This window comes from Clostridioides sp. ZZV15-6598 (assembly GCF_020657705.1).
GTDB classification, from domain to species: domain Bacteria; phylum Bacillota; class Clostridia; order Peptostreptococcales; family Peptostreptococcaceae; genus Clostridioides; species Clostridioides difficile_F.
On record NZ_JAGWCS010000025.1, the window covers coordinates 1 to 42,967 of the forward strand.

40 protein-coding genes are annotated in these 42,967 nt (G+C 28.4%); 36 read left to right on the forward strand and 4 right to left on the reverse strand.

Annotated elements, in window-relative coordinates; genetic code table 11:
• From priA to KGF50_RS07170, 17 genes are all read left to right on the forward strand, one after another.
• Window positions 1–1,763, forward strand: a 1,763-nt coding sequence (gene priA / locus KGF50_RS07090; protein WP_227847415.1) for a primosomal protein N', incomplete at its 5' end; no start/stop codon positions are given.
• Between the two features lie 17 nt (window positions 1,764–1,780).
• On the forward strand, window positions 1,781–2,221 hold the full coding sequence (gene def / locus KGF50_RS07095; RefSeq protein ID WP_227840365.1) for a peptide deformylase: 441 nt from the start codon (window positions 1,781–1,783) through the stop codon (window positions 2,219–2,221).
• 14 nt (window positions 2,222–2,235) lie between these two features.
• Complete coding sequence (gene fmt / locus KGF50_RS07100) at window positions 2,236–3,165, forward strand: methionyl-tRNA formyltransferase (protein WP_227847416.1); 930 nt, start codon at window positions 2,236–2,238, stop codon at window positions 3,163–3,165.
• A gap of 9 nt (window positions 3,166–3,174) precedes the next feature.
• Window positions 3,175–3,915 (forward strand): DUF116 domain-containing protein, encoded by a 741-nt coding sequence (locus KGF50_RS07105; RefSeq protein WP_227847417.1) that lies wholly within the window; start codon window positions 3,175–3,177, stop codon window positions 3,913–3,915.
• A gap of 79 nt (window positions 3,916–3,994) precedes the next feature.
• Window positions 3,995–4,696: a zinc metallopeptidase gene (locus tag KGF50_RS07110; protein WP_227847418.1), complete on the forward strand. Its 702-nt coding sequence runs from the start codon at window positions 3,995–3,997 to the stop codon at window positions 4,694–4,696.
• 61 nt (window positions 4,697–4,757) lie between these two features.
• Entirely contained in the window at window positions 4,758–6,083 is a 1,326-nt protein-coding gene (gene rsmB / locus KGF50_RS07115) for a 16S rRNA (cytosine(967)-C(5))-methyltransferase RsmB (protein ID WP_227847419.1), read from the forward strand.
• An 8-nt stretch (window positions 6,084–6,091) separates the two neighbouring features.
• Window positions 6,092–7,123 carry a 23S rRNA (adenine(2503)-C(2))-methyltransferase RlmN gene (gene rlmN / locus KGF50_RS07120; protein WP_227847420.1) on the forward strand — a complete coding sequence of 344 codons (1,032 nt, stop codon included), beginning with the start codon at window positions 6,092–6,094 and terminating at the stop codon, window positions 7,121–7,123.
• Window positions 7,124–7,142: 19 nt separating this feature from the next.
• Window positions 7,143–7,895 carry a Stp1/IreP family PP2C-type Ser/Thr phosphatase gene (locus tag KGF50_RS07125; protein ID WP_227847421.1) on the forward strand — a complete coding sequence of 251 codons (753 nt, stop codon included), beginning with the start codon at window positions 7,143–7,145 and terminating at the stop codon, window positions 7,893–7,895.
• Window positions 7,896–7,911: 16 nt separating this feature from the next.
• A complete protein-coding gene (gene pknB, locus KGF50_RS07130; RefSeq protein WP_227847422.1) occupies window positions 7,912–9,921 on the forward strand; it encodes a Stk1 family PASTA domain-containing Ser/Thr kinase in 2,010 nt (669 codons plus the stop codon).
• A 107-nt stretch (window positions 9,922–10,028) separates the two neighbouring features.
• Complete coding sequence (gene ymfI / locus KGF50_RS07135) at window positions 10,029–10,772, forward strand: elongation factor P 5-aminopentanone reductase (protein ID WP_227847423.1); 744 nt, start codon at window positions 10,029–10,031, stop codon at window positions 10,770–10,772.
• A gap of 96 nt (window positions 10,773–10,868) precedes the next feature.
• Complete coding sequence (gene rsgA, locus KGF50_RS07140; RefSeq protein ID WP_227847424.1) at window positions 10,869–11,753, forward strand: ribosome small subunit-dependent GTPase A; 885 nt, start codon at window positions 10,869–10,871, stop codon at window positions 11,751–11,753.
• Between the two features lie 4 nt (window positions 11,754–11,757).
• Window positions 11,758–12,429: a ribulose-phosphate 3-epimerase gene (gene rpe / locus KGF50_RS07145; RefSeq protein ID WP_227432484.1), complete on the forward strand. Its 672-nt coding sequence runs from the start codon at window positions 11,758–11,760 to the stop codon at window positions 12,427–12,429.
• An 8-nt stretch (window positions 12,430–12,437) separates the two neighbouring features.
• Complete coding sequence (locus KGF50_RS07150) at window positions 12,438–13,079, forward strand: thiamine diphosphokinase (RefSeq protein ID WP_227847425.1); 642 nt, start codon at window positions 12,438–12,440, stop codon at window positions 13,077–13,079.
• A 130-nt stretch (window positions 13,080–13,209) separates the two neighbouring features.
• Window positions 13,210–13,839, forward strand: a complete 630-nt coding sequence (locus KGF50_RS07155) for an HAD family hydrolase (RefSeq protein ID WP_227847426.1) — start codon at window positions 13,210–13,212, stop codon at window positions 13,837–13,839.
• A 49-nt stretch (window positions 13,840–13,888) separates the two neighbouring features.
• Window positions 13,889–14,545, forward strand: a complete 657-nt coding sequence (locus KGF50_RS07160; RefSeq protein WP_227847427.1) for a nitroreductase family protein — start codon at window positions 13,889–13,891, stop codon at window positions 14,543–14,545.
• Window positions 14,546–14,946: 401 nt separating this feature from the next.
• On the forward strand, window positions 14,947–15,663 hold the full coding sequence (locus KGF50_RS07165; RefSeq protein ID WP_227828127.1) for a response regulator transcription factor: 717 nt from the start codon (window positions 14,947–14,949) through the stop codon (window positions 15,661–15,663).
• Window positions 15,635–17,977, forward strand: coding sequence for a sensor histidine kinase (locus KGF50_RS07170; protein WP_227847428.1), 2,343 nt, complete (start codon window positions 15,635–15,637; stop codon window positions 17,975–17,977). The genes KGF50_RS07165 and KGF50_RS07170 overlap by 29 nt, the downstream gene beginning before the upstream one ends.
• Window positions 17,978–18,080: 103 nt before the next feature.
• Here KGF50_RS07170 and KGF50_RS07175 read toward each other — a convergent pair whose 3' ends face one another.
• Window positions 18,081–18,836 carry a MerR family transcriptional regulator gene (locus KGF50_RS07175; RefSeq protein ID WP_227847429.1) on the reverse strand — a complete coding sequence of 252 codons (756 nt, stop codon included), beginning with the start codon at window positions 18,834–18,836 and terminating at the stop codon, window positions 18,081–18,083.
• Between the two features lie 218 nt (window positions 18,837–19,054).
• On the opposite strand from KGF50_RS07175, the gene KGF50_RS07180 reads away from it, so the two are divergent.
• Together KGF50_RS07180 and KGF50_RS07185 are read left to right on the forward strand one after the other, a co-directional pair.
• Window positions 19,055–19,531 (forward strand): Rpn family recombination-promoting nuclease/putative transposase, encoded by a 477-nt coding sequence (locus KGF50_RS07180; protein WP_227847430.1) that lies wholly within the window; start codon window positions 19,055–19,057, stop codon window positions 19,529–19,531.
• 97 nt (window positions 19,532–19,628) lie between these two features.
• The gene (locus tag KGF50_RS07185; protein WP_009893656.1) at window positions 19,629–19,781 is read left to right on the forward strand and encodes a hypothetical protein; all 153 of its coding nucleotides are present in this window, start codon (window positions 19,629–19,631) and stop codon (window positions 19,779–19,781) included.
• A gap of 160 nt (window positions 19,782–19,941) precedes the next feature.
• Here the strand turns inward: KGF50_RS07185 and rpmB are convergent, their stop codons facing one another.
• Window positions 19,942–20,130 carry a 50S ribosomal protein L28 gene (gene rpmB / locus KGF50_RS07190; RefSeq protein WP_003416297.1) on the reverse strand — a complete coding sequence of 63 codons (189 nt, stop codon included), beginning with the start codon at window positions 20,128–20,130 and terminating at the stop codon, window positions 19,942–19,944.
• Between the two features lie 360 nt (window positions 20,131–20,490).
• Between rpmB and KGF50_RS07195 the strand changes: the two genes are divergently transcribed.
• From KGF50_RS07195 to KGF50_RS07240, 10 genes are all read left to right on the forward strand, one after another.
• Window positions 20,491–20,841 carry an Asp23/Gls24 family envelope stress response protein gene (locus tag KGF50_RS07195; RefSeq protein WP_227432491.1) on the forward strand — a complete coding sequence of 117 codons (351 nt, stop codon included), beginning with the start codon at window positions 20,491–20,493 and terminating at the stop codon, window positions 20,839–20,841.
• Window positions 20,842–20,859: 18 nt separating this feature from the next.
• Window positions 20,860–22,503: a DAK2 domain-containing protein gene (locus tag KGF50_RS07200; protein ID WP_227847431.1), complete on the forward strand. Its 1,644-nt coding sequence runs from the start codon at window positions 20,860–20,862 to the stop codon at window positions 22,501–22,503.
• An 80-nt stretch (window positions 22,504–22,583) separates the two neighbouring features.
• Window positions 22,584–24,641, forward strand: a complete 2,058-nt coding sequence (gene recG, locus KGF50_RS07205; protein WP_227847432.1) for an ATP-dependent DNA helicase RecG — start codon at window positions 22,584–22,586, stop codon at window positions 24,639–24,641.
• A 58-nt stretch (window positions 24,642–24,699) separates the two neighbouring features.
• Window positions 24,700–25,254, forward strand: coding sequence for a 16S rRNA (guanine(966)-N(2))-methyltransferase RsmD (gene rsmD / locus KGF50_RS07210; protein ID WP_227847433.1), 555 nt, complete (start codon window positions 24,700–24,702; stop codon window positions 25,252–25,254).
• 1 nt (window position 25,255) lies between these two features.
• Window positions 25,256–25,753 carry a pantetheine-phosphate adenylyltransferase gene (coaD, locus tag KGF50_RS07215; RefSeq protein WP_227847434.1) on the forward strand — a complete coding sequence of 166 codons (498 nt, stop codon included), beginning with the start codon at window positions 25,256–25,258 and terminating at the stop codon, window positions 25,751–25,753.
• A 3-nt stretch (window positions 25,754–25,756) separates the two neighbouring features.
• Window positions 25,757–26,281 (forward strand): hypothetical protein, encoded by a 525-nt coding sequence (locus tag KGF50_RS07220; RefSeq protein ID WP_227432496.1) that lies wholly within the window; start codon window positions 25,757–25,759, stop codon window positions 26,279–26,281.
• A 264-nt stretch (window positions 26,282–26,545) separates the two neighbouring features.
• Entirely contained in the window at window positions 26,546–27,862 is a 1,317-nt protein-coding gene (locus KGF50_RS07225; RefSeq protein WP_227847435.1) for an ABC transporter substrate-binding protein, read from the forward strand.
• A 98-nt stretch (window positions 27,863–27,960) separates the two neighbouring features.
• On the forward strand, window positions 27,961–28,878 hold the full coding sequence (locus KGF50_RS07230) for a carbohydrate ABC transporter permease (RefSeq protein WP_227847436.1): 918 nt from the start codon (window positions 27,961–27,963) through the stop codon (window positions 28,876–28,878).
• 15 nt (window positions 28,879–28,893) lie between these two features.
• Entirely contained in the window at window positions 28,894–29,703 is an 810-nt protein-coding gene (locus KGF50_RS07235) for a carbohydrate ABC transporter permease (protein ID WP_227432498.1), read from the forward strand.
• Between the two features lie 55 nt (window positions 29,704–29,758).
• The gene (locus KGF50_RS07240) at window positions 29,759–31,504 is read left to right on the forward strand and encodes a DUF4091 domain-containing protein (protein WP_227847437.1); all 1,746 of its coding nucleotides are present in this window, start codon (window positions 29,759–29,761) and stop codon (window positions 31,502–31,504) included.
• Between the two features lie 181 nt (window positions 31,505–31,685).
• Here KGF50_RS07240 and KGF50_RS07245 read toward each other — a convergent pair whose 3' ends face one another.
• Window positions 31,686–33,074, reverse strand: coding sequence for a cation:dicarboxylate symporter family transporter (locus tag KGF50_RS07245; RefSeq protein WP_227847438.1), 1,389 nt, complete (start codon window positions 33,072–33,074; stop codon window positions 31,686–31,688).
• A gap of 339 nt (window positions 33,075–33,413) precedes the next feature.
• On the opposite strand from KGF50_RS07245, the gene KGF50_RS07250 reads away from it, so the two are divergent.
• Window positions 33,414–34,748: a CoA-disulfide reductase gene (locus KGF50_RS07250; RefSeq protein WP_227847439.1), complete on the forward strand. Its 1,335-nt coding sequence runs from the start codon at window positions 33,414–33,416 to the stop codon at window positions 34,746–34,748.
• A 162-nt stretch (window positions 34,749–34,910) separates the two neighbouring features.
• Here the strand turns inward: KGF50_RS07250 and KGF50_RS07255 are convergent, their stop codons facing one another.
• Window positions 34,911–35,825: a ribonuclease Z gene (locus KGF50_RS07255; protein ID WP_227847440.1), complete on the reverse strand. Its 915-nt coding sequence runs from the start codon at window positions 35,823–35,825 to the stop codon at window positions 34,911–34,913.
• 206 nt (window positions 35,826–36,031) lie between these two features.
• On the opposite strand from KGF50_RS07255, the gene KGF50_RS07260 reads away from it, so the two are divergent.
• The 6 genes from KGF50_RS07260 to KGF50_RS07285 all read left to right on the forward strand — a co-directional run.
• Entirely contained in the window at window positions 36,032–36,916 is an 885-nt protein-coding gene (locus tag KGF50_RS07260) for a DUF4846 domain-containing protein (RefSeq protein ID WP_227847441.1), read from the forward strand.
• A gap of 210 nt (window positions 36,917–37,126) precedes the next feature.
• Window positions 37,127–39,034 carry a bifunctional metallophosphatase/5'-nucleotidase gene (locus KGF50_RS07265; RefSeq protein ID WP_227847442.1) on the forward strand — a complete coding sequence of 636 codons (1,908 nt, stop codon included), beginning with the start codon at window positions 37,127–37,129 and terminating at the stop codon, window positions 39,032–39,034.
• Between the two features lie 328 nt (window positions 39,035–39,362).
• On the forward strand, window positions 39,363–40,070 hold the full coding sequence (locus KGF50_RS07270) for a response regulator transcription factor (protein ID WP_227847443.1): 708 nt from the start codon (window positions 39,363–39,365) through the stop codon (window positions 40,068–40,070).
• Window positions 40,064–41,374, forward strand: coding sequence for a sensor histidine kinase (locus KGF50_RS07275; protein WP_227847444.1), 1,311 nt, complete (start codon window positions 40,064–40,066; stop codon window positions 41,372–41,374). Before KGF50_RS07270 ends, KGF50_RS07275 begins: the two co-directional genes overlap by 7 nt.
• Before the next feature lie 115 nt (window positions 41,375–41,489).
• Window positions 41,490–42,173, forward strand: coding sequence for an ABC transporter ATP-binding protein (locus KGF50_RS07280; RefSeq protein ID WP_227847445.1), 684 nt, complete (start codon window positions 41,490–41,492; stop codon window positions 42,171–42,173).
• Window positions 42,166–42,967, forward strand: an 802-nt coding sequence (locus KGF50_RS07285; RefSeq protein ID WP_227847446.1) for an ABC transporter permease, incomplete at its 3' end; no start/stop codon positions are given. The genes KGF50_RS07280 and KGF50_RS07285, both read left to right, overlap by 8 nt.

The following is a 42,967-nucleotide window of genomic DNA, read 5'->3' on the forward strand; positions in this document are numbered from 1 at the left end:
ATTTATTAAATGCTTCAAAGCAGAGTATAAATTCTTTAAGTAAGAAAGAGTTAATAACTTTAGAATTTAAAGATTATTATAGAGAGCCAAAAAGTATTTACAAATCTATATCAAAAAGTATAAAATTAAACAATGAGCAACAAGAAGCAGTTGATGAGATAAATTCGAATATGTTTATAGATGATAAAAAGCCGTATTTAGTTCATGGTATAACTGGAAGTGGAAAGACTGAAGTTTATATGGAAATAATAGAATTTGCATTAAGCCAAGGTTTAGATAGCATATTTTTGGTTCCTGAGATAGCACTAACTCCCCAAACGATAGATAGATTGAAAAGTAGATTTGGTGATTTAGTTGGAGTGTTTCACAGTAAACTATCTGAAGGAGAAAAACATGATGTTTATAAAGCTGTTAAAGCTGGCAAGATAAGAATTTTAATTGGAGCTAGGTCAGCGCTATTTGCTCCTTTTAATTCTTTAGGATTGATAATAATTGATGAATTTCATGAGTCATCATATAAGTCTGAAAAAAATCCTAAGTTTAACGCCATAGAAGTAGCTAGATTTATGGCATTAAAAAATGATATAACTCTTATTTTAGGTTCAGCAACACCTTCAATTGAAGAGTATTATAGAGCAAAAACTGGTGAATATAAACTTATAAATATAAAAAATAGAGCAAATAACAAGCCACTTCCAAATATTGAAGTTGTAGATATGAAAGATGAATTAGATGGAGGTAATAGAAGTATATTTAGTTTAAAACTTCAAAGAGAAATAAGTTGTGCAATTGAAGAAAATAGTCAGGTAATACTATTTTTAAATAGGAGAGGTTATGCAAATTTTGTATCATGTAGAAAGTGTGGTTATGTGTTTCAATGTGAAAATTGTGATATATCTTTGACATATCATAAAAAAAGTAATATTGGAAGATGCCACTATTGTGGATATGAGAGAGAAATTCCAAAAGAATGTCCAGAGTGTGGAAGTAATTATGTTAAGCCATTTGGAGTAGGAACTCAAAAGATTGAGGAAGAGTTAAAATGTATTTTTCCAAATATAAAAACTTTGAGAATGGATAAAGATACAACCTCAAAAAAAGGTTCATTAGAAGAAATGCTAAATAAGTTCAAAGATAAAGAAGCAGATGTATTGATAGGAACGCAGATGCTAAGCAAAGGATTGGATTTTGATAATGTAACTTTAGTAGGTATTTTATCAGCAGACATGATACTAAATTTTCCTGATTTTAAAAGTTTTGAAACAACCTTTCAGTTGATAACTCAAGTTTCTGGAAGGGCAGGAAGAGCAGATAAAGAAGGTAAAGTAGTACTTCAAACATATGATACTGAACATTATGCTATTAAACATGCCATAGAGTACAATTATGAAGGTTTTTATGAAGATGAGATAAAGATAAGAAAGGCATTTGGATATTCTCCCTTTAATAACATGTTAAGTGTAGTTGTTAGTGGCGAAGATGAAAAATTAGTTATAAAAAATATAAAAAATATGCATGCATCTTTGATTTATTTATTAGAAAAGAGGGGTATAAACGACTTAGGGTTTATATTAGGACCCAATCCATGCTCAATATCAAAAATAAATCAAAATTATAGATGGCAAATACTCTTTAAAGATGAAAATATTGAAATTAATCTCTTAAAGGGTATAATAAAATATATATGTATAACAAAACGAGATTTGATATTTGATAAGAATATTAATGTATCTATAGATATTAATCCAAATAGTGTATTATAAATTTAGGAGGACGTGTAATGGCTTTAAGACAAATAGTTCAAATAGGAGAACCAGTACTAAGAAAGAAATCAAAAAAAGTTGAAAAAATTGATGCAAAAATAATACAATTATTAGACGATATGGCAGAAACTATGTATGATGCAGATGGTGTTGGACTAGCTGCACCTCAAGTTGGAATTTTAAAAAGAGTGGTAGTAATCGATATTGGAGAAGAACTTATAGAACTTATAAATCCAGAAATAATAGAAACATCTGGAGAACAAATAGATGATGAAGGTTGTTTAAGTGTTGTTGGAGAATCAGGAGAGGTTAAAAGACCAAACTATGTAAAAGTTAGAGCTTTAAATAGAAATGGAGAAACAATAGAGTTAGAAGGAGAAGAACTTTTAGCTAGAGCATTTTGTCATGAAATAGACCATCTAGATGGAATACTATTTGTTGATAAAATAGAAAAATAGTAGGGGTTGATTTAATGAAGATAGTATTTATGGGAACTCCTGATATAGCAGTTCCTTGTTTACAAAAAATAATAGATGAAAATTACGAAATACTAGGAGTTGTAACTCAGCCAGATAAACCAAAAGGAAGAGGTAAAAAACTTGGCATGAGTCCAGTAAAAGAGCTTGCAATTGAAAATAATATACCTGTATATCAACCAATCAAAGCTAGAGATAAGGATTTTATAGAGACAATGAAATCTTTAAATCCAGATGTAATGGTAGTTGTGGCTTTTGGGCAGATACTTCCAAAAGAAATATTAGAAATTCCTAAGTTTGGATGTATAAATGTCCATGTTTCCTTACTTCCAAAATATAGAGGTGCGGCACCTATAAATTGGGTAATAATCAACGGTGAAGAAAAAACTGGTGTTACAACTATGTATATGGATGAGGGCTTAGACACTGGAGATATGATATTAAAAACAGAGGTAAACCTTGATGAAAATATAACAGCAGGAGAGCTTCATGATAAAATGATGAATATAGGAGCAGAAACTTTAAAAGAAACATTAAAGTTGATTGAAGAAGGAACTGCACCAAGAGAAGTACAAAATCATGAGGAATTTTCTTATGCACCAATAATGAATAAATCACTAGGTAATATAGACTTTTCAAAAAATGCTAAGGAAATACACAATCTAGTTAGAGGTGTAAATCCATGGCCAAGTGCTTACACTACTTATAATGGTGTAACAATGAAAATCTGGAAAACTAAAGTGTTAGAGGAAGAAAGTACCAAAGATGCAGGTACAATAATTGAGGTAAATAAAGATGGCATAAAAGTAAGCACTAAAGATAAGGTACTTTTAATTGAAGAAATTCAGATGCCAAATAAAAAGAGAATGCTAGTTGGAGAATATATAAAAGGAAATACTATAGAAATTGGTGTAGTATTGAGTTAGGTGAAAAGTATGACAGATATAAAAAAGTATTTAACAAGTGTTGGTATTTTAGTCTTAATATTAGGGATTTTGATGGGAGTTGCAAACTTTTTTATAATTAGTTTGACTCAAATATTTTCCTTAGGAATAAACACTGTAGTAATATCACTAATACTTATAATACTATGCTCAACAATAGTTACGTATAGAGTAATTAAAGGAAAAAATGTTAACTCAAATATAATGAAAATAAATTTTAAAATTGTTAGTGTATTATTTCCCATTATATCTTTTATTGCATCATCATTTGGTATGTCAAAAAGTGAAATTAGAAGGATATATATAAAGTTAAATAATGAATATATATACAGTAATAAATATAATTTTAATCCAGAGGATATAATAATTTTAATACCTCATTGTATTCAAGAGAATAGTTGCAAACTAAAAGTTACTAATGATATAGATAATTGTAAGAAATGTGGAAAATGCAATATAGGAGAATTAGCTGAACTAAATAAAAGTGTTAAAGTAAAAGTATTTGTAGCTACAGGAGGGACTCTAGCTAGAAAAATTATAATTGACAATAAACCTAAAGCTGTTATAGCTGTTGCATGTGAGAGAGATTTAACATCTGGAATACAAGACATTAAAAAAATTCCTGTTTTAGGAGTATTTAACAAAAGACCTAATGGCCCTTGTATAAATACTAATGTAGATATAGTAGATATTAAAAAGGCTATAAGTTTTTTAACAGGAAAAGTATATTAGCTTGTAATTAAACTGTTTTTAAGTTATGTGAATATTAAGAGGATGTATAATAAAAATATATTTTAGGAGAGTGTTATTTATGTACCCTGTATATGGCGGTTTTTGGGGATTTGACCCAACGATGATTATATTAATTCCAGCTATATTATTCACTGTATATGCTCAATTTAAAGTGAGTTCAACAACAAATAAGTATTTAAGAGTAAATACACGTAGAGGATATACTGGAGAACAGACAGCAAGAAGAGTACTTGATTCAAATGGTTTGTATGACGTAAGGATAGAAATGGTTAGAGGTCATTTAAGTGACCACTATGACCCAAGAAGAAAAACTGTAAGATTATCAGAAGATGTATATTATGGAACATCAATAACTTCTGTTGCAGTAGCTGCACATGAATGTGGTCATGCAATGCAACATGCTAAAGGTTATGCACCTCTTCAAATAAGAAGTAGTTTGGTGCCAGTGGTAAACTTTGCTTCAAGTATTTCTTGGTTTTTAATATTTCTAGGATTTATTATGGCTGGACCATTTCTAAAAATCGGGATACTATTGTTTTCAGCTTCAGTACTATTCCAGGTAATAACATTGCCTGTAGAATTTAATGCTTCTAGTAGAGCAATTGTTCAACTTGGAAATCTAGGTATTATAGATGAGGGTGAGGTAAGACAAAGTAGAAAAGTGCTTTCAGCAGCAGCTTTAACATATGTTGCAGCAGCCTTAGTTTCAATACTTCAATTACTTAGATTGTTACTAATAGCTCAAAGAAGAAATGACTAAAAATAAAGTGGGTTGTTTAGAAACAACCCTTTTTTATGTTTAATAAAAGGGAGAAATTTATATGGATGCAAGAGAAATTGGATTTAAAGTATTATGTGATATAGAGAAAAATAATAACTATTCAAATATTGCAATAAATAAGCATTTTAAAAACTTAGAAATAAGCGATATGGATAGAGGTCTTGCGACAGAACTAATCTATGGAGTAATAGAAAATAAATATTACTTAGATTATATAATTAATAAACTTTCAAAAATAAAAGTAAAAAAAATGTCAACTTATGTTAAAATCTTTTTAAGAATGGGAACATATCAAATTTTATTTTTAAATAGTATATCAGATTATGCAGCAGTTAATGAAACTGTGAAGTTATCTAAAAAATATGATAAAAAATCTTCTGGTTTTATAAATGCTATTCTTAGAAATGAAATAAGAAATAAAGATACCATAATGGACATAACTGAGGAAAATAGTGTAAAATACTTATCTATAAAGTATTCTTATAACTCTTGGATTATAAAAAATTGGATAGCTAATTTTGGACAAGAATTTACTGAAGATTTATTAGAAGCAAACAATGAAAAGCCTAGTATCTATATAAGAACAAATACACTTAAAATCAGCAGAGAAGAGCTTATTGAAAAATTAAATCAAGAAGGTATTATGTGTTTTAAAGTTCCTATGGTGGAAGAAGCTATAAAAGTCGAAAAATTAAAAAATATAGAAAATAATGAGTTATTTAAGGCTGGTTTATTTACAATTCAAGATATAAGTTCTATGATAGTAGGGAAAGTAATTAATCCAAAGGAAGATTCATTAATTTTGGATGTATGTAGTGCTCCTGGTGGAAAATCTACTCACTTAGCCACTTTAATGAATAATACAGGTCAAGTAATAGCTAGAGATATCTTTGAGCATAAACTAAAGCTTATAAAAGCTACTGTAAATAGACTTGGTCTTAAAAATGTATGTATAGAAGGATTTGATGCTTCTGAAATTGATGAAAATAGTATAAATAAATTTGATTATGTTTTAGCAGATGTTCCTTGTTCTGGTCTTGGTATAATAAGACGTAAACCAGAAATTAAATATAAGAAAGAGGAAGAGTTAGAAGATATTACTTCTATACAAAAGAAAATATTAGAAAATGCATCAAAGTATGTTAAAATTGGAGGAACTTTAGTATATAGTACATGTACAGTTCAAGATATGGAAAACATAAATATAATTACTTCTTTTATTGAAGAAAATAATAATTTTGAATTGACTCCAATTGACACAGTAAATGTAGATTTAGACAATCAAGATAAAGGATATTTAAAAATATATCCTAATATTCATGGTATAGATGGGTTTTTTATAGCAAAATTAAAGAGAATAAGGTAGTGAATAGAATGGAAGAGAAAAAAGTAGTATTAAAAAACTTTACTGAAGATGAACTCAAAGAATTTATGAAAACTATAGATGAAAAATCTTTTAGAGGGAGCCAAATATTTTCTTGGATATATAAAGGTGCAAAAACTTTTGATGACATGAACAATATACCAAAAAGTTTGAGAAATAAATTAGAAGAAGTTTCATGTATAGGTCATATAGATATAGAATTAAAGTTAGAATCTAAGGTAGATGGTACAAAAAAATATTTGTTTTTATTAGATGATGGAAATATAATAGAAACTGTGATGATGGACTATGACAGTAGGGTTACTGTTTGTGTTTCTAATCAAGTAGGATGTAGAATGGGATGTAACTTCTGTGCATCTACAATGGATGGGCTGATTAGAAACTTAGAGCCATGGGAGATTTTAGACCAAGTTATTAAGATTCAAGAAGATACTGGCAAAAGAGTATCAAATCTTGTATTAATGGGAAGTGGTGAACCACTTGACAATTTTGAAAATACAAAACAATTTTTAAAAATAATTAATGAAAAAAATGGTCTTAATATAGGGTATAGACATATAACTCTTTCAACTTGTGGGATAGTACCTAAAATGTACGAGTTGGCTGATTTGAAAATAGCTATAAATTTGGCTTTATCACTTCATTCACCATATGATGAAGAAAGAAGAAAGATTATGCCTGTAGCAAATGCCTATTCTATTAAAGAAATATTAGATGCATGTAGATATTATATAAAAAAGACAAATAGAAGGGTTACATTTGAATACTCTCTTATAAAAGGTGTAAATGACTCAGAAAATGAGGCGAGGGCATTAGCAAAGCTTTTAAAAGGTATGCTATGCCATGTAAATTTAATACCTATAAATAAGGTTGAAGAAAGAGAATATGAAAAGCCAGACAAGGCATTTATTTATAAGTTTAGAGATAGTTTAGAGAAAAATAATATACCTGCTACAGTTAGAATGTCTATGGGTTCTGATATTAGTGGAGCTTGTGGTCAATTGAGAAGAAAATACAAGTAATATGTAAGGAGGAAGTCGTATGGTTTATAGTTGTGCCTCCCATATAGGAAAAATAAGAAAAAACAATGAAGACTATTGTGAGGGAGAAGTTATAGATACAGAACATGGTCCAATAGGAATATTTGCCATAGCTGATGGAATGGGTGGACATAAAAAAGGGGAAGTCGCCAGTAAGTTAGCAGTAGAAAATATAATTGATTTTCTAAAAGAAAACTTATTACAGCATGATAATGTAAAAATAGACTATATAGATGATATACTAAAACAGGCTTATAATAATGTAAACTCAATTGTGCACAAAAAATCTATGGAAGATATAGCATTTGAAGGAATGGGAACTACATTAGTTACAGCTATAGTGTATAATAATGTCTTATATGTGGCAAATGTTGGAGATAGCAGATGTTATTTGTTAACAGATGAAAAATTTGATAAAATAACTATAGACCATTCCGTGGTTGAAGAACTTATGATGGCTCATGTTATTACAGAAGAAGAAGCGAGAAGACATCCACAGAGAAATAGAATAACTAGAGCAATTGGAACAGATGATATGGTTGTTGTAGATATTTTTAAGAAGGAAATCAAAAAAAGTGATATAATACTTCTTGCAACAGATGGATTAACTGGGTTTATTTATGACGAAGATATAAGAAGTTTAATATTAGATTACGAATATGAGAGAATTAGTGATATAAGTGATGAATTAATAAGCATGGCCAATGATGTTTCTGGTAAAGATAATGTTTCGGTGATAGTAATAAAAGTATAATTAGGACGGTGATATTGTGGGAGATACAATTTTAGGAAATCGATATGAAATCATCAGGAAGATTGGTGATGGAGGAATGGCCTTTGTATATGAGGCTAAAGACAGATTATTAAACAGGACTGTTGCACTTAAAGTACTCAGACCTGAATTTGTAGATGACGATGAATTTTTAACAAAATTTAAAAGAGAAGCAGAAGCAGTAGCAAGCCTTTCACATCCAAATATAGTAAATGTATATGATGTTGGGGAAGATGGAAAAGTTCACTACATTGTAATGGAATTTGTAGATGGAAAAAATTTAAAGGAAATTATACAGGATGAAGGGATATTAGACGAATATACTGCATTAGATATAACAAAACAAATAGCTATGGCACTTAGTGCTGCACATAAAAAGGGGATTATACATAGAGATATAAAACCTCATAATATTCTCATATCCAATGAAGGAAGAGTAGTAAAAGTAGCTGATTTTGGTATAGCCAAAGCTGTTTCAAATTCAACAATGACTAATATTGGTAGTATAATAGGTTCGGTACACTATTTTTCACCAGAGCAAGCTAAAGGAAAGTTTGTAACTAATAATGCAGACTTGTATTCTTTAGGTATAGTTTTATATGAAATGCTGATAGGAAAAGTACCATTTAGAGGAGATAGCCCAATTTCTATAGCACTTCAACATATCAATGATGATATAGATTTTACATCAGAAGAAAAAGTTAGGATTCCTCAAAGTGTAAGAACTACAATAAAAAAGCTTACAGAAAAATCTAGTGCAGATAGATACCAAACTGCTGAAGAGTTAATAGAAGATATAGATTATATAGAAAAAAATATTGACTTAGATTTTATAAAGGAATACGATGATTTTGCAACAAAGAAAATTGATGAAAAAGAAATTAATAAAGCTGTAACTCCAATACTTGCAAAGCCAGTTCCAGAAAAAGTGGTTAAACCTATAGAAGTTGCTGATTTAGATGAAGATGAAGATTATTATGATGATTTTTATGAAGAAGATGATGATGAAGAAGATGAAGATGAGGAAGAGATAATGAGAGCTAAAAAGAATCAAAAACCTAAGAATACTCAAAGTAAGAGAGCTAAGAAAAAGAAGAAAAAACAAGAAAGTCCTAAAGCTAGAAAAAGACTAAAAGTAGTCGCAGCAGTTTTGATAGTAATCTTATGTGCACAAGTATTCTTAGCATATAAATTTTTATTTGCTGGAGGATTTGGTAGTAAAGATTTAACTGTTCCTAATCTTGTGAATATGACATTAGAGGAAGCACAAAGTGCAGTTGAAAAAGAAGGATTGTCATTAAGTGTAAAAAGTGAAGAGTATAGCAGTGAGGTTGACAAAAATTGTATAATATCGCAAACACCTGAAGGTGGAAGTACAAATATTAAAAAAGGTGACACTATAAATGTCGTTGTAAGTAAAGGTGCAAGTGAAGCTTCAGTTCCAAATGTAGTAGGTATTACTTTAACTAATGCAAAGAAAATTATAGAGGAAAATAAATTGAAAGTTGGTACTGTCAAGTACGAATATAGTTCAGTATATAAAGAAGGTACAGTTTTAAGTCAGAGCCCTAGTTCTGGTTCATCAAGTGTTCAAGAAGGTGATGAAATAGACCTATATGTTAGCAAAGGCCCAGAAAAATCAAATACGCCAACGCCAACAACACCAAATAAGACTCCAACAACACCAGATGAGGATGATACAACAACACCTGGTTCAAACTCAGGAAATAGTGGAGGAAATTCAGGAGGTTCAAACTCAGGAAATAGTGGAGGAAACTCAGGAGGTTCAAACTCAGGAACTAACGGAGGTAATTCAGGAAATAGTGGAGGAAACTCAGGAAATAGTGGAGATGGGTCAGGAAATAGTGGAGGAAACTCAGGAAATAATGGAGATAATTCAGGAGACTCAAACTCAGGAAATAGTGGAGATAACTCAGGAGGTTCAAATTCAGGAAATACTGGAGAAACTCCATCAGGAACTGGTGGAAATATTGGTAAATCAGAATAAATATTAGCTAAAAATAAAAAGCTGTCCTTTTATAGAAATTATTTTCTTTAAAGGGGCAGTTTGTTTTGTATAAAATATTGGATTAATTATAAGGGAGATAAATATTTATGAATAAAAATAATAAAACAGTTTTGGTCACAGGTGGCTCTAGAGGAATTGGAAAAGCAATATCTAAAACATTTGCAAAAGATGGATATAATGTATTGATAAACTTTAACAAATCAGAAAATGAGGCTAAAGAATTATACACTGTATTAAATGAAAAAGGTTTTTCTGTAAAATTATTTAAAGCTAATATTTCAAATAGAGAAGAAGTCGAAAATATGATAGATTATTGCATAAAGGAGTTTGGAGGATTGGATGTACTTATAAATAATGCTGGTATAAGCCAAGATAAGTTATTTACAGATATAACTGATGAAGATTGGGATAATATGATGAATATTAACTTAAAAGGAAGTTTTTATTGTTCACAAACTGCTTTAAAATACATGATATCAGAAAAAAAAGGAAACATAATTAATATATCTTCAATTTGGGGCATATCAGGTGCTTCTTGTGAAGTACATTACTCTATATCAAAAGCAGGTATAATAGGAATGACAAAGGCATTAGCTAAAGAAGTTGCTCCATCAAATATAAGAGTAAATAGCATAGCACCAGGCGTTATTGATACAGACATGTTAGCTGAATATAATGAAGATGAGATAGATGTTCTTGTAGAGGAAACTCCTTTAATGAGATTAGGAACGCCAGAAGATATAGCAAATTGTGCTATTTTCTTAGCATCTGATAAATCAAGTTTTATAACTGGTCAGGTAATTAGTCCAAACGGAGGATTTGTTATTTAAAAAAAATGTGGTATTATATAAAAATAGGAAAGAATAACACTATATACTACTCATAAACAGTATATGTTTATATAATTTTATAAAGGGAGGTATTTGATGCTAGAAGGAAAAATTATAAAAGGGATTAGTGGATTTTATTATGTAGATACAGAGAAAGGTCTTTATGAATGTAAGGCTAGAGGTATATTTAGAAAGCAAAAAGTAACACCTCTAGTTGGTGACAGAGTTAAAATAAGTGTTGTTGATGAAGATGAAAAAAAGGGAATTGTGGAAGAAATAGATAGTAGAGACACAGAACTTATAAGACCACCTATAGCAAATGTAGATAAGGCACTAATAGTATTTGCAATAAAAAATCCTAAACCAAACTTATCTCTTTTAGATAGATTTATAGTTTTGGCAGAAAAAGAAAATTTAGAAACTGTAATAATCCTTACAAAAGCAGATTTAGATGATGATAATATATTAGAGCATGTTAAAAAGATATACGAGCTTAGTGGATATAAGGTTATTCCTGTAAGCAATGTTACTAAGTTAAATATAGATAAAGTAAAAGATGAATTAAAAGAAAATGTAGTAGTATTTGCAGGACCATCTGGAGTTGGAAAGTCAAGCTTATTAAATGAAATAGATGAAAATTTTAAACTGCAAACAGGTGTAGTAAGTGATAAAATAAAAAGAGGAAAACATACCACTCGCCATGCTGAACTTTTAAAGTTGGAGTTTGGTGGAATGGTTGCAGATACACCAGGTTTTAGTTCACTTGCACTTGAAGATATAGAAGAAGTTGAACTTAAAGATTATTTTATAGAATTTGATAAATTTAATGATTGTAAGTTTGGTTCAAAATGTATTCATGAAAATGAACCTAATTGTGCTATAAAAGAAGCTGTTGCAAATGGAGAAATATCTAAAGAAAGATATGATAGTTATATACAGCTACTAAATGAAATAAGACAAAATAACAGTAGGAGGTATTAGAAACATGATTAAATTAGCACCATCAATATTATCAGCAGATTTTGCAAAATTATTAGAGGATGTAAGAAAAGTGGAAAGTGCAGGATGTGAATATCTTCATATCGATGTAATGGATGGACATTTTGTACCAAATATTACACTAGGACCACTTGTAGTTAAAAGTTTAAAAAAAGAGAATATAAATATGGTATTTGATGCTCATCTTATGATAGAAAATCCAGACCAATATATTGAAGAGTTCGTAAAAGCAGGATGTGATATAATAACTGTTCATCAGGAAGCTTGTACACATCTACATAGAACTATACAAAATATAAAATCACATGGAATAAAGGCAGGGGTAGTACTTAATCCAGCAACACCAATAGATACTATTAAACATGTACTATCTGATTTAGATATGGTGCTTTTAATGTCTGTTAATCCTGGATTTGGAGGACAATCATTCATACCTTGTGTGTTAGATAAAATTAAAGAGTTAAAAACACTTATAGATAGTAAAGGATTAAATATTGATATAGAAGTTGATGGTGGTATAAGTCCTAAAAATGTAGCTGAAGTTGTACAAGCAGGAGCTAATGTAATAGTAGCCGGCTCTGCAATATTTGGAAGTGATGACATTCAAGAAACAGTTAATTTATTTAGAAAGAATGCTTCTCTTGAAGAATTAGTTTAGATTTAGATATGAAAATCTGTATTGTTTTAAATGGTGAAATTGAAGATTATAAAATTACAAGAGATATTATACTTAAAGAATGTTATGACTGCATAATATGTGCAGATGGAGGCGCAAATCACACCTATAAAATGGATATAATACCAGATTATATCTTGGGAGATTTAGATTCAGTAGAAGAAGACAAGATAAATTTCTATAGAAATCAAGGTGTTAAATTTGAAAAATTTCCATCTAAAAAGGATGAAACTGATACAGAACTATGTCTTTTTTTAGCTAAAACTCTTAAGGCTAACCATATTGATTTTTTTGGTGCCTTAGGTGGGAGAATTGACCATACCCTTGCAAATATAAATCTATTGTATTATTTAAAAGAAGATGGAATATATTCTAGAATACTTTCAGATAAAGAAGAGATGTATATAGTTGAAAATGAAGAATTTACCTTGTTTGGGAACAAAGGAGATACTATTTCTGTAATAGCTGTAAAAGGAGATGCTAAAGGAGTAACACTTACTGGTTTAGAATACCCTTTGGATGATTATTATATGAAGTATTCAGTCCCTATTGGAATATCCAATGTTATGTTAGGGAATTCTTGTAAAATTAAAGTAGAGCAAGGAGGTGTACTTGTAGTTAGAAATTTATAAAAATGGACTTTAATAATTGATTTTATATTACAGAGCAGATACAATCAAGTAAAATATATTTAGAATTGTATCTGCTTTTTAGTATATAATTATAAATAAATAATAATTTTTGACGCAAGGGGGATTTTTTGTGATAGACAGTATTATTTTCGATTTAGATGGAACTCTATGGGATTCAACTGAAGGAGTATGTAAAGTATGGCAAGAGGTCTTAGATAAACGTGAGGATATAGGTTTAAATGTTACAGTAGAATTATTTAGAAGTGTTATGGGCCTTTCATTTGATGAAATAGCAAAGCGTTTATTTCCAGACTTAGATGAAGGAGAAAGAATGAATCTATTAGATGAATGTTCTGCGGGAGAATGTGATTACTTATCTGAATATGGAGGCAAATTATTTGAAGATATAGAAAATACTCTTGAAGAATTATCTAAAAAATATAAATTATTTATAGTAAGTAACTGTCAAAAAGGATATATAGAATCTTTTTTAAAAGCACACAAGCTAGAAAAGTACTTTATAGATTTTGAATGTCCTGGAAATACTGGATTGCATAAAGGTGAAAATAATAAACTTATAATTGATAGAAATAAACTAACTAATCCAATCTATATTGGAGACACACAAGGGGATGCAAATAGTGCTAAATTTGCTGGGATTCCTTTTGTATATGCAAAATATGGATTTGGAAATGTGGATGAGTATGATTATTCTATAGACTCATTTAAAGATTTGTTAGAACATGATATATTAAAATAAGGAAAGTTTGTTTTTAAACAACAAAAATAATCTACAGGGGGACTTAAAAATGGAATTACAAGATACTATTTACAAAAGACAAAGTGTAAGAAAATTTAAAGAACAAGATGTTTTAGATGAAGATATTTTGAAAATGGTAAAAGCAGCAGGGGCAGCTCCATCAGGTAAAAACATTCAAAACTGGCATTTTGTAGTTATAAAGCGTCGTGATTTAATGGAAAAGATAGCAGATGTGATAACTAAAAAACAGCAAGAAATACTTGTAGAGATGGATAAAGTATCAGTAGAAAAAGCTAATAGATTTAGAAAATTTGTGCCAAACTTTACTTTATTTTATTTAAAAGCTCCAGTTTTAGTATTAGTTTTTACAAAGGTATACAACCCATCAGGCTATTATGAGTTAGAACTTATAAATGCACCTAAAGAGACTATAGATAAGCTATTTATAAGAAATCCAGGCATGCAAAGTTTAGGAGCAGCAATTGAAAACTTTACATTATCAGCAATTGAACTTGGCTATGGTTCTTGTTGGTTGACAAGCCAGAACTATGCAGCAGATGAGATAGAAGCTGTTTTAGAGAAAGAAACAGGCTTTGAAAAAGGCGAATATTTCTTGGGAGCAATGTTGGCACTTGGAGTACCAGAAGATAATTTAAGAAGTCCATCTAAAAAACCAGTGGAAGACATATGTACATTTATAAAATAAAAACAAGAATTTTTATAAAAAGTAAATAAATTAAAAATAAATATGCAAAAATTAAAAAGTAGATTTTATTGATATTAAATTTATATTTCAGACTGTTGATTTAGTTAATACAATAAGACCTACTTTTTTTGTGTATATTAAAGCAAGTAAATTTAAATCTTTAGAAAATCTTTAGAAAAGTATATATAATATCTTAAGTTTTTAGCTTTAATATTAGATATATAAATAAAGTAAAACAGTATTGAAGTTAAATTAAAGGGAGGGTTCTAAAATGGATATCAAAGATAAGTAATTAGAATAAACCACTATAAATTTATAAAAAAATGGAAAAACTTCTATCATATTGTATAATCATATATGTAAAGGTAGTTTACAAATTAATTGATATAAAGGAGATTAAAATGAATTCATATAATATTTTGGTGGTAGAAGATGAAAAGGAAATAGCAGATGCTATAGAAATATACCTTTTAAATCAAGGGTATAATGTTTTTAAAGGTTACAATGGATTAGAAGGTCTTAAAATTATAGAAAGCCAAGAAATACACTTAGCTATAGTTGATATAATGATGCCTCAAATGGATGGAATAACACTTACAATGAAGCTTAGAGAAAATCATAATTTTCCAGTGATAATGTTATCTGCAAAATCAGAAGAAGTTGATAAAATAATGGGGCTTAACATAGGAGCTGATGATTACGTAACAAAACCTTTTAAGCCATTAGAGTTATTGGCTAGAGTTAATTCGCAACTTAGAAGATATACTAAGTATCTAAATATGATAAAAAATAAAGAAGAAAGTTCAGAAAGTAATGAAGGTGTGTTTGTAATAGGTGGATTAGAATTAAATGAAAATACAAAAGAAGTCAGTATTGATGGAAATTATATAAAAACAACTCCTATAGAATTTAAGATATTGAGTTTACTTATGAGAAATGCAGGAAGGGTTTTTTCTGCAGATGAAATATATGAAAGAGTTTGGAATGAAAATGCTGTAAATACAGATACAGTTATGGTACATGTTAGAAATATAAGGGAGAAGATAGAAATTGACCCAAAAAATCCAAAATATTTAAAGGTGGTGTGGGGTGTTGGATATAAAATCGAAAAAATTTAAGGAAAAATATATAATTAGTGCTATAGTTTTTATACTTATGTTATCAGCATCATTAGGTATGATTAGCCAATATTCGACTATACAGGCAGCTGCTAAAGGTGGAGCTAAAAATCCATTTGAGCAAGAAGGATTTGTAGATGACATATATAAAGGAAGTTATGTTTTATATCACAATATGAAAGAAGAACAAGAAGGTAAGATGATACAACCTTCGAAGCTTTTTTTAAGTGAAGAAACTATAAATTATATAAAAAATGCTAGTAAAGAAAAAAGCACATATGAAGGTTCAGAAACCTATTACACTGATGATAGTATTAATGCAGATTTTAATGAAAAATTTGATGAATGGGAATCTTTTATTAATAATTCAAGTAAAAACTTAAAATATTATTTAGTTGACAAAGAAAATAACTTCGAGCTTTTTAATGAGAATAAAGAATTAAAAGCACTGGATACAACAAAAAATGATGTATCAAAAGAGGAGTCTGATAAAAATCAGCCTCAAGATAAAACTATGAATGATGAGGAAAGACAAGAAAAGATTAAAAGTCTAAAAGCAAATTATAGATTTTATCTTGTAATGAATTTTGATAAAGATGGAAAATTAAATATTGTAGATTCTTATGGAGTAGACCAAAAAATTATCAGTCAAATGTTATTATCTAAATCTAGAGAAGATTTGATGGATACAGATTTAGGTGGCAATTCAATCTCATATAAATTATCTCCAATAAAAAATAAAACATTAGTATATGCTGTACCTAAAGTAATAAGCCAAGATAGTTCATATAGCTCATATAATAATTATGGAATGATTTATAGTAGTGATGATATAAGTGGATATATAAATAATGTAGAGAATAATTCTTATTATAAAATTTCTGCAATGATTATAAAAATCATAATATCTATAGTTGTAATTGTAGCTATAGTATTTCCTTATAGAAAATCTAAAGAGTTATTAGGTTTTGAGATAATTACAAGAATACCATTAGAGTTACTTTTTATTGCCATTGTTATTATACAGGGTATTGTAGATTTATATCCTACTGGTATAATAAGTAACACATTGAATGGAAATTATGTAGAGTATCTAATAAACAACGATATAAGTGGTAAAATGGCAAATATATTAGTAAGCTCAATGAATTTAATTTATTGGTTTGTAATCTTCTCAATAATATTTGTATTTATAGCACTTTTAAAACATATTTTAAACGTTGGAATAAAAGAGTACTTTGTAAAAAATACTTTGACAGGAATGTTTTTAAAATGGTTTAAAAAATCAAGTAAAGTAGTTATTAATCAAGTTAGAATGACAAATTTAAAAGAAAAGCCAAATAAAACTATAGCTATAATTTTAGCAGTAAACTTATTAATTATAGTTATAATGTGTAGTATGTGGTTCTTTGGAATAATACTTGCATTAATTTACTCAGTAGTTTTATTTAAGTTATTGTCAGATTACTCTAAGAAAACAATATGTGAATACAATCAACTTTTAGATGTTACAAAGAAAATTTCAGATGGAAATTTAGAAGTAAATATGGAAGACGATCTAGGGTTCTTTAATCCTATCAAAGATGAGCTTGGGAATATTCAATCTGGATTTAAAAAAGCTGTCGATGAAGAAGTTAAAAGTCAAAAAATGAAAACAGAGCTTATATCAAATGTATCACATGACTTAAAAACACCTTTGACATCTATAATCACTTATATAGATTTACTAAAGGATGAAAATATAACAGATGAAAATCGTAAAATGTATATTGATACATTGGATAGAAAGTCACAAAGGCTACAACACTTAATAGAAGACTTGTTTGAAGTGAGTAAGGTGAATAGTGGAGATGTACACTTAAACATAGTAAATGTAGATATTATATCTCTAATGAAACAGACATTACTGGAACTAGATGATAAGATATCAGAGTCATCCCTGAAAGTAAAAAATAATTTTTCTAGTGAAAAAATAATATTACCATTAGATAGTCAACGCACATTCAGAGTATTTGAGAATCTTATAATAAATATAAGTAAATATGCAATGCCAGGTTCAAGAGTATATATTGATATTTTAGAAACAGATAGACAAGTAAATATCATGCTTAGAAACATGTCATCAACTGAAATTGATTTTAGTGTAGATGATATTATGGAGAGATTTGTAAGGGGAGATAAGTCACGTAATACAGAAGGATCTGGGCTTGGTCTAGCAATAGCAAAAAGTTTTGTAGAGCTACAAGGTGGTAAAATGAAGATAGATATAGATGGAGATTTATTTAAAGTTACAATTACTTTTAATAAAAACTAAGTTAGATTTTTATCACAGATTATAACTATAGAATTTGCAAAATAAAATTTTTTAAGAGTGCTATTTTAAAGTAGCACTCTTTTTATTGCTTTACATTGATTAATTATCTTGTATAGAATACTATGGAATCTCTCAGAAATTTTGCTAGCCCAGGCTGTTCCTTATCATAATATGATGTAAAACGTTCATCAACTACATACATCTCGGCTAAAGCGGCATGAGCTTCCTTAGAGTAGGTATTCCAAGTGTAGCTTAACCATTTATGATGTAATCTCGCAACTTCTTGAGAAAGTTCATTAGATGCATCACCAGTTTCAAAAGCTTTTTTGAGTTTACTAATTATCTCAGCACTTAAATCTTGCCAATCTTCATAATCTTTTTTAGACATATTTCTAAATTTTTTATTTGATTGATTGATTACATCTTCACCATATTTTTCCCTAATTTCAGTTCCATAATTTTTTTCATTTTCATCAATCATCTTTTCTTTAAAACCTTCAAATTTTTCTGAATCTGTCATAATGTATTTTCCCTCCTTTAATGCTATAGTTTTAGTTACATTTTCTATCAGCAAGTCAATTTGTTTTCTTTTAGCTAGTAATTTGCTATGATGCTCTTTTAATGCACTTAAACTGTCAAAAGTTGGTGAATTTATAATGTTTTTTATATTTTCTAAGCTAATGCCTAACTCTCTATAAAAAAGTATTTGTTGTAGTTTATTAACTTCATTTTGACCATATATACGATAACCTGAGGAATTTATTTTAAGTGGCTTAAGAAGCTCAATTTCATCATAGTATCTAAGGGTTCTAGTACTTATACCAGCTATTTTACTTAATTTCTGAACTGTATATTCCATAAGTAATACCTCCTATAAATTAAATATACACTTTTACGTAACGTCAATGTCAATATATTAAAATATAAAAATTTATATCTTTTAATAAAAATATAAAAAAATATCTTTATTGGATATTTTAATCATAAGTGTCAATAATCACTAGTGAAAATTAAAAAATAAAATTTATAGATTATTTTTATCAAAAGATAGAGAATCTATAACCTGGGAGGAATTGTATGAATTTAAAAAGAAGCAAAGAAAAACGTGAAGAATATAGAAGGCTGTATTCAGATAAAGAAAGTTTTTTAAGTTTGATTCAAAATTTTACAAGTGTCTCAATAGCAAAAGAATTAACTCTTAAAAATATAGAGTTAGAAACATCTTTTATATGTGAATATAAAGGAAAGGAAGTAGATATAATTTATAAAGTTTTTTCTAAAAATCGTAAAATTTCACACTATATAGTGTTGGAGTTTCAAACAGAAATGGATACAGAGATTGTACCAAGGCTAAAATCATACAGAGAGCAAATTTGGAAAAGCTTTATAATGAAAAAGAGCCTTGAAGAAATTGAGAGTAAAGACTTTAAACTTCCAAAAGTTATACCAGTAATTCTATATAGTGGACCCGAAAGGTTAAGTAAAAAAAGAGGTATTTTAGATATTATAGAATCTGTATCAGAAGATAATAATAATTCCAGTATAAAAAATTAAAATTACATAATGTGTTTATCGGTCTAAAATGGGAACTTATCGCATAAACTTAAATATGAAAATATTTGTAGATACAAGTTCTATGTGGAGGTGTTCCATGAGAAATAACAAGTCTAAGGTATTGCTAGGAATACTGTGTCTAGCAACAGGAATGGCAGTAATTTTATCAATGTTGCTTCCTGGCTGGATTTGGTCAGCACTTACCGCATTAATACTTATTGGATGTGGAGCATTATTATTTTTTTGTTAAAATAATTTTAACTATAAAGTGTGGGGTGAGTATTGATGAAAGTAGTAACAATAAAGTTACCAAAATGGATTTCAAACATAGTTTTAAAATTTATGAGAAAGAGTAAAAATGATTAAATTTAAAAAGCCTACTTTCGGAAGTAGGCTTTTAAACGTGGCTATTAAGCTCTTTCAATTTTACCAGAACGTAAACATCTAGTACAAACTTTTACTCTCTTAGGAGCTCCATCTATAATCGCTCTTACGCTTCTTAAATTAGCTGACCATGTTCTTTTATTATGTTTATTTGAGTGTGATACTTGGTTTCCAGAAACCTTACCTTTACCACATACGCTACATACTTTTGCCATCTACGCACACCTCCTTAAAATGATAACTATTTAAAGACTAAAAACATATTTATATTATCATAAATAACAAAAATTTGCAATAGAAATATATATTTGCCTTACATATATTGAAGAATTTCTTATTATCATATAAAATTATATATATAATTTTATATAAAGTAAATATATTTGGAAAATAATTATTATTTTTCTTTAAATATATAGACAATACAAGAAATTTTATCCAAAAACTTTTCTAGGTTTAAATTATACCATATTTATAGTATGATATGATTATAATTTTATATAATAAATAAGTAAAAATAGTAAAAAATAAATTAAGAAACATTTTTAATAAAAATAAACTTAAGGGGGTCAACCATGAGTGCAAAGGTAATGAATCAATATGGAAGTATAGAAATAGATAATCAAGTAATAGCTCAAGTCACATATAGAGCTGCAATGGAAAGTTATGGTCTAGTAGGTTTGGCATCTAAATCTAAAGGAATAGTAGAATTATTAAAAGGTGAAAATGCTACTAAAGGTGTTAGAGTAGAAGAAGTAGAAGAAGATGCCATAGCAATAGAACTTTATGTTATAATACAATATGGTACAAATATATCTACAGTTGCAAATAACATAATAGATAGAGTTAAATATGTAGTTGAAAAGATGACTGGCGTAAGAGTCACTAAAATTGATATTAATGTACAAGGAATAAGAGTTAAGTAATTTTATAGGAGGAAAGAAATGATTCAGTATATAGATGGTAAAAGGTTAAGAGAGATGTTCATTTCAGGTGCAAACAATCTCCAAAACAATAAAGATTTAGTTGACAAATTAAATGTATTCCCTGTACCAGATGGAGATACAGGGACTAATATGTCCTTAACTATATCTTATGCCTTAAAAGAGTTAGCGAAAGTAGACAATGATAGTATATCAGACATCGGAAAAGCATTATCTAAAGGCTCTTTAATGGGTGCAAGAGGAAACTCAGGAGTTATACTTTCACAAATAATTAGAGGTATAGCTAAGTCTATAGAGGGAAAAAATAAATTATCAACAGATGATTTAGCAAAAGCTTTTAAAAATGGTTCTGATACAGCTTATAAAGCTGTAATAAAACCAATTGAAGGAACTATACTTACTGTAGTTAGAGAGAGCGGAGAGTTTGCAGTAAAAGCTGCTAAAAAAGAAAAAGATGTAGTAAAGTTTTTAAGTATGCTTGTAAAGGAGTCAAACGCTTCACTAGAAAGAACTCCAGACCTTCTAAAAAATCTGAAGGATGCTGGTGTAGTTGATTCTGGAGGAAAAGGGCTTGTACTTATATATGAAGGTATGTTAGCTTCTATAAAAGGTAACGATATAGAAATAAAAAGCGCTAGCCTAGACACTAATGTTGCAACAAACATAGACTTCCCAAAGAATAGCATTAGTACAGATGATATAAAATACTGTTATTGTACAGAATTTATACTAGAAAGTTCTAAAGTAGAAGATACTAAAATACGAGATATAATGATGGCCTATGGTGATAGTTTAGCAGTAGTTGGAGATGATGGAGTCATAAAGGTACATGTACACACTAATGACCCAGGAAACGTGCTTCAAGAAGCTCTAAAGTATGGTCAATTATTAACTATAAAAATAGAAAATATGAAGTTACAACATGAAAATACAATATTAGAAGTAGAAGAAAAAAAAGAAAATGATAGTGAGCCTTTAGAAGAAGAAAGAGAATTTGGATTCATAGCGACTTCTATGGGTGAAGGATTAGCAAATATATTTAAAGATTTTGGTGTTGACCATATAATAGAAGGTGGTCAAACTATGAATCCAAGTACTGAAGACTTTATGAATGCCATAAAGGATATAAATGCTAAAAATATATTTATTTTCCCAAATAACAGCAATATAATAATGGCTGCTAACCAAGCTAAAGAATTGAGTGATAAAAATATAATAGTTATACCTACAAAAAACACACCTCAAGGATTTGCTGCATTAGTAACCTTTAATGGAGAATTAAGTGAAGATGAAAATGAAGAAGCTATGATGAATGCTTTAAATTCAGTTAAATCAGGTCAAGTAACTTTTGCTGTTAGGGATACAGTAATGAATGAAATTGATGTTAAAGAAGGTAATATAATTGGAATTGCAGAAGGTAAATTATTATCAGCAGGGGATTATGTAGATGAAGTAACATCAAATCTTATTGAAAAATTGGTTGATGAGGATACTGCTATAATAACTTTATTCTTTGGTGAAGATGTTACAGAATCTCAGGCAAATGAACTTCGTACTTCTTTAGAAGAAAAATTTGCAGATGTAGATGTAGAATTATATTATGGAGGACAACCTCTTTATTATTACTTAATTTCAGTTGAATAATGATTATAAGAACCTGTATGACCATGTAGCTTTTATAAAGTTGGTTGTACAGGATTTTTGTGTAGTAGGTGATATATTTGTTGGATTTATATAAAGATGTTCAATATGTTAAGGGAATAGGCCCTAAAAAGGCATATAAGCTAAATAAGCTGGGTATATTCACATTAAAGGACCTATTGTATTATTTTCCAAGGCAATTTGAAGATAGAAACAATCTTAAGAAAATAGCACAATTGGAGAATGATGAAAAAGCTACAATAAAAGCAGTAATATCAAGTATAAATACATTTAGTCCAAAAGAAGGAATGACTTTAACAAAGATTGACGTAAAAGATGAAACTGGTTCGGCTAAGTTAGTATTTTTTAATAAAACTTATATAAAAAATACATTTAGACCTGGAGATTCAATATTAGTTTTTGGAAAAGTTAAGAAAAGATTTAATAACTTAGAACTTACATCATGTGAATTAGAATATCTTACTAATTCACCTAAAAATACATGTAGATTTATGCCTGTGTATCAACTTACATATGGTGTTACAAATAAAGAAATTATGAGTATAATTAAGACTGTACTTGAAGATAAGGAATTGATTATACAAGAATATATGCCACAAAGAATTATAGAAAAATATAGATTATGTAACATAGATTTTGCAGTTAGAAACATTCATTCACCAAGCAATAAAGAATCGTTAAAAATAGCCTTATATAGAATTGTATTTGAAGAATTACTTATATTACAGTTGGGACTGTTTGTATTTAAAAGTGGAAGAAATAAAGAAAATGGAATAAAATTTACAATAAGTGAAAGTTTAAAAAATATAATAAGTTCTTTACCATTTAAATTAACTAAAGCTCAGAATAGAGCATTAGATGAAATTCTAAATGATATGAATTCCGATAAAATAATGAATAGATTGGTTCAAGGTGATGTAGGTAGTGGTAAAACAGTAGTTGCTCTCTTAGCACTTGCAAATTGTGTTTTAAATGGTTATCAAGGAGCTTTGATGGCACCTACAGAGATATTAGCAGGACAACATTATATTTCACTTACTGAAACCTTAAAAGATTTTGGCATAAATGTAGGCTTATTAATAGGTAGCCTTACAAAAAAACAAAAAGATACGGTATTAGAACAAATTAAAAATAATGAAATTGATATATTGATAGGAACACATGCATTAATTGAAGATAAAGTTGAATTTAATAATATTGGTCTGGTTATAACAGATGAACAGCATCGATTTGGAGTTATGCAAAGAAGTAGACTTTCATTAAAAGGAATAAATCCAGATATACTAGTAATGACAGCTACACCAATACCAAGAACATTAGCACTTATACTTTATGGAGATTTAGATATTTCTATTATAGATGAACTCCCACCAGGGAGACAGCCAATAGAAACACTTGCTATTGAAAAGAGCAAGAGAGATAGAGCTTATAACAACCTAGTAAGAAGAGAAGTTGAATCGGGAAGACAAGTATATATTGTATGTCCACTAGTGGAAGAAAGTGAAGCAATAGAAGCTAAGTCAGCTGTTGAATTAGTAGAGGAATTAAGGGCTGAATATTTCTCAGATTTAAGGCTTGGACTTCTTCATGGAAAAATGAAATCAAGTGAAAAAGATGAAGTAATGAGTAACTTTAAGAATAGAGAAATAGATATTTTGGTTTCGACGACAGTTATAGAAGTTGGTGTCAATGTGCCAAATGCAACTCTAATGATAATAGAGAATGCTGAAAGGTTTGGTCTTGCACAATTACATCAGCTTCGAGGTAGAGTTGGAAGAGGAAGCCATAAGTCATATTGTGTACTGATTTACGACTCTAAAACAGATGTATGCAGGCAGAGAATGTCTATAATGGAAGAAACAAATGATGGATTTAGAATTTCAGAAAAGGATTTAGAAATAAGAGGACCTGGAGAATTTTTTGGGACTAGACAACATGGACTTCCAGAATTAAAAGTAGCAAATTTGTTTAAGCACATAAAAATATTAAAATTAGCACAACAGGAAGCACGATATATATTAGGTGAAGATAATAATCTACAATTGAAAGAGAATATTCCACTTAAAAAGGAAATTATAGATAAATTTAAAGATACATTGGAAGAAATTTCATTAAATTAATTTTAATTTATGTTAAAATATTATTGATGTAAGAATGTGCTGAAGGGAGATTGTCATATTGAGAGTAATTTCAGGAAAAGCAAGAGGATTAAAATTAAATACTCCAAAAAATGAAGATGTAAGGCCAACAACAGATAGAGTAAAAGAGTCTTTATTTAATATAATAAATTCATATATAATGGAAAGTGAAGTTCTAGATTTATTTGCTGGAACGGGTTCTTTAGGGATAGAATGTTTGTCCAGAGGTGCAAAAGCATGCACTTTTGTAGATATTAGTAAAGAAAGTATAGAAATTGTTAAATCTAATATAAAAAAAGCAAGGGTTGAAAATGAGAGTTTTATTTTAAACCTTGATTTTAAAACTGCTATAGATAAGCTTAAGTTACAAAATAGTAAATTTGACATAATTTTTATGGACCCTCCATATTATAAAAATATGTTTATAGAAGCTATTGAAAAAATTGATAATTCCAATTTGTTGAATGAAGATGGAATAATAGTTGTAGAGCATGATACTAATGATTTATTTCCAGATAAAATAAGTAAGTTAGAGAAAACTAAAGATAAAAAATATGGAAATACTACATTAACTTTTTATAAGGTGGAGGCATAAGATGGAAAATAAACCTAGAAAAGCTATATTTGCAGGAAGCTTTGACCCAATTACTAATGGACATTTAGATATTATTTGCAGGGCTTCGAAGTTATTTGACGAATTACAAATAGGAGTCCTAAATAATCCTAATAAAAAAGGTCTATTTAGCTTTGAGGAAAGAGTAGAACTTATAAAAAAAAGTACAAGCCATCTAGAGAATATAAAAGTTGTAACTTTTGATGGACTATTAATAAATTACTGTCAAGAAAATGGAATTGGAGCACTAGTTAGAGGTGTAAGAAGTGGTGCTGATGTTGATTATGAACTTCAAATGGCTCATATGAATAGAGAGCTTAATCCAGATATAGAGACTATAATTTTACCAAGCTGTACAAAGTATTCATTTATAAGTTCATCTTTAATAAAAGAGGTTTTGCTCTTTGATGCTGATATAAAAAATTTGGTTCCAAAAATTGTTTTGGAAGAATTAAAGAAAAAAACTACTGGGGGTAATTGATATATGAAGATAGATTTGGAAATGATTGAACTATTTGATCAGTTAGAGGAGATATTTAGAAGTGCTTCTACAATTCCTTTTTCACATAAATGTACTGTAGACAAGGATGAAGTTTTGGCAATAGTTAATGATATAAGAACTTTAATACCGGAGGAAGTAACACAGGCAGTTTGGATAAATAAAGAAAGAAATAAAATAATAAGCCAAGCTAAACAAGATGCTACAAACATAGTTGAGCAAGCACAAAAAGAAGCTGAAAGAATACAACAAGAATATCAGGAAAATATAGAAGAATTAAAGAAAAATTCTGAAGATGTAGTAAAAGCATATGTAGAGTCAAGTGAACCTGTTGTACAAGCAGACCAAAGAGCTAAGGATATAGTTGACAGGGCTGAAAGAATAGCTAATGAGATAAGAATTGGTTCAATTGAATATGCAGAAGATGTGCTTTCTAGTGTTGAGTATAATTTAAAAGAAATATTAGAAGAAATAAAAAGAGATAAAGCTGAACTTAGACCTAAAAAATAAATTTTTTTAAGTAGGTAAAAACAGGCCATATAATTATATGGTCTGTTTTTTATGTAGCAATTTAATAAAAGAGATTTTAAAATTAAAAATTTCACTAAAAAATTCTAGTTTATCTTAACTATATTGATTGCATTAAAAAATAAAAATGACAATATTACTATAGAAAAAAACTATAATAAAAAAAAACATATAGAAAAAACTGATTAGACAAGAAATACATGCTTTGATAATATTTTAAATGGAGTAAAATTATGTAGAATTACAATGAAAAAAGAAAAACCAAACAAGATGGAGGGAATTAAGGTGAGTATGTTGAAAAAATTGTGTTCGCTAGCTATGGTGGCAATTATGACTACAACACTTATAACTGGGTGTTCAAATGGTAGTGGAAAAGATGCAAAAAAGGATGGAGAAAAAGAAAAGCTAGTTCTTTGGATGCCACCAGTAGAAGATAATATGAAGGAAGTTTGGGACCCTATTTTAGATAAATTTGAGGAAAAAAATAACTGTGAAGTAGATTTACAGATAATTCCTTGGGAAAATTATTCAGAAAAATTTGCAACAGCCATAAGTGCTGATGAAGGCCCTGATGTTGGATATATGTATGCAGAAATGTATCCTCAGTTTATACAAAGTGGAGCAGTAGAAGATTTAACTAACTATGCAACTAAAGAAGATAAAGAACAATCTATTTACATAAAAACATCTGAAATGATGGGTGGAATGTATGGAATGCCTTTCCAAGCAGCAAATCCAGGTGTATTATACTATAACAAAGATATTCTAGATAAAATAGGAGAAAAACCTCCTAAAACATGGGAAGACTTTAAAAGAATCTGCCAAAAAGCAACAAAGGATACTGATGGCGATGGAAAAATAGACCAATGGGGATTAGCTCAAGGATGGGGAGCTAAAACTTTTGGTAACATGAACTGGAACTGGTATCCATATTTATGGCAAGCTGGTGGAGATATATTTAATGACGATTTAAAATCAGTTAAATTTAACGATAAGAGTGGTTTAGAAGCGGCTAATTTCTTAAAAGAATTACAAGCATATGTACCTGAAGATTCTTTATCTAAAGATAGTAATGAAATGGTAGAAAGTGTATTTGGACCAGGGAAAGCAGCATTTACTATAATGTTATCTTCTGCTGCAACAAGTGTATTTGATAAGTCATTTCCAGATTTAAATTGGGGATTTGTAACTGGTTTAGAAGATAAGAAAGCTGCAACTTTTGGAGCAGTAGACCATTTATCTTTAATGTCATCAGCAAAAGATAAAAAACTTGCATATAAATTAATACAATATATGTTAAGTGTTGAATCAATGACAGAATTCCATAAAGCAATACCAAGAGCACCAATAACAAAAGGTGAACCATATCAAGGTGATGAAAGATTTAAAGAAATGGTTGAAAATGATAAGGATGTATATAGACCATTGGTAGTAGGACCGCATGGTGTTGAAATATATGAATATTTATGGAAAGAACTTCAAACTATGATTTCAGGAGATAAAACTCCAAAACAAGCGTTAGATGATGCTGCAAAATATTCAAATGATTTATTAGCACAATAAAAGTTTAAGGCTGTAAGATGTTATAAAATACTTTACAGATTAAAATTAGCATTGTATTTATAAGTACAATGCTAATATTTATATTGGAGAGGATAAAAATGAATAACTTAGTTAGAGAGTTTGAAGAAAATTCAAAAAGAAAAAAAATAAAATTAAATATTAAACCATATATATACATATTACCATTAGGCATAATTTTAGTGGCATTTTATGTATTACCAATAATAATGTCAATATACTTTAGCTTTACAAAGTATAATATTATTAGTCCAGCAACATTTATAGGTTTAGAAAATTACAAAAAATTATTCACAGATGAAACATTAAAAGTATCCATTATAAATACGATTAAATTTGCTGTTGTAGTAGTGCCTTGCCAGACTATTTTATCATTGATTTTGGCTGTTTGGATTACAGGAAAAGGAAATAGTAAAATAGCCTCATTTGCTAAAGGAGCTATTTTTATACCTGTATTATCATCTATGGTTTTGATTGGTATGGTATGGAGAGCTTTATTAAATGGAGAAGGTTCAATTATATATCAATTATTAGGTGCTTTTGGAATAGAGTCATCCAAACTTTTGGGAGATAGTAAGACAGCACTTCCTACACTTATGTTTATATCTATGTGGAAAAATATAGGATATTTTATGGTAATTTATATTTCAGCTATAATGAATTTACCAAAACATTGTTATGAAGTGGCAAAGGTTGATGGAGCTACAAAACTTCAAGAATTTATGAAAATAACAGTTCCCTTACTAAAACCAACTACAATAATGGTTGTGTTTTTAGGAACAATATGGTCGTTACAAGTGTTTGACTTGGTTTATACTGTGACAGGTGGAGGTCCAGGTATATCTACTATGAGTATAGTTATGCACGCATTTAACTTAAACTTTAAAAACTTTAATTCTGGATATGCAATGACTGTAGCAAATGTATTATTTTTGTTGATAGCAGTAGTTTCAATTTTACAAAATAAGCTTGTAAAACGAGACAGTTCAGATTTTTAGAAAGGTAGGTATAATATGAAAACAACAAAGAGATTATTGAGTGATGGGTTGCTGTTATTTATAGCATGTGCAAGCTTAGTACCATTTATATATATGTTGATAATATCATTAAAAGTAACATATAATTCGTACAATTTGGATATATCTTTTTCAACAGTAACACTTCAAAACTATATAGATATATTTACTAAAAAAGGATTTACGCAATATTTTTTAAACACAGCTATAGTATCTTTTTCAGGGGTACTGTTAAACTTAGTATTTAGTACATTAGCAGGGTATTCTTTTGCGAAGATGGATTTTAAAGGTAGTGATAAGTTATTTTTATTTATGATAATGACTTTAATTATACCATCTCAAGTTACAATGATACCACTTTATATAATAATGAAACACTTAGGATGGATAAATAGTTATTTGGCTCTTATTATGCCAATACCAACTGCATTTGGTGTATTTATAATGAGGCAAGCTATTTTAGGAGTACCAAAAGAACTCTTAGAATCAGCAAAAATAGATGGTTGTTCAGACCTTAGAATTTTAGTACAAATAGTGTTACCTCTAATCAAACCAGCATTAATTACACTAGCTATATTTACTTTTATGGGAGCATGGAATGAGTTTATGTGGCCTCTTATAGCAACAACTAAAGATGCAATGAGGACATTAACAGTAGGATTATCAACGCTTAAGACATTCCAAATAACGAATTATGGACAAATGATGGCAGGAGCAACAATAACATTTTTACCTCCATTTATTTTCTATTTAATTTTACAAAGTAAATTTGTTGAAGGGGTATCTTTATCTGGTATAAAAGGTTAAACAGTCTAATTTAAAAATACAAAATAAAACTTATAGATGCGGAGGAAATTAAAACATGGAAATTTCATATGTATTGAAAGATTGCACATTTAAACACAATAAATACTCAGTTATAGAAGCTGAAACTTGGGAACATAAGGATTTAAATATTGTAGTAGCTAAAGGTGAAAAATTTGCCTTTCAAATTATGTTGAAAGCCACAGAAGAATTTAATTGCACAATTGATAGTAGTAGTGCTATATCATGGAAAGGCTTGGGAAATAGAGTAAGATTAGGACTAAATGTGCCTGATGGATTAGAAAACAATTTTAGTATAAATATATTAGGATATGTTCAAGATGATACAAAAGCATTTGTAAATGATGCTATTTTGAGAGATAAAGATGTACTAGTGGAACAATATTTGCCTCAAACGTTTTGGATTGAAGGACAAGTACCTGAGGATTTTTTAGGAAATAACCTTAATATAAGTATTGATATACTTAAAAGCTTTGGATATGAAGATGAAGAAAAAGTTTGTACAGTTGATGTACCTATAGCAGTAAAAAATGTTGTGTTAAAGCCTTTAGACGAAAGTAAATTCTTTTTAGATTTATGGCAACATCCAAGTTGTCTAGCTAGAATGTATAAAGTTGAATTGTGGTCTGATATACATTTTGAGATAATAGATAATTATCTCAAAGAATTAGCGTCTTTAGGAGAAAAAGTTGCAACAGTTATAGTTTCAGATTATCCATGGGCAGGTCAAAGTTGTTATAAAGTTTATAAGAATCCATCAAACTTATATGAATATAATATGGTAGGTGTATCAAAAGATTTAGATGGAAATATCAAGTGTAATTTTGAAAGCATGGACAAGTATATAAGTATAGCTAGTAAGTACAAAATGGCTCAGGAGATAGATTTGTTTGGTCTGTTGGGTAATTGGTGTGCTGGAGAATTTGGAAACCCAATAGAGGGCTACAAAGACCCTATAAGAGTAAGATACTTTGATGAAAAAGATAAAGTGTTTAAATTTATAAATAATACAGATGATTTAAAAGAGTATATAGGATTAGTATTAAATCATTTAATAGAATGTGAGTTATGGGATAGTGTGAGAATTATAGCTGATGAACCAAATAATCCAGAGGTTGTAAAAGAGTGTATCGAATTTATAAATTCTACTGTAAGTACTCATCAAGTTAAATATAAATCAGCAACTCATGACCAAAACTTTTTAGATAGAGCTAAAGATGAAGTTGATGATATGTCAATAAATTTAAAACTTACTATTCAAAATTATAAAGATATAGAAAATCTAAAGAAAAAAATGCATGATAAAGACGGAATATTGACTTGGTTTGTTTGTTGTTTCCCAGAAAAACCAAATAGTTTTATAAGTTCTCCTTTTGTAGAAAATAGAATAATAGGGTGGTACACTTATTATTTTGGTCTTGATGGATTTTTAAGATGGGATTATAATTTATGGACAGAAGACCCTTGGAAAGATGCAAGTTATAAATTCCCTATTTGGAAAGCTGGAGATATGTTCTTTGTTTATCCTGGAAAAGACTTAAAGCCTGTTAGAAGTGTTAGAATGGAAAACTTAAGATTTGGTATACAAGATTTTGAGTTATTTACTATGCTAGAAAAAGAAAAGGGAAGAGAATATATAGAAGTTGAGCTTATGCAAACTTTATTAAATAAAAAAGAAAATGCTGAGATTAAAGGTTTTGGAAATATAGAACTTGGATATTCACTAGATAATTGTGGATATGATAAAGTTAAAAAACAAGTTTTAGATTTGTTAGATAAATAAATTATATAGGTAATATTAATTAACTTAATATAGAAGTAATTACTTAGAATTGATTTGGATAAAATCTATATTGAAAGAATTAGGTTTTGGAAATAAAAATCTGACAGTGCATTAACTGTCAGATTTTTACTTTATTGATTTATTAATTTAAAACACTATATTTATTAAAAAATGCTACTATTTAAGAAATGTTTTTCTTATTGAATACTTCTTTATCGACCTTTCCAAGTGATTTACCTACAGTAATTGAAGATACCATAGCACCATTGACATTTATCATTGTACGCCCCATATCCAGTATAGGGTCTATTGCTAGTATTCCACCAACTAATGGGAAATAAGAGCCAAGACCTACTCCAGAAATAACAACCGAAACAGCTATTGTAGCAGTTCCTGGAAGTCCTGCTATTCCAAGTGAACTAATTGTTATAACAATTAATAACATAACATAAAAACTGATATCCATATTTACTCCAGCCATATTAGCAAGAGTAACAGCCATCAAAGCAGGATATATGCCAGCACAACCATTCATACCCATATTTGCACCTAAACTTGCTGTAAAGCTTGATACACCCTCATCAACTCCGTGATTTTGCACTAAACTTTCTATCGTGACAGGCAATGTTCCTAAACTAGAGCGTGAAGTAAATGCTAGAAGTAGAGCTTCTGTTGAATTTTTTATATAAGTAATAGGATTTAAGCCATTTAAAGTTATAAAAATTAAATGTATAACAAATAATATTGCAACTGCTATATAAAGAGCCAATATAAAATGTAATACAGAAACTATTGAACTAATACCTTGTGAAGTTATTGTATTTGCAAGTAGTGCAACTACAGCATATGGCATAAATTTGATAACAGTCATAGATACACTAACAATTATTTTATAAGATGCTTCTATAAAATCTATAAATGGTTTTATAGTTTCAAAGTGTTTTTTACTTAATCTCTTTATTGAGGTACCTATAAATGTAGCAAATATTATTGTAGCTACGATATTTCCATTTGCCATAGCCATTACAGGGTTTGATGGCAATAACCCTCTTAAAGTATCTACAAGAGAATTTATTTCCTTCAGTTCTTGATTTCCTCCTAAACTGGATAAATCAGTTCCTACTCCTAATTTCATTGTGTTTGCAACAACAATTCCGACAATTGCTGCTATAGCAGTAGTAATAAGGAGCATTCCTAGAGATTTAAATGTTAAAGTTCCAAGATTATTATCTTTCATGTTAATAATTACTTTTATAATTGATAAGAAAACCAAAGGTATTACTAACATTTTTAATAAGTCCATAAATCCAGAACCAAATAAACTATACCATTTGCTTACCTCTTGTAACCAAGTAATTTGAGTTGTATCAGTAGGAAAACCAGCAAAAGCTTGAATAATAATTCCTAATATAAGACCAATTATTGTAGAATATATTGTTCTTAATGAAAATTTGATTTTTTTCTTTTCAAATTGTCTAACAATAAAAAATATACCTATAAGTAGTACTATGAAAAAAATCGTTTTAAAATCTGTAATCATAAGAAATTGTGATAAGAATGAGCTTTCCAATATTTTTTCTCCTTTGTCTAAAAATAAATTTTTCTAAGTTTAAATGATATCAATATATTAAAAAAATGTCAATGTTATATCACAATTTACTGAGATAGAATAAAATAATTTAATTTATGGAAATGTGATTAAATGGATTTGAATGGGGTATAATATATGTTTAAAGACTTTGAACTAGGGTAAGAAATATAGAAATAACTTTTGGGAAATTTGATTTCAAACGAAAAAACGTTAAAAAAATAACTAAAAATTATTATAAAAATATATACATAGAATAGATATCAAATGAAAAGTTTAAAATAAGTAGAGAAATTAATTAGACGTCTAAGGAGAGATAGAATGAGAGTAATAATAATTGGTGGTGTTGCAGCTGGTATGAGTGCTGCAGCGAAATTAAAAAGAATTAAACCTGAATATGAGGTTGTAGTTTATGAAAAAACAGAAATAGTGTCTTTTGGAGCTTGTGGGTTGCCATATTTTGTAGGTGGTTTTTTTGATGATGCTAATGATTTGTTGGCAAGAACACCTGAAAAACTTAGAGAATCTGGTATTGATTTAAAGATATTTAGAGAAGTTGTTGCAGTTGATACTGAGTCTAAGAAAATAAAAATAAAAAATGTAAAAACAGATGAGATATACGAAGATTACTATGATAAATTGATGATAGCAACTGGGGCAAGAAGCATACTGCCTCCTATAAAAAATATAAATTTAAAAAATGTTTCTACACTAAAAAGCCTATATGATGGAGAATATCTAAAAAAATTATTAAGTAGAAAAGAAATAAAAAAAGTAACTATAATAGGTGCTGGATTTATAGGATTAGAAGCTGTTGAAGCATGTAAGAAGTTGGGTAAAGACGTACATGTAGTTCAATTGGAAGAGAGAATATTACCACAAGTATTTGATAAGGAAATTACAGATGTCTTAGAAGAAGAAATAAGGAATCATGATGTCAAATTGCATTTGGATGAGATAGTTGTAGAACTATCTGGAAAAGATAAAGTGGAAAAAGTAATAACCAATAAAGGTGAAATAGATACAGATGCTGTGATAATTGCTACTGGTGTAAAACCTAACACGGAATTTTTACAAAATACAAATATAAAAACATTAAAAAATGGAGCTATAGTAGTTGATGAGTATGGAAGAACTTCTGTTGAAGATATATATTCTGCTGGCGATTGCGCAACTATAAAGAATATAGTGAGTAATGAAAATGCATATATACCTTTAGCAACTGGAGCAAATAAATTAGGTAGGATAGTAGGAGAAAATTTAGCAGGTAAAGAAGTTTCTTATCAAGGTTCTCTATCTTCAAGTTGTATAAAAGTTATGGATATGGAGGCTGCTTCAACTGGAATTACAGAGAAACAAGCTAATGATTTAGGATTAAACTTTAAATCCAAATTTATTTCTGATTATAATCAAACTCACTATTACCCTGGAAGAAATAAAATATATGTAAAACTTATTTACGATGCAGAGACAAAAGTTATTTTAGGTGGACAAGTGGCTGGTTTTAAAGATGCTGTTCAGAGAACTAATGTGTTGGCAGCTGCTATCTTTGGAAAAATGACTACAAGTCAACTTGGGATGTTAGATTTATGTTATGCTCCACCATTTGCAAGAACCTGGGATGTATTAAATGTAGCTGGAAATGTATCTAAATAATTTTATCTAAGTAACTATTAATAATCAAGTAATTATTAATAAATTAAATAATAGTAATAAATATTAAAGGAATGAATTTACCCTGAAATAATTTTATCTAAGGTAAGCTCATTCCTAAATTTTTATTAAGGATAATTTTTACTAAAACTATAAAATTAATTTTTAATCAAAATTTAAATGTAAACTAAGTCTATCCTCACCAATAATCGTATTTTCAAAAACATTAGTAGCATTTTCTAAGTACATGTTAGGCATATCTAATGATGGGCTAAAGTGTGTCAATAAAAGTTGCTTAACATTTCCTAGTTTTGCAAGGTTTGCAGCTTCTCTAAACGTCATATGCTTATTTTTGACAGCTTTTGAAATATCTAAATCATCACCATACATAGCTTCACATATAAACAAATCACTATCTTTTATAAAGTTAGGTATTGAGTCTATAGGTCTTGTATCTGTTATAAGACTTACTTTAACTCCTTTTCTTGATTCTCCTAAAACCATGTCTGGAGTATATTTTTTTGAATTTAAAACTATACTTTGACCATCTTGAAGCTTTTTCCATATTGTTTTAGGAACTTTATTTTGAGTTGCTTTATTTATATCAAATTTAGGATTTCTTTTAAAATTAAAACTGTATCCTATACATTCTATAGAGTGTTCTAAATGGATTGTTGAAATCTCTATGTTTTTCAAATACTCATTATCTAAAGAAAAACTACCTTGAGGATTTTCTATGATTTTTAAAGTATAAGGTATATATTCTACTAAATTTCTCATAGAACGGATACAATCAATTATTCCAATAGGCCCAACTATAGTTAAATCACTTGTACGACCACTATTTCCAATCGTTGATAGAAGTCCTAAAAGTCCAAATATATGGTCACCATGTAAATGTGTTATACAAATCAAGTCTATATCTTTAAAGCCACATTTTTTCAACTTCATAGATACTTGAGTGCCTTCACCACAGTCAATTAGTATTTTTCTACCTTTATAGTTCATAAATACAGAAGACAGAAATCTATGTGGCATGGGTACATTTCCACCACATCCAAGTAAAGTTAAATCTATCATTTTTTCCCCTTTCTAAAATTAACACAAATCTGTTGTTTGTTTTTATTATGATATCCTATTATAATTATTTTAACATTAAATACAACAATAAATGTGTATTTGAGTCAAGAAATATTAGTAAATAGAAATTTTGTATAATAGTATACAAAAACTCTATAAGTAGAAGTTTACATTTATTTTAAAAAAATTTATAGGAGGTAAATCTAATGAAATTATTGAAGAAAATCACTATTTTATCATTGATGATATTGACTTTAGCTGGATGCAGTAATGGGGAAAGTAAAAAAAAAGTTGAAGGTTCTAACAATATTCAAAATTCTAAGAAAGAAGAGCAAGCTATTGTAGTACATAAAGATGAAAATATATTAAAAGATAGGTATGAACCACCAAAAGGATTTAAAAGGGTTGATGTAGAAAAAGGTAGTTTTGAAAGTTTTTTAAGGAATACTAAGTTGAAAAATTATGGTGAAAAAGTCAAGTATTACGATGGTAGAACTAAGGAATCAAAAGGCATCTATGATAGTGTATTCGATGTTGATATTGGTGATAGAGACTTGCATCAATGTGCAGATGCAATTATGCTTATGAGAGCAGAATACCTGTATCAGAATAAGAGATATGATGAAATAAGCTTTGATTTTGTGGATGGTTTTAAGGCTAAGTATTCAAAATGGGCAGAAGGTTATAGGATTTCAGTAAAAGATAGTGGTTCAAGTTGGTATAAAGCAAGTGAATATTCAACATCATATGAGAGTTTTAGAAAGTTTATGGATATAGTATTTGCTTATTCAGGCACTTTATCACTTGAAAAAGAATTAAAACCTGTACAACTTGATGATATGAAAATAGGGGATGTTTTTATAGTTGGAGGCAGTCCAGGACATGCAAGTATAATTATGGATATGGCAAAAAATGAAAAAACTGGAGAAAAGGTCTTTATGATAGCTCAAAGTTATATGCCTGCTCAACAAACTCAGCTTCTTATTAATCGTAAACAACCAAATTTAAGTCCTTGGTATAACTTGAATTTTGAGGGAGATTTAACAATTCCTCAATGGACTTTTAAAAGAGACCAGTTAAAAAGGTTCTAAAAAAATACATATAAAATAAATGAAAAATATAAGTGTGAAAAAATGTAATTAGATTAAAACTTGTTGGATATGGACAAAATTAAATTGATAGATAAATATTAAAAATCGAAATGATTAACTTCATATATTCTAGTATTTATCTAAAAAGCTTTATCTTAAAATAAGAGTCTTATTTTAAAGCTGAAACTAATTTTAGGAGGATAAATTATATTGAAAATTAGAAGATATTTAATTTTAGTAATTTTAATTCTAATTACAACAAGTCAGAGTTTTATTTCTTATGGACTAGAGAGTTTTGAAGAAAGTTATAAAAATGTAGAACAATCAAATAACTTTAATCAAAAAATGGAAAACTCATCTAAAGAAATAACAATTTTTCACACTAATGACATACATGGAAGATATGCTGAAGGTGATGAGTATATACAAATAGGTAATCTAGCTACATTAAAAAAGGAAACTCCAAATTCGATTTTAGTAGATGCAGGAGATTGCTTACATGGATTACCAATAGTAAATATGAATAAAGGTGAAGACGCAATTGAATTAATTAAAAGTGTTGGATATGACTATATTGCCCCAGGAAATCATGACTTTAATTATGGAAAGGATAGATTGTTAGAGTTATCCAAAATTGCAAATTCAGGAGATAAAGCTTTAAAATTTTTAGCATCAAATATATTTGAAGATGGTAAAAAAGTATTTGATAGTAATGATATAAAAGAAATAGATGGCATAAAAATAGGATTTTTTGGACTTACAACCCAAGAAACAAAAAGTAAGACAGGCTCTAAAAATGTAGAAGGATTAGAGTTTAGAAATCCTATAGAAAGTGCAACAGAACAAGTAAATGAATTAAAAGAAAAAGGCGCTGATGTAATAGTTGCAATATCTCATATTGGAACTAATAGCCTAAGTAAGCCAAATAGTATAGATATAGCAAATAAAGTTCATGGTATTGATTTAATTATTGATGGTCATAGCCACACTAAGTTTGAAAATGGCAAACAGGTTGGTGATACACTGATTGTAAGTACAGGTCAATACCTAGAACATATTGGTGAAGTAAAGCTAACATTCGATACTAATGATACAGAACATATAAAAATAGACAATAAATCAGCAAGATTAATTGAAAAAGAAGAAGCATTGGAGTATAAGCTTGATTCTAGTGTAAGTAAAAAGGTTGATGAAATAAAGAAACAACAGGAAAAAATTTTAGATAAAGTTATAGGAGTAACAAAAAATACTCTAGATGGTTCGTATGAAAATGTAAGGACAAAAGAAACGAATCTAGGAAATTTAATAAGTGATATCTTATTAGATAAAACTAAAGCGGATATTTCTCTATTTAATGGGGGGAATATAAGAGATACAATTGAAAAAGGGGATATAACAAGAGGAAGTATTGCAGATGTATTCCCTTTTAGCAACACTATAGTTACTAAAGAACTTACTGGAAAACAAATTAAAAGGGTTTTAGAACATGGAGTAAAACTTTATCCAGAAAAAAATTCAGCCTTTTTACAAGTGGGTGGAATCTCATATTACTTTGACCCAAAGCAAAGAGACGGAGAAAAAATAACTGGTATTATGAAAGATGGAAAATCATTAGATATGAATAAAGAGTATACAGTTGCAACTAATGATTATATAGCACTAGGTGGAGATGAATTCCCTTGTTTCTCAAAAGAACCAATATTGAAAGATTTTGGAAGCTTAGAAAGTGCAGTAATTGAGTATATAGAGTATAAGAAAGAAATATGTAAGAGTGTGGATGGAAGAGTTAGTATTAAAACCAAGGAAGAATTGATAATTAACAGTAATGAGAGTAACTTAGTATTAAATCGTGATGAAGATAATTTAAATGATAGTGAAGGTAGTATAAATAATGATAATACTAAAAACTCGAATGAAAATAAGCGTAAAAATTTAGATAAAATGAAAGTTAGAGAAAGTTCTAATATAAAAGCATCTAAAGCAGAAATCAAAGAGAAATCTCCTAAAACAGGTGACTTAGGTATCAAAGATAGTATGTTTATATTTGTAGCCTCGAGTGTTTTAATTTACTTACTTAATACGAATCAGATAAGTTTAAAAAATAAAAAATTAAAATGAAACCAGTAATAAAATAAAATCAATATTAATTTATTCATAAATAGGTATTAATTATTATATAAAATATAAACTTAAACAAAGGTAATAGGATGTTTAAATACTAGATTACCTTTGTTTTTTTATATTTATGTATAGTAATATCCAATAAATAACTGTACTTTTGACTAAAAACAAATATAGTACTAATTTATTATTGGTATGTTTATTTTATTATTCAAGTGTGTAAAATCTTCTTGGTAATTAAAAAATATTTATAAATTGTCAAATAAAATGGTTTAGTTAGTATGATATAATTTAGCTAGTATACATAATAATGGAGGGGAAAAACATGAATAATATATTACTTTTAGAAGATGATAAGTCTTTAAATAGAGGGATTAGTTTTAAATTAAAAAAAGAAGGATATAATGTTTTTAATACATTTAGTATAGAAGAGGCAAGAGATATTTTTTTTAAGGAGGATATAAATTTAATTATTTCTGATATAGGTCTTCCAGATGGAAGTGGATTTGATTTTTGTGAGGAGATTAGAAAGAAAAGTGATGTTTACATAATAATGCTTACAGCACTTGATGAAGAAGTGGATATTGTTACAGGTTATGATTTAGGCGCAGATGATTATATTACAAAGCCATTTAGTTTGATGGTATTAATCTCAAAAGTAAATGCCTTTATGAAAAGGGTAAATACAGTAAAAAATTATACTTTATTGGTTTGTGATGATTTGTTTTTTTATTATATAGAAAACAAATTGATTATAAAAAATGATGACAAAGAAGAAGAAATAATTTTAAGTAAAACAGAGACTAAACTCTTAAGATATTTGATGGAAAATTCAATGCAAGCTTTGACTAAAGAACAACTCTTAGAATCTCTATGGGATAGTAGTGGCAACTTTGTAGATGATAATACAGTCGCAGTGAATATAAGAAGACTTAGACAAAAAGTAGAAAAGAATCCTTCTGAACCTAAGTATATAAAAACAGTAAGAGGAGTTGGATATATATGGGGTGAAAGGAGTATAAAAAAATGTTAAAAGATATAAATATCAAAGATAATTTGAGTATTAAAGAGGATTATATAATGAAAAAGGCTGTTATATATTCTGTTTTATCTATGCTTGTAGTAACATTTGTATTCATATTTTTTGAGTACAATAGACTATATGATTTATATGAACATCAAATAAAAAATACTCAAAGTATTGCAGGTATGTTGATTGAAAAATATCCAGATGATGAGGTAGATATAGTAAAGTCTATTTATAATTTTGACCATAGCAAAGCAGATGTTGGAGAAATGGCACTTGAAAAATTTGGATATGGGCTAGAAAATAAAATGTCAAATGATAAAAACTTTGGCATATATTTAAAATCTTTTTTTAAAGAATCAATTTTTGTTTTTTTAATAATGTTTATAGCTGTTACAGGAATAATATATTATTTTATAAGATACATAAACAAAAGATTAAGCAAGATTTATTTTATAGTGGAGCAAATGTCACAAGAAAATTATTTGAAAGAAGGTACTAAGTTAGATAGTTCTGGATATTTGGTAGAATATAATGAGTATTTTAAAGAGGGTACATTTAGTAAGATTAACAACTGTCTGTATGAGTTAAATAGGAGCTTAAAGATAAAGTTTATTAAACTAGAAAAAGAAAAGGAAAGTGTAAAGTCACTGGTAACAGATATTTCCCACCAATTAAAAACGCCTTTAGCATCATTAAAATTATACAATACATTACTTATAGAAGAAGATTTAGACGAAGATGAAGCACAGGAATTTTTATTAACTAATAAAAATTCTATAAATAAGTTGGAAAATTTAATAAACTCTTTAGTTAACATATCAAGGCTAGAAATTAGTATGATAAGCATAAAAAAAGAAGCTAACGACATAAAAAGTACTATTTTAAATGCTATAGAAAGTATAACTCCTAAAGCAAGAAGTAAAAATATAATATTAAAAGTAAATGAATTTAATAGTAGTATTATACCTCATGATAAAAAATGGACTGAGGAATGTATTTTTAATGTCTTAGACAACGCTGTTAAGTATACAGAAAGAAATGGAGAAGTAAATATATCTGTAGAGGAGACTGTAAACTATTTTAAAATCATAATAGAAGATAATGGTAGAGGAATTGCAAAAAATGAATTTAATAATATATTTAAACGTTTTTATAGAGGAACAGATGAAGAAATTGAATCTATAGAAGGTAGTGGTGTAGGATTGTATTTAAGTAGAAAAATTTTGGAAGAACAAGGCGGTAATATTATGGTATCTTCTAATTTAGGAAAAGGAAGTAAATTTTCTTTGTTTCTTACAACTATGTAATGTTTACTGAAAGGAGAATGTAATCCTCTACATATATTATATAAGTATAAACAGCTCCAGAAATTAAAAGTAAATGATTAAGGAGCAACATAACTTAGAGTGAGGGGATAATTTTATGAAAATATTATATACTGAAAGTTTATCAAAACATTATGGAAAAGGAGAAAGCTTAGTAAAAGCTTTAGATGATGTAAATTTAGAAATAAATGAAGGTGAATTTGTAGCTATAATAGGTAAATCTGGTTCTGGAAAAAGTACATTGTTACATATGATAGGCGGTCTTGATATACCTACATCTGGCAAGGTATACATTGATAATAAGAACATATTTACATTGAAAGAAGAAGAACTTGCCGTATTTAGAAGAAGAAAAATAGGCTTTATATTTCAAAGTTACAATCTAATTCCATCTCTTAATGTATGGGAAAATGTAGTACTACCAATCGGTCTAGATGGTAGAGCTGTGGATGAACAATTTATAAAGGACCTTTTAAAATCTTTGGGACTTGAAAATAAACACGATGTTTTACCAAATACATTATCAGGAGGTCAACAACAAAGAGTAGCAATAGCAAGAGCTTTGGCAACAAGACCAGCTATAATACTTGCTGATGAGCCAACTGGTAACTTAGATTCTAAAACATCAGATGAAGTTATGAGTATACTAAAGTCTATGTCTAAGAAATATAGTCAAACTTTGGTTATGATAACTCATGATGATAGTATAGCTCAAATGGCTGATAGAGTTATATTTATAGAGGATGGTAAGGTGTCAAAGGTTGGTGACAAAAATGATTAATACTACTAAAATAGCAAAGAGTAATGTAAAACAAAATAAATCAAAAAGTATATTAATAATAATCACTATAATACTTTCAACATTGATGCTTTCATCTATAGGTATTTATATTGTCGATACAAGAGAATATCAAAAGGAAAATACAATAAAGTATTCAGGCAATTATCAAGGAGTATTAGCAAATGTAAATGAAAAACAAGCTGAGATATTAAGTAATCATGCAGATATTGAACTAACTGGAAAGATGAATGGAGTAGGTGTCGAGAAACTAGAAGATGATACAACTATTTCATTAGCATATATGAATGAAGATGCTTTAAAATTAAATAATTTTGAATTTGTAAAAGGAAAATTACCAACAAAAGAAAATGAAATAGTATTAGATAGTGGAGCTTTAAAGGCATTAGGTTATGGTCAAAATTTAGGTGAAAAAATAAAAGTGCCTTATGATGATTATAAAAACGACAAAAGAATGGAAAAAGAATTTATAATAACTGGAATCTTAAAAACTAGTGAAATGTCTGAAGCAGGGAAGTATTATTCTGCTATTATATCAGAAAACTATATGAAAAATACTAGAGATATGTCACAAGAAGATTTCAATATATATGTTAGATTAAAAAATAAGAGTGATTTATCTATAGAACAGGCAAAAGAAAAATTAAATAAGATTGCAAATGATATAGGATTAGATACTAATAATGTACTTGTAAATGAAAATTATATAAATGCTTTAAAACCAGACATGGAAACAACTATGGGTGGAGTTTTTATAGGCTTAGTAATTGTATTAT

Excerpts from the sequence above, each read along its gene's own strand:
- KGF50_RS07160 (WP_227847427.1), top strand. The coding sequence starts at position 13,889 with ATGGAATTACAAGATACTATTTACAAAAGACAAAGTGTAAGAAAATTT.
- KGF50_RS07150 (WP_227847425.1), top strand. The coding sequence starts at position 12,438 with ATGAAAATCTGTATTGTTTTAAATGGTGAAATTGAAGATTATAAAATT.
- ymfI (WP_227847423.1), top strand. The coding sequence starts at position 10,029 with ATGAATAAAAATAATAAAACAGTTTTGGTCACAGGTGGCTCTAGAGGA.
- fmt (WP_227847416.1), top strand. The coding sequence starts at position 2,236 with ATGAAGATAGTATTTATGGGAACTCCTGATATAGCAGTTCCTTGTTTA.
- KGF50_RS07235 (WP_227432498.1), top strand. The coding sequence starts at position 28,894 with ATGAAAACAACAAAGAGATTATTGAGTGATGGGTTGCTGTTATTTATA.
- rlmN (WP_227847420.1), top strand. The coding sequence starts at position 6,092 with ATGGAAGAGAAAAAAGTAGTATTAAAAAACTTTACTGAAGATGAACTC.
- KGF50_RS07125 (WP_227847421.1), top strand. The coding sequence starts at position 7,143 with ATGGTTTATAGTTGTGCCTCCCATATAGGAAAAATAAGAAAAAACAAT.
- KGF50_RS07200 (WP_227847431.1), top strand. The coding sequence starts at position 20,860 with ATGATTCAGTATATAGATGGTAAAAGGTTAAGAGAGATGTTCATTTCA.
- KGF50_RS07250 (WP_227847439.1), top strand. The coding sequence starts at position 33,414 with ATGAGAGTAATAATAATTGGTGGTGTTGCAGCTGGTATGAGTGCTGCA.
- KGF50_RS07255 (WP_227847440.1), bottom strand. The coding sequence starts at position 35,825 with ATGATAGATTTAACTTTACTTGGATGTGGTGGAAATGTACCCATGCCA.
- rsmB (WP_227847419.1), top strand. The coding sequence starts at position 4,758 with ATGGATGCAAGAGAAATTGGATTTAAAGTATTATGTGATATAGAGAAA.
- def (WP_227840365.1), top strand. The coding sequence starts at position 1,781 with ATGGCTTTAAGACAAATAGTTCAAATAGGAGAACCAGTACTAAGAAAG.
- KGF50_RS07180 (WP_227847430.1), top strand. The coding sequence starts at position 19,055 with ATGAATTTAAAAAGAAGCAAAGAAAAACGTGAAGAATATAGAAGGCTG.
- rpmB (WP_003416297.1), bottom strand. The coding sequence starts at position 20,130 with ATGGCAAAAGTATGTAGCGTATGTGGTAAAGGTAAGGTTTCTGGAAAC.
- KGF50_RS07175 (WP_227847429.1), bottom strand. The coding sequence starts at position 18,836 with ATGGAATATACAGTTCAGAAATTAAGTAAAATAGCTGGTATAAGTACT.
- rsgA (WP_227847424.1), top strand. The coding sequence starts at position 10,869 with ATGCTAGAAGGAAAAATTATAAAAGGGATTAGTGGATTTTATTATGTA.
- KGF50_RS07280 (WP_227847445.1), top strand. The coding sequence starts at position 41,490 with ATGAAAATATTATATACTGAAAGTTTATCAAAACATTATGGAAAAGGA.
- KGF50_RS07230 (WP_227847436.1), top strand. The coding sequence starts at position 27,961 with ATGAATAACTTAGTTAGAGAGTTTGAAGAAAATTCAAAAAGAAAAAAA.
- KGF50_RS07195 (WP_227432491.1), top strand. The coding sequence starts at position 20,491 with ATGAGTGCAAAGGTAATGAATCAATATGGAAGTATAGAAATAGATAAT.
- KGF50_RS07185 (WP_009893656.1), top strand. The coding sequence starts at position 19,629 with ATGAGAAATAACAAGTCTAAGGTATTGCTAGGAATACTGTGTCTAGCA.
- rpe (WP_227432484.1), top strand. The coding sequence starts at position 11,758 with ATGATTAAATTAGCACCATCAATATTATCAGCAGATTTTGCAAAATTA.
- KGF50_RS07275 (WP_227847444.1), top strand. The coding sequence starts at position 40,064 with ATGTTAAAAGATATAAATATCAAAGATAATTTGAGTATTAAAGAGGAT.
- KGF50_RS07270 (WP_227847443.1), top strand. The coding sequence starts at position 39,363 with ATGAATAATATATTACTTTTAGAAGATGATAAGTCTTTAAATAGAGGG.
- KGF50_RS07165 (WP_227828127.1), top strand. The coding sequence starts at position 14,947 with ATGAATTCATATAATATTTTGGTGGTAGAAGATGAAAAGGAAATAGCA.
- KGF50_RS07105 (WP_227847417.1), top strand. The coding sequence starts at position 3,175 with ATGACAGATATAAAAAAGTATTTAACAAGTGTTGGTATTTTAGTCTTA.
- KGF50_RS07225 (WP_227847435.1), top strand. The coding sequence starts at position 26,546 with ATGAAAAAAGAAAAACCAAACAAGATGGAGGGAATTAAGGTGAGTATG.
- KGF50_RS07220 (WP_227432496.1), top strand. The coding sequence starts at position 25,757 with ATGAAGATAGATTTGGAAATGATTGAACTATTTGATCAGTTAGAGGAG.
- KGF50_RS07260 (WP_227847441.1), top strand. The coding sequence starts at position 36,032 with ATGAAATTATTGAAGAAAATCACTATTTTATCATTGATGATATTGACT.
- KGF50_RS07240 (WP_227847437.1), top strand. The coding sequence starts at position 29,759 with ATGGAAATTTCATATGTATTGAAAGATTGCACATTTAAACACAATAAA.
- coaD (WP_227847434.1), top strand. The coding sequence starts at position 25,256 with ATGGAAAATAAACCTAGAAAAGCTATATTTGCAGGAAGCTTTGACCCA.
- KGF50_RS07110 (WP_227847418.1), top strand. The coding sequence starts at position 3,995 with ATGTACCCTGTATATGGCGGTTTTTGGGGATTTGACCCAACGATGATT.